This window comes from Amycolatopsis decaplanina DSM 44594, from assembly GCF_000342005.1.
Taxonomy (GTDB): Bacteria; Actinomycetota; Actinomycetes; order Mycobacteriales; family Pseudonocardiaceae; genus Amycolatopsis; species Amycolatopsis decaplanina.
In genome coordinates this window covers 1-57,671 of the sequence record NZ_AOHO01000048.1, presented here as the reverse complement: position 1 = coordinate 57,671, position 57,671 = coordinate 1, and the positions used below count along the sequence as shown (strand labels likewise).

52 protein-coding genes, 1 tRNA gene and 3 pseudogenes are annotated in these 57,671 nt (G+C 68.2%); 23 read left to right on the top strand and 33 right to left on the bottom strand.

The window, feature by feature from the left end; genetic code table 11:
- Positions 1-210 precede the first annotated feature (210 nt).
- Positions 211-1,395: an amino acid deaminase/aldolase gene (locus H074_RS12800; protein ID WP_039922500.1), complete on the bottom strand. Its 1,185-nt coding sequence runs from the start codon at positions 1,393-1,395 to the stop codon at positions 211-213.
- 103 nt (positions 1,396-1,498) lie between these two features.
- Between H074_RS12800 and H074_RS12795 the strand changes: the two genes are divergently transcribed.
- The gene (locus H074_RS12795) at positions 1,499-2,803 is read left to right on the top strand and encodes a D-arabinono-1,4-lactone oxidase (protein ID WP_007030462.1); all 1,305 of its coding nucleotides are present in this window, start codon (positions 1,499-1,501) and stop codon (positions 2,801-2,803) included.
- Here H074_RS12795 and H074_RS12790 read toward each other — a convergent pair.
- The 5 genes from H074_RS12790 to H074_RS12770 all read right to left on the bottom strand — a co-directional run bounded on the left by H074_RS12790 (position 2,800) and on the right by H074_RS12770 (position 9,984).
- Positions 2,800-3,747 (bottom strand): ribose-phosphate diphosphokinase, encoded by a 948-nt coding sequence (locus H074_RS12790; protein WP_007030461.1) that lies wholly within the window; start codon positions 3,745-3,747, stop codon positions 2,800-2,802. The two genes, H074_RS12795 and H074_RS12790, sit on opposite strands and share 4 nt — an antisense overlap.
- Positions 3,748-3,796: 49 nt before the next feature.
- Positions 3,797-4,447 (bottom strand): NAD(P)H-binding protein, encoded by a 651-nt coding sequence (locus H074_RS12785; protein ID WP_007030460.1) that lies wholly within the window; start codon positions 4,445-4,447, stop codon positions 3,797-3,799.
- Between the two features lie 19 nt (positions 4,448-4,466).
- A complete protein-coding gene (locus H074_RS12780) occupies positions 4,467-5,117 on the bottom strand; it encodes a hypothetical protein (RefSeq protein WP_039922316.1) in 651 nt (216 codons plus the stop codon).
- 350 nt (positions 5,118-5,467) lie between these two features.
- Positions 5,468-7,729: a serine/threonine-protein kinase gene (locus H074_RS12775; protein ID WP_235096742.1), complete on the bottom strand. Its 2,262-nt coding sequence runs from the start codon at positions 7,727-7,729 to the stop codon at positions 5,468-5,470.
- Between the two features lie 11 nt (positions 7,730-7,740).
- On the bottom strand, positions 7,741-9,984 hold the full coding sequence (locus tag H074_RS12770; protein ID WP_007030457.1) for a serine/threonine-protein kinase: 2,244 nt from the start codon (positions 9,982-9,984) through the stop codon (positions 7,741-7,743).
- 118 nt (positions 9,985-10,102) lie between these two features.
- Here H074_RS12770 and H074_RS12765 point away from each other — a divergent pair, with 118 nt between their 5' ends.
- From H074_RS12765 to H074_RS12750, 4 genes are all read left to right on the top strand, one after another.
- Positions 10,103-11,164, top strand: a complete 1,062-nt coding sequence (locus H074_RS12765) for an HpcH/HpaI aldolase/citrate lyase family protein (RefSeq protein ID WP_007030456.1) — start codon at positions 10,103-10,105, stop codon at positions 11,162-11,164.
- A gap of 35 nt (positions 11,165-11,199) precedes the next feature.
- Positions 11,200-12,054, top strand: coding sequence for an HpcH/HpaI aldolase/citrate lyase family protein (locus H074_RS12760; RefSeq protein WP_007030455.1), 855 nt, complete (start codon positions 11,200-11,202; stop codon positions 12,052-12,054).
- 130 nt (positions 12,055-12,184) lie between these two features.
- Positions 12,185-13,312 carry an AAA family ATPase gene (locus H074_RS12755; protein WP_007030454.1) on the top strand — a complete coding sequence of 376 codons (1,128 nt, stop codon included), beginning with the start codon at positions 12,185-12,187 and terminating at the stop codon, positions 13,310-13,312.
- Positions 13,305-13,967 (top strand): DUF4276 family protein, encoded by a 663-nt coding sequence (locus H074_RS12750; protein ID WP_007030453.1) that lies wholly within the window; start codon positions 13,305-13,307, stop codon positions 13,965-13,967. Before H074_RS12755 ends, H074_RS12750 begins: the two co-directional genes overlap by 8 nt.
- Before the next feature lie 71 nt (positions 13,968-14,038).
- Here the strand turns inward: H074_RS12750 and H074_RS12745 are convergent, their stop codons facing one another.
- Genes H074_RS12745 through H074_RS12710 form a run of 8 tightly spaced genes read right to left on the bottom strand, consistent with a single transcriptional unit; the run spans position 14,039 to position 22,325 of the window.
- Positions 14,039-15,418 (bottom strand): amidase, encoded by a 1,380-nt coding sequence (locus H074_RS12745; protein WP_007030452.1) that lies wholly within the window; start codon positions 15,416-15,418, stop codon positions 14,039-14,041.
- Positions 15,419-15,429: 11 nt separating this feature from the next.
- Entirely contained in the window at positions 15,430-16,188 is a 759-nt protein-coding gene (locus H074_RS12740) for an SDR family NAD(P)-dependent oxidoreductase (protein WP_007030451.1), read from the bottom strand.
- Positions 16,185-17,606 carry an aldehyde dehydrogenase family protein gene (locus tag H074_RS12735; protein ID WP_007030450.1) on the bottom strand — a complete coding sequence of 474 codons (1,422 nt, stop codon included), beginning with the start codon at positions 17,604-17,606 and terminating at the stop codon, positions 16,185-16,187. Before H074_RS12735 ends, H074_RS12740 begins: the two co-directional genes overlap by 4 nt.
- Positions 17,599-18,369 carry an ABC transporter ATP-binding protein gene (locus tag H074_RS12730; RefSeq protein ID WP_007030449.1) on the bottom strand — a complete coding sequence of 257 codons (771 nt, stop codon included), beginning with the start codon at positions 18,367-18,369 and terminating at the stop codon, positions 17,599-17,601. The genes H074_RS12735 and H074_RS12730 overlap by 8 nt, the downstream gene beginning before the upstream one ends.
- Positions 18,366-19,112 carry an ABC transporter ATP-binding protein gene (locus H074_RS12725; RefSeq protein ID WP_007030448.1) on the bottom strand — a complete coding sequence of 249 codons (747 nt, stop codon included), beginning with the start codon at positions 19,110-19,112 and terminating at the stop codon, positions 18,366-18,368. The genes H074_RS12730 and H074_RS12725 overlap by 4 nt, the downstream gene beginning before the upstream one ends.
- On the bottom strand, positions 19,109-19,921 hold the full coding sequence (locus H074_RS12720) for an ABC transporter permease (protein ID WP_007030447.1): 813 nt from the start codon (positions 19,919-19,921) through the stop codon (positions 19,109-19,111). The genes H074_RS12725 and H074_RS12720 overlap by 4 nt, the downstream gene beginning before the upstream one ends.
- Entirely contained in the window at positions 19,921-20,865 is a 945-nt protein-coding gene (locus H074_RS12715) for an ABC transporter permease (protein WP_007030446.1), read from the bottom strand. Before H074_RS12715 ends, H074_RS12720 begins: the two co-directional genes overlap by 1 nt.
- On the bottom strand, positions 20,862-22,325 hold the full coding sequence (locus H074_RS12710; protein ID WP_007030445.1) for an ABC transporter substrate-binding protein: 1,464 nt from the start codon (positions 22,323-22,325) through the stop codon (positions 20,862-20,864). Before H074_RS12710 ends, H074_RS12715 begins: the two co-directional genes overlap by 4 nt.
- Positions 22,326-22,421: 96 nt before the next feature.
- Here H074_RS12710 and H074_RS12705 point away from each other — a divergent pair, with 96 nt between their 5' ends.
- Together H074_RS12705 and H074_RS12700 are read left to right on the top strand one after the other, a co-directional pair.
- Positions 22,422-23,165, top strand: a complete 744-nt coding sequence (locus tag H074_RS12705) for a FadR/GntR family transcriptional regulator (protein ID WP_007030444.1) — start codon at positions 22,422-22,424, stop codon at positions 23,163-23,165.
- Positions 23,166-23,237: 72 nt separating this feature from the next.
- A complete protein-coding gene (locus H074_RS12700; protein ID WP_007030443.1) occupies positions 23,238-24,242 on the top strand; it encodes a patatin-like phospholipase family protein in 1,005 nt (334 codons plus the stop codon).
- Between the two features lie 79 nt (positions 24,243-24,321).
- Here the strand turns inward: H074_RS12700 and H074_RS12695 are convergent, their stop codons facing one another.
- The 3 genes from H074_RS12695 to H074_RS12685 form a co-directional block, all read right to left on the bottom strand.
- On the bottom strand, positions 24,322-24,924 hold the full coding sequence (locus H074_RS12695; protein WP_007030442.1) for a class F sortase: 603 nt from the start codon (positions 24,922-24,924) through the stop codon (positions 24,322-24,324).
- Between the two features lie 3 nt (positions 24,925-24,927).
- Positions 24,928-25,593 carry a hypothetical protein gene (locus tag H074_RS12690; RefSeq protein ID WP_007030441.1) on the bottom strand — a complete coding sequence of 222 codons (666 nt, stop codon included), beginning with the start codon at positions 25,591-25,593 and terminating at the stop codon, positions 24,928-24,930.
- A gap of 450 nt (positions 25,594-26,043) precedes the next feature.
- On the bottom strand, positions 26,044-26,376 hold the full coding sequence (locus tag H074_RS12685) for a hypothetical protein (RefSeq protein WP_007030440.1): 333 nt from the start codon (positions 26,374-26,376) through the stop codon (positions 26,044-26,046).
- A 162-nt stretch (positions 26,377-26,538) separates the two neighbouring features.
- Between H074_RS12685 and H074_RS42175 the strand changes: the two genes are divergently transcribed.
- Positions 26,539-27,486, top strand: coding sequence for a cold-shock protein (locus tag H074_RS42175; RefSeq protein WP_007030439.1), 948 nt, complete (start codon positions 26,539-26,541; stop codon positions 27,484-27,486).
- 230 nt (positions 27,487-27,716) lie between these two features.
- Here H074_RS42175 and H074_RS39230 read toward each other — a convergent pair.
- From H074_RS39230 to H074_RS12660, 3 genes and pseudogenes are all read right to left on the bottom strand, one after another.
- Positions 27,717-28,557 (bottom strand): annotated as a pseudogene (locus H074_RS39230) (IS5 family transposase).
- A gap of 78 nt (positions 28,558-28,635) precedes the next feature.
- Positions 28,636-29,676 (bottom strand): trans-sulfuration enzyme family protein, encoded by a 1,041-nt coding sequence (locus H074_RS12665; protein WP_007030436.1) that lies wholly within the window; start codon positions 29,674-29,676, stop codon positions 28,636-28,638.
- 25 nt (positions 29,677-29,701) lie between these two features.
- Positions 29,702-32,938, bottom strand: coding sequence for a penicillin acylase family protein (locus H074_RS12660; protein ID WP_235096741.1), 3,237 nt, complete (start codon positions 32,936-32,938; stop codon positions 29,702-29,704).
- A gap of 193 nt (positions 32,939-33,131) precedes the next feature.
- On the opposite strand from H074_RS12660, the gene H074_RS12655 reads away from it, so the two are divergent.
- Positions 33,132-33,506, top strand: coding sequence for an FKBP-type peptidyl-prolyl cis-trans isomerase (locus tag H074_RS12655; protein ID WP_007030434.1), 375 nt, complete (start codon positions 33,132-33,134; stop codon positions 33,504-33,506).
- 68 nt (positions 33,507-33,574) lie between these two features.
- On the opposite strand, the gene H074_RS12650 is transcribed toward H074_RS12655, so the two are convergent.
- The 3 genes from H074_RS12650 to H074_RS12640 all read right to left on the bottom strand — a co-directional run bounded on the left by H074_RS12650 (position 33,575) and on the right by H074_RS12640 (position 35,516).
- Positions 33,575-34,618 carry an ImmA/IrrE family metallo-endopeptidase gene (locus H074_RS12650; protein ID WP_007030433.1) on the bottom strand — a complete coding sequence of 348 codons (1,044 nt, stop codon included), beginning with the start codon at positions 34,616-34,618 and terminating at the stop codon, positions 33,575-33,577.
- On the bottom strand, positions 34,615-35,226 hold the full coding sequence (locus H074_RS12645) for a hypothetical protein (protein ID WP_007030432.1): 612 nt from the start codon (positions 35,224-35,226) through the stop codon (positions 34,615-34,617). Before H074_RS12645 ends, H074_RS12650 begins: the two co-directional genes overlap by 4 nt.
- A 207-nt stretch (positions 35,227-35,433) precedes the next feature.
- A tRNA-Leu gene (locus tag H074_RS12640) sits at positions 35,434-35,516 on the bottom strand.
- Between the two features lie 129 nt (positions 35,517-35,645).
- On the opposite strand from H074_RS12640, the pseudogene H074_RS42465 reads away from it, so the two are divergent.
- The 8 genes and pseudogenes from H074_RS42465 to pknB form a co-directional block, all read left to right on the top strand.
- Positions 35,646-36,602 (top strand): annotated as a pseudogene (locus H074_RS42465) (DUF3662 domain-containing protein); the annotation flags it as partial.
- A gap of 387 nt (positions 36,603-36,989) precedes the next feature.
- Positions 36,990-37,259 carry an FHA domain-containing protein gene (locus H074_RS42460; RefSeq protein ID WP_268744764.1) on the top strand — a complete coding sequence of 90 codons (270 nt, stop codon included), beginning with the start codon at positions 36,990-36,992 and terminating at the stop codon, positions 37,257-37,259.
- A gap of 160 nt (positions 37,260-37,419) precedes the next feature.
- A complete protein-coding gene (locus H074_RS12630; protein WP_007030429.1) occupies positions 37,420-37,887 on the top strand; it encodes an FHA domain-containing protein FhaB/FipA in 468 nt (155 codons plus the stop codon).
- On the top strand, positions 37,884-39,278 hold the full coding sequence (locus tag H074_RS12625; RefSeq protein WP_007030428.1) for a PP2C family protein-serine/threonine phosphatase: 1,395 nt from the start codon (positions 37,884-37,886) through the stop codon (positions 39,276-39,278). The genes H074_RS12630 and H074_RS12625 overlap by 4 nt, the downstream gene beginning before the upstream one ends.
- Positions 39,278-40,756 (top strand): FtsW/RodA/SpoVE family cell cycle protein, encoded by a 1,479-nt coding sequence (locus tag H074_RS12620; RefSeq protein WP_007030427.1) that lies wholly within the window; start codon positions 39,278-39,280, stop codon positions 40,754-40,756. Before H074_RS12625 ends, H074_RS12620 begins: the two co-directional genes overlap by 1 nt.
- Positions 40,753-42,216, top strand: a complete 1,464-nt coding sequence (locus tag H074_RS12615) for a peptidoglycan D,D-transpeptidase FtsI family protein (RefSeq protein ID WP_007030426.1) — start codon at positions 40,753-40,755, stop codon at positions 42,214-42,216. The genes H074_RS12620 and H074_RS12615 overlap by 4 nt, the downstream gene beginning before the upstream one ends.
- 3 nt (positions 42,217-42,219) lie before the next feature.
- The gene (locus tag H074_RS12610; protein ID WP_007030425.1) at positions 42,220-43,527 is read left to right on the top strand and encodes a protein kinase domain-containing protein; all 1,308 of its coding nucleotides are present in this window, start codon (positions 42,220-42,222) and stop codon (positions 43,525-43,527) included.
- Positions 43,524-45,485, top strand: coding sequence for a Stk1 family PASTA domain-containing Ser/Thr kinase (gene pknB / locus H074_RS12605; protein WP_007030424.1), 1,962 nt, complete (start codon positions 43,524-43,526; stop codon positions 45,483-45,485). The genes H074_RS12610 and pknB overlap by 4 nt, the downstream gene beginning before the upstream one ends.
- A gap of 51 nt (positions 45,486-45,536) precedes the next feature.
- Here the strand turns inward: pknB and H074_RS12600 are convergent, their stop codons facing one another.
- The 4 genes from H074_RS12600 to H074_RS12585 are packed head-to-tail and all read right to left on the bottom strand — an operon-like array spanning position 45,537 to position 48,161.
- Complete coding sequence (locus H074_RS12600) at positions 45,537-46,076, bottom strand: AAA family ATPase (RefSeq protein WP_007030423.1); 540 nt, start codon at positions 46,074-46,076, stop codon at positions 45,537-45,539.
- Positions 46,076-46,720, bottom strand: a complete 645-nt coding sequence (locus H074_RS12595) for a hypothetical protein (RefSeq protein ID WP_007030422.1) — start codon at positions 46,718-46,720, stop codon at positions 46,076-46,078. Before H074_RS12595 ends, H074_RS12600 begins: the two co-directional genes overlap by 1 nt.
- Positions 46,708-47,520 carry an ABC transporter ATP-binding protein gene (locus tag H074_RS12590; RefSeq protein ID WP_007030421.1) on the bottom strand — a complete coding sequence of 271 codons (813 nt, stop codon included), beginning with the start codon at positions 47,518-47,520 and terminating at the stop codon, positions 46,708-46,710. Before H074_RS12590 ends, H074_RS12595 begins: the two co-directional genes overlap by 13 nt.
- A complete protein-coding gene (locus H074_RS12585; RefSeq protein ID WP_007030420.1) occupies positions 47,517-48,161 on the bottom strand; it encodes an aminodeoxychorismate/anthranilate synthase component II in 645 nt (214 codons plus the stop codon). Before H074_RS12585 ends, H074_RS12590 begins: the two co-directional genes overlap by 4 nt.
- A gap of 111 nt (positions 48,162-48,272) precedes the next feature.
- Between H074_RS12585 and H074_RS12580 the strand changes: the two genes are divergently transcribed.
- Positions 48,273-49,601: a ferredoxin--NADP reductase domain-containing protein gene (locus H074_RS12580; protein ID WP_007030419.1), complete on the top strand. Its 1,329-nt coding sequence runs from the start codon at positions 48,273-48,275 to the stop codon at positions 49,599-49,601.
- Between the two features lie 52 nt (positions 49,602-49,653).
- Here the strand turns inward: H074_RS12580 and H074_RS12575 are convergent, their stop codons facing one another.
- Entirely contained in the window at positions 49,654-50,310 is a 657-nt protein-coding gene (locus H074_RS12575; RefSeq protein ID WP_039922305.1) for a response regulator, read from the bottom strand.
- Positions 50,250-52,100 carry a sensor histidine kinase gene (locus H074_RS12570; protein WP_007030417.1) on the bottom strand — a complete coding sequence of 617 codons (1,851 nt, stop codon included), beginning with the start codon at positions 52,098-52,100 and terminating at the stop codon, positions 50,250-50,252. Before H074_RS12570 ends, H074_RS12575 begins: the two co-directional genes overlap by 61 nt.
- A 133-nt stretch (positions 52,101-52,233) precedes the next feature.
- Between H074_RS12570 and H074_RS12565 the strand changes: the two genes are divergently transcribed.
- The 3 genes from H074_RS12565 (at position 52,234) to H074_RS12555 (ending at position 54,196) form a co-directional block, all read left to right on the top strand.
- A complete protein-coding gene (locus H074_RS12565) occupies positions 52,234-52,944 on the top strand; it encodes an ABC transporter ATP-binding protein (RefSeq protein WP_007030416.1) in 711 nt (236 codons plus the stop codon).
- Positions 52,945-52,958: 14 nt separating this feature from the next.
- Positions 52,959-53,693 (top strand): ABC transporter permease, encoded by a 735-nt coding sequence (locus H074_RS12560; protein WP_007030415.1) that lies wholly within the window; start codon positions 52,959-52,961, stop codon positions 53,691-53,693.
- 110 nt (positions 53,694-53,803) lie between these two features.
- Positions 53,804-54,196 carry an SCO5389 family protein gene (locus tag H074_RS12555; RefSeq protein ID WP_005161845.1) on the top strand — a complete coding sequence of 131 codons (393 nt, stop codon included), beginning with the start codon at positions 53,804-53,806 and terminating at the stop codon, positions 54,194-54,196.
- Here H074_RS12555 and H074_RS12550 read toward each other — a convergent pair.
- Genes H074_RS12550 through H074_RS12545 form a run of 3 tightly spaced genes read right to left on the bottom strand, consistent with a single transcriptional unit; the run spans position 54,193 to position 56,446 of the window.
- The gene (locus H074_RS12550; protein ID WP_007030414.1) at positions 54,193-55,200 is read right to left on the bottom strand and encodes an LLM class flavin-dependent oxidoreductase; all 1,008 of its coding nucleotides are present in this window, start codon (positions 55,198-55,200) and stop codon (positions 54,193-54,195) included. The genes H074_RS12555 and H074_RS12550 overlap by 4 nt on opposite strands.
- Positions 55,173-55,328, bottom strand: a complete 156-nt coding sequence (locus H074_RS40980; RefSeq protein ID WP_005161850.1) for a hypothetical protein — start codon at positions 55,326-55,328, stop codon at positions 55,173-55,175. The genes H074_RS12550 and H074_RS40980 overlap by 28 nt, the downstream gene beginning before the upstream one ends.
- Positions 55,328-56,446 (bottom strand): class E sortase, encoded by a 1,119-nt coding sequence (locus H074_RS12545; protein WP_338022437.1) that lies wholly within the window; start codon positions 56,444-56,446, stop codon positions 55,328-55,330. The genes H074_RS40980 and H074_RS12545 overlap by 1 nt, the downstream gene beginning before the upstream one ends.
- Positions 56,447-56,657: 211 nt before the next feature.
- Here H074_RS12545 and crgA point away from each other — a divergent pair, with 211 nt between their 5' ends.
- The gene (gene crgA, locus H074_RS12540; protein ID WP_005161856.1) at positions 56,658-56,924 is read left to right on the top strand and encodes a cell division protein CrgA; all 267 of its coding nucleotides are present in this window, start codon (positions 56,658-56,660) and stop codon (positions 56,922-56,924) included.
- A 118-nt stretch (positions 56,925-57,042) separates the two neighbouring features.
- Positions 57,043-57,420 (top strand): PH domain-containing protein, encoded by a 378-nt coding sequence (locus H074_RS12535; protein WP_007030412.1) that lies wholly within the window; start codon positions 57,043-57,045, stop codon positions 57,418-57,420.
- On the opposite strand, the pseudogene H074_RS12530 reads toward H074_RS12535, so the two are convergent.
- Positions 57,405-57,671, bottom strand: a pseudogene (locus H074_RS12530) (hypothetical protein); the annotation flags it as partial. The gene H074_RS12535 and the pseudogene H074_RS12530 overlap by 16 nt on opposite strands.

Here is a 57,671-nt window from a genome sequence, read left to right as displayed (position 1 = left end):
CCCCACCAGTCACACGATTCCCAAGAGCCACGCCAAAACCGACCCTGACCTGGCCTTACTCAGTTATCCACATAAGCTGTCCACACCCACCCACAGTTGTGGACAACCCGGCCCCTTCACCCCTCGGAACCCCATCCCCGACACCCCCTCCCGATACGCTGGTGCGGGGCGCGCCCCCCAGGGACGGGTGGGGGGTGGGGTCGCGCTGGATCAGCCGAAGTTTTGCGATTCGCCTCGGTAGGTGGGGACGGTCCGGTCGACGCGGTCGCCGATGACGACGTGGTAGTGCGTGAAGCGTTCGGCGAGCTCGCCCGCCTTCGCGTGGCGTAGCCAGACGCGGTCGCCGAGCCGCAGGTGGCGGGCGGCTTCACCGGAAACGGGGGTCTGCACTTCGCCGGCGCCCTCGAACCCGAGCAGCGAGAGACCTTCGGGCAGGTAAGGCGTCGGGAGCCGCGAAGACTCCGCGGGGCCGGAAGCGATGTAGCCGCCGGAGAAAAGCGTCGCGACCTTCGGCGCCGGACGGCGGACGACGGGGAGCGCGAACATCGCGGCGGGGCGCGGCGAGAAGTGCGCGTAGCCGTCGAAGAGGGTCGGCCCGATCAGGCCCGAGCCCGCCGCGATTTCGGTGACGGCCGCTTCGGCACCGGTCGACTCCACGCTGCCGCTGCCGCCGCCGTTGACGAACTCCAGATCCACCAGGGCCGAGACAGCACGAACCGCGGCCGCGCGACGCTTCGCGATTTCCACAATGGACTTCCGCTGCATCCAGCCGATGACGGAGTTCTTGACCCCGCCGCCGGCCGCGTCGCCGAGCCCGGCGATCTGGCCTTCGTACGCCATCATCCCGACGAGCCGGAACCCCTTGCGGGACAGGATGGTCCGCGCCAGATCCGCGGCCTGCCGCGGACTGAACACCGGCGAGCGCCGGGTGCCGACATGTACTCCGGGCAACGGCCGCCACGAAGCGTCGAGTTCCAGGCAGACACGGATTTCGGGATGCCCCTGCCCCAGCGCGGCATCGACCAGATCGAGATGTTCGGGCGAGTCGACCATGATCGAGATCGCCTCCCGCGCCCGGTCGTTCGCCGCCAGCCGCCGCAGGGCGCCGTGGTCGGCGGTCGGGTACGCCACCACGATGTCCTCGGACGTCCCCTGCTCGACATGCCAGACGGCTTCGGCGAGTGAGTAGCACATGAGGCCTTCGAAGCCTGGCCGCGCGAGAACCCGTTCGAGCAGATATCGGCAGCGCACGGATTTGCTGACCACGCGGATCGGCTTCCCGGCGGCCCGCCGCAGCAGGTCGGCGCCGTTCGCGTCGAACGCATCCAAGTCGACAACCGCGAACGGAGGATCCAGATCCTTCGTCGCCAAGTCGTACACCGTCGCACTGGTCACCCGCACTAAGGTACGACAGAAGGGCTTGAAACGCGAATACTATTCACTTACTGTTTCGGCACTCGAACATCTCAAGAGCAGAAGCTCACGAAACGGGTGGCTCATGACACGGTGGAGCAACTGGGCCGGCACCGCGACGGCGTCGCCGCTGCGTGTGCATCGGCCGCGTGACACGGACGCGATCGCCGAGGCGGTCGGCCGGTCCGCCGCGGACGGACGGCGCCTGCGCCCGCTGGGCAGCGGACACTCTTTCACCGCGATCGCCGCGGCGGATTCGGACGCCATGGATCTGACCGGCTGGACAGGGATCGCGTCGGCCGACGTCGCGAAAGGCCTGGTCACGGTCCGTTCGGGCACCACGCTCAAGCAGCTCAACGCCGAACTCGACGCGCTGGGCCTTGCGATGACCAACCTCGGTGACATCGACGCGCAGACCGTCGCGGGCGCGATCTCCACCGGCACCCACGGCACCGGCGCCCGGCTCGGCGGGATCGCCACCCAGATCGCCGCGCTCGAACTCGTGCTCGCCGACGGCACCGTGGTCACCTGCTCGGCGGACGAGCGGCCCGGCCTCTTCGCCGCCGCGAGGGTCGGACTCGGCGCGCTCGGCGTCATCAGCACGGTCACCCTACGGTGCGAACCGTCGTTTCTGCTCTCCGCCCAGGAGCGGCCGGAACCACTCGAACAGGTCCTCGAAGGCTTCGATCAGTTCGCCGACGAGAACGACCACTTCGAGTTCTACTGGTTCCCCTACGGCAAGAACGCACTGGTCAAGCGCAACAACCGGCTTCCGGCGGGCAGCGAACGCAGGCCGTTGAGCAAGGCGAAGGAATTCATCGACTACGAGGTCACGGAGAACCTCGCGTTCGGCGGCCTGTGCCGTCTCGGCCGCGCGGTGCCGAAACTCGTGCGGCCGCTCGGCCGATTCGCCTCGAACGTCCTCTCCGCCCGCGAGTACAGCGACACGTCGCATCGCGTCTTCGTGACCCATCGCGGCGTGCGGTTCGTCGAGTCGGAGTACGCGATCCCCCGCGAATCGCTGCACGACGTCTTCGCCGAACTCCGCGCGTTCGTCCCGAAGCTGGAGAAGCCGGTCGCGTTCCCGGTCGAGGTGCGCGTCGCCGCCGCGGACGACATCTGGCTTTCGACCGCGAACGGCCGCGACTCCGCCTACATCGCGATCCACCAGTTCGTCGGCATGCCCTACCGCGAGTACTTCGCCGGATTCGCGTCGATCGTCGGCGAGGTCGGCGGCCGCCCGCACTGGGGCAAAATGCACGACCTCGACGCCGCGACCCTCCGCTCGCGTTACCCGCGGTTCGACGACTTCACGCGGGTCCGTAAGGAGGTGGACCCGGCCGGGGTCTTCACGAACACCTACCTCGACCGGGTCCTCGGAACTCCTTAAGCCGGTTCGAAGAGCGCGCTGACCGACTCTCCGTTGTGGATCCTCCGCATCGCCTCCGCCAGCGCGGGCGCGATCGACAGGACCCGCAGCTTCGGCCCCTGCTCCTCCGGCGGGATCGGCACCGTGTTGGTGCAGACGATCTCCAGCACGTCATCCTGCTCGCCGATCCGCTTCAGCGCGCCGCTGGAGAACAACCCGTGCGTGCAGGCGACACGGATCGAGCGCGGCTTCAGTTCCCGCAACTTCGAGAGCAGCTCGATCACCGTGCTGCCCTTGGCGATCTCGTCGTCGAGGACGATCACGTCGCGGCCGGTGATCTCACCGATCACGGAGCTGATCTCGACCCTGTCATCGGCGAAGCGCTGCTTCGCGCCGGCGGCGACCTGAACGCCGAGCAGCCGGGCGAAATGCGCGGCCTCCTTGGCGTTGCCGAGGTCCGGCGAGACCACGGTGGTCGAGGAAAGGTCGTACTGGCGGAAGTGCTTGGCCAGCTCCTGCAACGCGTGCAGGTGATCGACCGGAACGCTGAAGAAGCCGTGCACCTGCGGCGAGTGCAGCGTCATCGCGAGGACGCGATCGGCGCCGGCGGTCGCCATCAGGTCGGCGACGAGACGGCCGCCGATCGAGATCCGCGGCGCGTCCTTCTTGTCCGAGCGGGCGTACGAATAGTGCGGCATGACGACGGTGATCCGCTTGGCCGACGCGCCCCGCGCGGCGTCCAGCATCAGCAGCAGTTCGACGAGGTGTTCCTGCACCGGCCGCACCAGTGGCTGGATCAGGAAGACGTCGCGCTCGCGGCAGTTCGCCTCCAGCTGGACTTCGAGACAGTCGTTGGCGAACCGCTGCACCTTCACGGGTTGCAGAGGAACACCGAGATGGGCGCAGATCTCTTCGGCGAGCTCGGGATGTGCGCTGCCACTGAAGACCGCGATGTCCTCGCGCAAGGACCTTCTCCGTTCACTTAACTGACGGATTACGTCCACACACTAGCTTTCACAGAGCGGAAACAGCCTGAGAGATAGCAGTATCACCTGAGATCGCTTCGAGGACGCGTCCCGCCGTCGACGGGTTGTCGAGCAGCGCGACGAGGATCGCGGCGACGTCCTGACGCGGAATGGGCCCGCGCCCGGTGGACTCGGCGATCAGGATCTCGCCGGTGCCTTCGTCGTTGGTGAGCTGCCCAGGGCGCAGGATCGTCCATTCGAGATCGCGGGCGCGCAGGTCGTCTTCGGCCGCCTTCTTGGCCTTGAGGTAGATCCGGAAATCGTCCGGGACGTCCGCGGTCTCCCATTTGTCCGCCCCCATCGAGCCGACCTGGATATGCCGCCGGACGCCCGCCCGTTCGGAGGCGGCCGCGAAGAGTTCGGCGGCCGCTCTGTCCACAGTGTCCTTGCGAGCCGTGCCGCTGCCGGGCCCGGCGCCCGCCGCGAAGACGGCGGCGTCGGCACCGTCGAGCACCTTGGCGACGGCGTCCACATCGGACTTTTCCAGGTCGAGGACGACCGCTTCGGCACCGGCCGCCTCGAGATCGGCGACGTGATCGGGGTTGCGCACGATCCCCACCGCCTGATCACCGCGGGCGGCGAGGAGCTTCTCCAGCTTCAGCGCGATCTGTCCGTGTCCACCTGCAATGACGACTCGCATGTTCGCGAGCCTAACGGGTTCAGTCGACTTCGGCAGGAAGCTCGGTTTCGCGCAGCAGCTGGTCGTAGACGACCTCGTTGACCAGGCGCGAGACCGGGTCCTCGTCGAGGATCATGCGCTCGCTGTGGCCCTCGAGGTCGAGGTCGGCCACCGCGTTGGGGTCGGCGGTGACGATGCCGAGCCCGTAGGCGCGGGCACGCGGCAGGCAGTTGCCGACGTAGTCCTCCGTCAGTACGGCTGGCGATGGGAGCACCATCGCGGCCTCGCCGTAACGCGCGAACGGGACCGCGGAGGCCATCGCGGTGCGCCAGTGCCGGGCGACCGCGAGGACGCCGATGATCTCGGCGGCCGGCGCGGGTGCGGTCGCGGCCAGCTCTGGCCATGTCCAGGTGTCGACGGTGGCGCGATCGATGACGGGCCCCATGCCCATCGCGATGCGCTCGGCGTGCACGTCGGTACGGAGCCGGGCGACCACGCAGATCTTGCGGCCGAGCACGGTGGTTTCCGGCAAGACGATGCCGTTCCAGCCGAGCAGGGCCGCCGCCTTGCGCGAAAGCTCCCCGACGCTCGCGGGCAGTTCGATCGGCGGTACCACCCGGCTCGGCAGTGACCGGCTGCGCTTCGCGCCACCGGCGACCGTCGAGCTCTCCATGTTCGGTGTAGCCGCCACGTTCCGCCTCCTTCGAACCTGGTTTCCCTAGGGCTCTTATCCCGTGCCACCTCGGTGGAAGCGGCACATGACCTGTCTAACAGGGCGGGGAGGCGGCGGCGCCGGACAACGCGAGTGGCTGCGATCGGCGGCGCCTTGTCATCGGTGACCGGTCGGTAGGCGGTCGTCGGACTTCAGTCCGACCGTGCCGCCAACCGAGTGAGGAAGAGGTAAGTGGTGTTACTCGGCGTCTCCGAACGGTCACGAGTACGGACCGACCGCCGCCGAACACCGGCGTGGCAAGAGAAGCAAAATCGTTAGACCATTCAGCCCAGTGAATACTCATTCCACAGTGGACCTTCGCGGTCAGGTCAGGAGATCGTCGCTGTGCGGAGGAGTTCTTCGACTCCCGGTGTCCGCCACTCGTCCATCACGACGATCTGCCTGTCCACAAGGAACCAGATCCGCTGGGTCACTTGCGCCTCACCGCTGCCGCCCGTCTGTCCACGAGGAACACACTGGATCGTCCACTCCTCGTAGGTCGCCGTCGTCCCGCCCACCGGTGCGGTGGTGGAAACCGTCCGGACGGCGTCACCCTTTTGGCGGAGGTCCTTCCGCCCGGCGGCGTTGCAGGCCCGGCCGCCCGCGCTGCGCCGGTAGAACTCCCCTGGCCGGTACGGCGGCTGTTCGGCGGACTGCCGGGTGTTGTCCGTGAGAAGGACGTACTTGCAGTTGAAGTACTTCTTGGGGTCCGGGCAGCTCGCGTCGACGAGCACCTTCTCCAGTCCCTGCGAAACCACGGACCAACCCTGCGGAAGATGCAGGGTCAGCGCACCCGCCGAGACGTCGGTGACCCCTTGCGCGGGTGGGGCGGACGACGTGCCTTTGACCACTTTTCCACTGGTCACACCGTCGACGAGCGCCGGGTTCAGCAGATCGGCCACCTTGTCGTAGGGCAGCGTGAAGTCCTGGACACCGCAGGCGGTGGAGAAGCCCAGGTCGGTCAGGTTGGCGGTGACCTCGACGGCCGTCGGCGTGAACGCGAGCCACACCTTCGGCTCGTCGGTGAGATCCGCCGGACGGAGAGGTCGGTACGGGAAAGTGGAGGTCGGGGCGCCGCACTGCTCCTTGCCGGGCCAGATCCGCTCGGTCAGCGCCCGCAGGCCGTCGTCGGTGAACTTCCCGGGCGCGAACAGCTCGGCGGGGGTGAGCGCCTTGCCCTCCTTGAGGTCGATCGTCACCGTGGCGCGGCCGTAACCCCAGGTCGGGTGCGGTTTGTTCACGAGGTCGTGCGTGTAGCGCACCGAGAGGTACCGCTCGTTCTGCGCGCGCACGTCGGCCTTCGTGACCAGCGTGTACGGGCCGCGTTCCGGCTCCAGCTCGGCGGCGCCGGGGCCGGTTTTGCGGTTCCAGTCGTCGATCGGCGCGGTCAGAGCGTCGTTGACCCGCTTCAGCCAGGCTTGATCGGGCGAACCGGTCACCTCCGGGTAGTCCCCGTTGTAGGCGAGGTTCGTACCGGGCACGGTCCCGGTCCGGGTCTTCATGGCGACCTTGAGCGCGACGGCCTGCTGAGTGGTCGGCGGTGATGGCGGCGGGGTGCTCGCGTCGGAGAAGACCACCACCGAGCCGACCACGGCGGCCGTCGCCGCGACGACCCCGATGGCGATCTTCAGCCCGGCCGCGATCCCGCCGGTCGACGCGGCCGCCGCGCCCGTTCCGGCGGCGGCGACCCCGGGCGCGGCCGCCGTACCGGCGCCGAGCAGGACCAACGGCGTCGCCGCGGCGAGCACGCCAGCCGCCTTCGCCAGCCGTGACCAGCCCTTGCGCTCCCATTCGTCGCCGTACCCCGCGCGGGCGACGCGTTCCAGTTCGCTGACGAACATGAGGGCGTCGACCGGTCGTTTCGACGGGTCCTTCGCCATTCCCAGCGCGACGATCTCGTGCACCGGCGGGGGTACTTCGCCGAACGGGATGGGCGCGTGTTCGTGCAGCGTGCGGAGTACTTCGGTCTGTTCGGCCTCGTACGGCCGATGCCCGGTGACGCACTGGAAGAACACGCAGGTCGCGGCGTAGACATCGGTCGCGGGAGTGGCTTGCCCGCCGGACCACTGCTCGGGCGCCATATACGCGGGCGTGCCGACGGACGGGCCTCGTTCACCCGCCAGGACGGCCGTGCCGAAGTCGACCAGTTTGCTCTCGCCGGTGTCGGCGACGAGGACGTTGGCCGGTTTGTAGTCCCGATGGACGACGTTGGCGGAGTGCGCCGCGGCCAGTCCGAGCAGCGAACCCTTCAGTACCGCAAGGGCGGCTTCGGGTTCGAGAGCGCCTTCGGCCTGGAGCACCGAACGCAGGGAGACACCGTTGATCGCTTCCATGACGATCGCCGCGCCCTGCGGCGTCTCGAAGAACTCGTACAGCTTCACGACGTGCGGGCTCGACACCCGGTGCAGCGCCAGCGCCTCCTGGCGGAACGCGTCGAGATAGGCGGGCTCGGCGGCGAAGTGGGAGAAGAGGTACTTGATCGCGACGAAGTGGCCGGTGTTGTCCTGGCGTGCGAGCACCACGCGGCCGAAGGTGCCCGTGCCCAGCTGCTCCAACTCGGTGAAGCCGGGCAATCTCCACTCGTCGTTCACGTCTTGAATGTTCACCGCCACCGCGCCTCTTCGAGGATCTTGTCGAGGCCTGGAGTGTTCCACTCGTCGACGATCACGAGCTGCGTTTTCGGCAGGAACCAGACCCGCTGGGTGACCGTACCGCCGCCAGAACACGTGAGCCGCCACTCTTCGTACGCGGCCTTCTTCGTCCCGACCGGGCGAAGCTCCTTCGTCTGGAGGACGGGCGAACCCTGGGTCTCACCGGGTGCCCCGAGGGAGTGACACGGACGCGGGCCGTTGGAGCGGTTGTACGGCTTGCCCGGTTCATACGCCGGAGTGGCCGCGTCGACGCGCGAGTTGTCGCTGAAAAGGACGTTCGAGCACTGCGACGGCTGTGTCCCGCCACCCGTGCACTGGTCCGCGGTCACCAGGTAGCGCTCGATGGGCGCGCTGGACAGCAGCGCCCACTTCTCCGGCGTGGTGATGGTGAAGGCGCCGACGTCGTCCTCTTTGACCCGTTGCCCCTGGGTGCCGCCGGACGTGAGGCCGAGCAGCTTCTTGACCCTGGGACTCAGCAGGTCGAGCAGCCGGTCGTAAGGCACGGTGACCGTCGTCGGATTGCAGGCCATCGGGTATCCGAGCACGAAGGCGGCGACGTGGAAGTCCATCCCGCTCGCCGCAGGCGCCGCCTGCACCATCGACCCGTCCTGGGTGTACGGATCCGACATCGCTCGTGCGGGAAGATGCTGTGGCTCCGATGGCGGCGTGGCGAGACACTCGCCCGGTTTGGCCGAGGCGTACATCCGGTCTTCCAACATCCGCATCCGCTCGGCGTTGCCGTCGACGTTGTCGAACAGCTGCGCTGTCGGGATCACGTCGCCGTCGGACAGATCGATCACGAGGGTCCGGGCGTCATAGGCGCCGTGATTTCCGAGCTGGACCGTTTCGACCGAGCGTTCGTAGACGACCGATATCAGCTTGTCGTCCTGACGCAGGACCTCGGCCGTGGTGGACATGTGCGGGATGTCGCCGTCGGGTTCCTTCTCCGGCGGGTTGCCCGGTGACCAGACGCTCGTGAGCCAGCCGTCGATCGGCGCCATCAGCGCCTTGTTGACCCGCTCCTCCACTGCTTTGTCCTTCAGCCCGCTGATCCGGACGTACTTTCCGTTGAAGTCGAAGCCGTTGAGTTTCTCGGTGCGGGTGAGGAGGTCGACCTTCATCGCGGCGAGAGTCGTCGTCCGAGGCGGCGCCTCGTCCTCGCTATTGGCGTTGACCACCACGACCGTGCCGACGGCGGCCGCGGTGACGGCGGCGACCGCGGCGGTCACCTTGAGGCCGAGCGCGATCCCGCCGCCGGTGGCCGCCGCGACACCGCCCGCCGCGCCGCCCGCGAGGACCGGTGCGGCGGCGGTCCCGGCGCCGAGCAGGGCCAGCGGGGACAGGGCGACCAGGACACCGGCGCCCTTGGCGAGCCAGTGCCAGCCGTTGCGCTCCCAGTCCTCGCCGTACGCCTTCCTCGCGGACGCCTCCAGTTCGGCGACGAACTCGGCCGCGCCCGACGGCCGCTGGGCGACGTCCTTCGCCATGCCGCGCGCGATGAGGTCGCGTACCGGTTCGGGAACCTCTCCGAACGGGATCGGGGCGTATTCGTGCAGCGTGCGCAGCACTTCGGTCTGTTCGGCCTCGTACGGCCGATGACCGGCGACGCACTGGAAGAACACGCAGGTCGCGGCGTAGACATCGGTCGCGGGCGTGGCGATGCCGCCTGCCCACTGCTCGGGCGCCATGTACGCGGGCGTGCCCGCGGCGACACCGGTCTGCCCGGCGAGCACGGCGATACCGAAGTCGACGAGCTTGCTCTGCCCCTCACGGGTGACCAGGACGTTGGCCGGTTTGTAGTCGCGGTGGACGGTGCCCGCGGCGTGGGCGCCGGCGAGACCGAGCAGCGAGCCCTTCAGGATGGCCAGCGCGGCTTCGGGTTCGAGCTTCTCCTGGCGGCCGAGGAGCTCTTTCAGCGAGATTCCGTGAACGGCTTCCATGATGATGGCGGCCCCCTGCGGGGTCTCCACGAACTGGTGCAGACGGGCGATGTGGGGCCCCGAAACGCGGCTCAGGATCTGCGCCTCATGGCGGAACTCGGCCAGGCGCCGCGGGTCTGCCGCGAACCTCGCGTACAGGTATTTGATGGCCACGACCTGGGCGGATTCATCGTGCCGGGCCAGTACGACCCGCCCGAATCCACCTTCGCCGAGCGACCCCATCTCGGTGAAACCCGGCAAGGCCCAGTCGTCCACAGATTCCTCCGCGATTCCCGATCGTGTCCCCTTGGAGGTGAGCTGCGCCGCAGCGGTTCCCTGCCTTCCGGGTTTAGGGTTACCAGTCGGTCACTTAGCCCGTTGCGATGGAGGAACGATGCGTTCGCCGAAGGATTTCTTCGCCCCGCTCGCGGTAGGGGCGCCGGAACCGCTCCGCCAGATCCCCGTGCCTCCTTCGCGGATGATCCACTTCTTCGACCCCGGTAACGAGAAAATGGCCGCCAAGGTCCCGGATCTCGCCAAGAAGGTCGACGTCCTGCTCGGGAACCTCGAGGACGCCGTGCGCGCCGACCGCAAGGAGGCCGCGCGGAACGGGCTCGTCTCCATCGCGAAGTCGACCGACTTCGGCAAGGCGCAGCTGTGGACCCGCGTCAACAGCCTCGACTCGCCGTGGGTGCTCGACGACCTGATCACGCTGGTCACCGAGATCGGCGACAAACTCGACGTGATCATGGTGCCGAAGGTGGAGGGCGCGCAGGACATCCACTACGTCGACAGGCTGCTCGCGCAGCTCGAAGCGCGGGCGGGGCTGACGAAACCGCTGCTGGTGCACGCGATCCTCGAGACCGCCAGCGGCGTCGCGAACGTCGAGGAGATCGCCGGCGCGAGCCCCCGGATGCAGGGCATCTCACTCGGCCCGGCCGACCTCGCCGCGAGCCGCCGGATGAAGACCACCCGAGTGGGTGGCGGGCACCCCGGTTACCTGGTGCGCACGGACCCGACCGGCGAAGACCTGAATGAGGGACGCACGACATACCAGCAGGATCTCTGGCACTACACCGTCGCGCGGATGGTCGACGCCTGCGCGGCGAACGGGATCTTGCCGTACTACGGGCCGTTCGGCGACATCCGCGACGTCGTGGCCTGCGAAGACCAGTTCCGCAACGCGTTCCTCCTCGGCTGTGTGGGCGCCTGGAGCCTGCACCCGGTGCAGATCGACATCGCCAAGAAGGTGTTCTCGCCCGCTCCCGAGGACGTCGCCTGGGCACGGCGCGTGATCGCCGCGATGGGTGACGGCACCGGCGCGGTGATGATCGACGGCAAGATGCAGGACGACGCCTCGGTGAAGCAGTGCCGGGTGGTCGCCGAACTCGCCGACGCCCTGGCCGCCGACGACCCCGAACTCGCCGCCGCGTACGACGCCGCCAGCAGTGTTTGACCTCGCGCGACCCGAAAAGATCAGGAGGCTTCCGCATGAATCCCCGGCGTTCCGTCCTCTACATGCCCGGCGCGAACGAAAGAGCGCTCGAAAAGGCCAAGACGCTGGACGCGGACGGGCTCATCCTCGACCTCGAAGACGCCGTCGCGCCCGACGCGAAGGAGGCCGCACGTGAACGCGTTTGCGCCGCCGCGTCGTCGAAGGAATACGGCTCGCGCGAGGTGACCATCCGCGTCAATGGCCTCGACACCGAATGGCACGACGCCGATCTCCGTGCCGCCGCGCAGGCGGGCCCGGCCGCGATCGTGGTGCCGAAGGTGAACTCCGCCGCCGAAGTGCACAACATCGAGCGCGCGCTGGAACTCGGCGGCGCGCCGGACCACACGAAGATCTGGGCGATGGTCGAAACCCCGGTCGCGATGCTGCACGCCGAGGAGATCGCCTCGGCGTCCGAGCGGCTGACCGTGCTGGTCATGGGCACGAACGACCTGGCGAAGGAACTGCACGCCGAGTTCGTCCCCGGCCGCGCGCCGCTGCTGGGCGGGCTTTCGCTCGCGCTGCTGGCCGCACGCGCGACCGGCAAGGCGATCCTCGACGGCGTCTACAACGACGTGAAAGACCTCGAAGGCTTCGAAGCGGAATGCCTGCAGGGACGCCAGTTCGGCTTCGACGGCAAAACGCTGATCCACCCGGCGCAGCTGGAGCCGTGCAACCGGATCTTCGCGCCGTCCGAGGAGGAGATCGCGCGGTCACGCAGGATCATCTCGGCGTTCGAGGAGGCGCAGGCGGCCGGGCAGGGCGTCGTGACCGTGGACGGGCGGATGATCGAGAACCTGCACGTGGAGAACGCGCGACGGATCCTGGCGCTGGCCGAGGCGATCGGCGGCTGACGCATGCAGTCCTCTGGATGCGGTAGTTGCGCGCGCAAGTACCGCAAGCAGGTGCCGAATCGCGCAGTGGGGTGACTTGCACGAACCGGCGAATCGTCATCTTTTCCAGACGATTGCCTAAGCTGTGCGCATGACCCAACAGCGGCTGACGTCGATCGAGATCGAAGGGTTCACTTCGATCCGTTCGGCGCGCGTCGAACTGGGCGCGATGAACGTGCTCATCGGCGCGAACGGCGCGGGCAAGAGCAACTTCGTCCAAGCCTTCGAGCTGTTGGGCAGGATCAGCGAAGACCTGTTGAACCTGTTCGTGGGGCGCAACGGCGGCGCGTCGGCGCTGATCAACGACGCCGCGGACACCTCGCGGATCAGCCTCAAACTGGAGGCACCGCCCAACAGCTACCAGGCCCATCTGGCGGCGGCCCCCGGCGAAGAACTGATCTTCGACGAAGAAGTGATTTCGTACCACGGTCCCGGCCACGATCAGCCCTGGACGAGATCGATCGGACGTGGGCACCGGGAAAGCCGCCTCAACGACGTCGTCGAGGAACGCGGCAGCAACTCGGTGGCTTCACACATCACCGAGTTGCTTCAAGGCTGCCGCGTCTATCACTTCCACGACACCAGCGTCGACGCGCCGGTGAAGCGCCTTTCTCCGACCGCGGACAATCTGGCCCTGCGCGCGGATGCGGGCAACATCGCCGCGGTCCTGCTACGGCTCCGGGAAAGCGAAGACCGGGCGGACAAGGTCGCGTATCGCCGGATCGTCGGCGCGATCCGGCTGGTCGCCCCGTTCTTTCGCGACTTCGTCCTCCAGCCGGACAGCACCGACCGCATTTTGCTTCGCTGGCGTCGGCAGGGTTCGGACACGATCTTCTCGGCGAACCAGATGTCGGACGGAACACTGCGTTTCGTCTGTTTGGCCACGCTGTTGCTCCAGCCGGAACTTCCCGCGCTCGTCGTGCTCGACGAACCCGAACTCGGGTTGCATCCGGTCGCCATCGTCCAGCTCGCGGACATGCTGCGCCTGGCGTCGACCCACAGCCAGGTCCTGATCGCGACCCAATCGGTGACGCTGATGAACCAGTTCTCCGCCGAAGACCTGATCGTCGTCGAGCAGCGAAACGGCGATTCGGTCTTCACCCGGCCCAACAAGGCGGCGTTGGAAACCTGGCTCGACGAATACTCGCTCGGCGAACTCTGGGAGAAGAACATCATCGGCGGACAGCCAGGATCTATGGGCAGCGTTCTCGATGCCTGAGCGGAAACGTCTGCATCTGCTGGTGGAAGGGCAGACGGAGGCGACCGTGGTCCGGGACCTGCTTTCCGCTCACTTCCAGCGGCAAGGCTGGTTCGTCACCTATTCGACTGTCCGCACGCATACGTCGTCCGTCACCTACCGTGGCGGCGTCACGTCGTGGCCGAAGTTGCAGCGGGAGATCAAAGAACTTCTCGCCAGCCCGCGTCTCACCGTGCTGACGACTCTGTTCGATTACTACGGCTTCCCTTCGGACGCGCCGGGTATGGGGACACGTCCGGCAGGCGCCGCCACCGGCAAGGTCGAGCACGTCGAGCAGGCGCTCGGGACGGCCATCGGCGATCACAGATTCGTTCCCCATCTCGTCCAGCACGAACTGGAATCGTGGGTGTTCGCCGCCGGTGACCAGCTCGCTTTCCTTCGCGACGATCCCGCGGTCGCCGAGCGGATCGAACAGGACTGTGCCGAAGCCGGCGGGCCGGAACTCGTCAACGACGACCCGAAGAACGCGCCTTCGAAGCGACTGGCCAGGTACTGCCCTGGCTACGTGAAAACCCTCGAAGGGCCCTTGGCGATCGCCGATCTTGGCATAGATGGTCTCAGCGCACGATGTCCGCACTTCGCCGCCTGGCTGGCCGAGCTCGACTCCAGGGTCTGACGCATTTCGTCCTCTGGATGCGGTAGTTGCGTGCGCAAGGACCGCATTCAGGGGACTAAATGCGTGGGTGGTCAGGGCCAAGGGCGCGGAGTGGAGCGCAGGGTTTCGTAGGCGGCAGCGGCGCGAAGGACGTCGAGGTCGGCGAAGCGGCGGCCGCTGATCTGGAGGCCGATCGGCTGGTCGTCGCTCGTGTAGCCGCAGTTGATCGAGACCGCGGGCTGCCCGGACATGTTGTACGGCACGGTGAACGCGACGTGCTCGAACGGGCGGCGCGGGTCGTTGGTCGGCGAGGGCCAGTCGGCGGGTGGGGCCGAGACCGGGCAGGTCGGCGACAGGACGACGTCGAAGCGTTCGGTCGCGCGCAGGGTCGCGACGGCGATGGCGTCGATCTGCGCGAAACCGCGATAGGCGTCGACACCGCTGACGTCGGCGCCGCCTGCGGCCCAGTCGGCGATGTACGGCAGGACCTTCGCGCGGCGCTCCTCGGGCAGCGCCGACATGTCCGACCAGGCGCGGACGCGCCAGAAGGTGTCGAGTCCGTCGAGCATTTCGCGGCGCAGGAACGGCGAAACCGGCTCGACGACCGCACCCGCGGCCTCGAACAGCCGCGCGGCTTCGGTGACGGCGGCGATCGTCTCCGGCAGCACCGGGAGTCCGACACCCGGGTCGAGATGGAGCCCGATCCGCAGGCCCTTGACCTCGGCCGAAAGCGACGCCCAGTCAAGTGAGGACGGCGGAAGCGAGAGATGATCACGACCGTCCACACCGGACAGAACGCTCATCAGCAGCGCGGTGTCGGCCACGGTCCGCGTCATGGGCCCGGCGACGCGGCCGAGGAACGGCGGATCCACCGGTACCCGGCCGAAACTCGGCTTCAGCCCGACCAGTCCGCACCAGCCGGCGGGCAGCCGGATCGAGCCGCCGATGTCGGTGCCGACGTGCAGTGGGCCGTAACCGGCGGCGGCCGCCGAACCGGCACCGGCGCTGGAGCCGCCGGGCGTGCGCGTGGTGTCCCACGGATTCCGCGACGCGGTGTGGAAACTCGACAGCCCGGAGGTCAGCATCCCGTAGTCCGGCATGGTCGTCTTGCCCAGCAGGACACCGCCCGACTCCCGCACGCGAGCGCCCGCCGGGGCGTCTTCGGGCGCGGGTGCGAGCGAGGTGGCGGCCGTGCCGAGCGGGACCGGTGTGCCGCGGGTCGCGATGTTCTCCTTGAGCGTCAGCGGAACGCCGTCGATCGGGCCGAGCGGTTCCCCGGCGTGCCAGCGACTTTCGGACGCCTTCGCGTCTTCACGTGCGCCCCTCGGGTCGTACGCGTAGAGCGCGTGCAGTTCGGGTTCGCGCGCCTCGACACGAGCGAGGACCGCTTCGGTGACCTCGACCGGCGACAGCGTCTTCGCGCGATACCGCGCGACCAGTTCGACGGCGGTCAGATCGGGCAACTCCGGCACGGCAACACTCCTTACGTCGCGGGCGGTTCGAAGCGGCCGTCGACCGCGGTCCAGCCGCCGTCCACCGCCAGCACGGAGCCGGTGACGAACGACGACGCGTCCGACGCCAGGTAGACGACAGCGCCCGCGAGTTCGTCCGGACGCGCCCATCGGCCGAGCGCACCCTTCGTCGCGTACGCGTCGTACCAGCCCGGATTCGCTTTGATCTGCGCTGTCAGCGGGGTCTCGACGACACCGGGCGCGATCGCGTTGACCCGCACCCCCGCCGGGCCGAACTCCGCCGCCGCCGTGCGGAACAGCTGCACCAATCCGGCTTTCGTCGCCGCGTACGGACCTTGACCAGGCTCGACGGTGGTGCCGCGGATCGACGAGAACCCGATGACGCTCCCCCGCCCGCGCTCGACCATCCCTGCGCCGAAAGCGCGGACGACTTCGAAGGTCGCGCCGAGGTTCAGCGCGATCACCCGGTCGAATTCCTCGCGCGTGTACTCCAGCAGCCGTTTGCGCACGTTGGTCGCGGCGGTCAACACGACGACGTCGATCTCGCCGAGTTCCTCAGCCGCTCGCGCGGCCGCACCGGGCTCGAGCAGGTCGATCTCGTACGCCTCGCCCGCGCCGGTCTCCTTGGCGGCCGCGACATCGCGGTCCGCGACGATCACCTCGGCGCCGTGCGCGGCCAGTGCTTTCGCGGACTCGCGGCCGATTCCGCTGCCACCACCGAGGACGACGGCCCGGCGTCCATCGAGCCTGAACAGGTTTTCGTAATTCACGGGCGCAGCACCGCCATCCTCGTCACAGTCAGTTCTTCGACCGCGAATCGCGGCCCTTCCCGCCCGATCCCGGAGTCCTTCACCCCGCCGTACGGCATGGTGTCGGATCGGAAACCGGGCACCTCGTTGACCACCACGCCGCCGACCTCGAGTTCGTCGAGCGCGCGGAACGCCGTCTTCAAAGAGGTACTGAACACCGAGGCGTGCAGGCCGTAGCGCGACGCGTTGACGGCCTCGAATGCTTCGTCCACGGAGGACACAGTGCGGATACAGACCACAGGGCCGAAGATCTCCTCGTCCCAGCATTCGAGGCCATCGGGCACGTCGAGCAGCACGGTCGGCCGGATCACCGTGCCCTCGACACCGCCGCCGGCCAGCCGCGCACCGGCCGAAGTCGCTTTGTCGACCCACTCCTGAACGCGCCGAGTGGATCCCGGGTCGATCAGTGCGGAGACTCGCGTCTTCTCGTCTCGCGGATCACCGGTGACGACCTCGCCGAGCCGCGCCAGCACGCGTTCGATGAATTCCTCGGCGACCGCGTCGACGACCAGCACCCGCTGCACCGAGATGCAGGCCTGCCCGGACGCGTAGAACCCGCCGCGCAGCACGGCGTCCGCGGCCGCGTCGAGGTCCGCGTCCTCCGCGACCACCAGCGCCGCGTTGGAACCCAGCTCCAGCAGCGTCTTCGTGGGCGCGGCGTCGCGGGCGATCCGGTGTCCGACCAGCGCGGATCCGGTGAAAGACACCGCACCGGCGCGCCGGTCCGTGACCAGCGCCGAGCCGACGGCCGCGTCGCCGGTGACCAGCTGGACCATCGCGGGCAGATCGGTCAGCGAGCGCACGAGGTGGACCAGCCACAATGTCGCCAGCGGCGTCTGCGGCGCGGGTTTCACCACCACCGGGCAGCCCGCGGCGATGGCGGGCGCGATCTTGTGCGAAGCCAGGAGCAGCGGATAGTTGAACCCGGCGATGCCGACCACGACACCGATCGGCTTGCGTTTCCAGAACCCGACCAGCCCGTCCCCGGACGGCAGCAGGTCGAGCGGGACGGTCTCGCCGTGCAGCCGCGAAACCTCCTCCGCGGCGGCCTGCCAGGTGACGATCGTCCGCGCGACCTCGACGCGACAATCGACCAGCGGCTTGCCGGTCTCCAGCACCAGAAGCTGCTCGAATTCGGAACGCCGGGCTTCCAAAGCGGCGGCGACATCGTTCAGGAGCGAACGCCGGGTACGCGACGGCAGGGCCGCGACCTGCTTGAACACCGCGACCGCCTCGTCGATCGCGCGCGTCGCCAGCTCCGGCGTCCCGACCGGCGCGCGGCCGATCTCACTCCCGTCGTACGGGAAAACGACCGGTTCCGTGTCCACAGTGGACACCCAGACGTCGCCGATCGGCAGCCCCTCCGGATACTCAGCCATCGTCCCCTCCCCGCAACCGCGCCAGTTCGGCCCGCAGATTCGGCGCGGCCGCCAGCAGTTCCCTGGTGTACTCGTGTTCCGGCGCGTCGTAGACCTGGTCGACGTCACCGATCTCGACGATCTCCCCGCGCCGCATCACCGCGACCCGGTCGCAGACGTGCCGCACCACGCCGAGGTCGTGCGAAACGAAGATCAGTGTCAGCGAGTACAGCTCGACCAGCGACGCGAGCAGGTCGAGGATCTGCTTCCGCACCGAGACGTCGAGCGCGCTGACCGGTTCGTCCGCGATGAGCACGCTCGGGTTCGGCGCGAGCGCCCGCGCGATCGAGATGCGCTGCCGTTGCCCGCCGGAGAATTGGTGCGGATAGCGGTCGGCGGCGTCAGAAGGCAAGCCGACGGCCTTCAACAGTTCCGAGACCCGTGCGGGATCCCGTCGGCCCAACGGTTCGGAGATGATGTCGCGCACCCGCATCCGCGGATCGAGCGAACCCATCGGATCCTGGAAGACGATCTGCAGTTCCGACCGCAGGAAGCCGAGTCCGCGCTCCGGCAACGTGTCGATGCGCTTGCCCTGGAACGAAACACTGCCCGCCGTCGGCTTGTCCAGGGCGGCCAGCAATCTGACCAAGGTGGACTTTCCCGAACCCGACTCGCCGACGATGCCGAACCGCTGACCGGCCTCGACGTCGAACGAGACTCCGCGCAGCGCATGGACATCGCGCCGGGTGTAGCGGCGTTCCAAATCTCTCACCGAGATCATCATCGGCTCGCCTCCAGATCCGAAGCGGCCAACAGCTTCTTCGTGTACTCGTGCCTCGGTGACGTGAGAACCTCGCGTGTGGTGCCGGATTCGACGATCTCGCCGTCCAGCATCACCAGCACCCGCTCGCACACCGACGCCACGACGGCGAGGTCGTGCGTGATGAACAGCAGCGCGCTCTCCCGTTCCCGGACGCCGTCGAGGATCAGTTCGAGGATCTGCGCCTGCACGGTGACGTCCAGTGCCGTCGTCGGCTCGTCGCAGATCAGCAGCTTCGGGTCGTTGGCCAGCGCGATCGCGAGCACGACGCGTTGCCGCTGCCCACCGGACAGTTGATGTGGATACGCGCGGAAGGTGCCGGGCAACCCGACGGAATCCAGCAATGCCTCGGCCGCCTCGCGATGTTTCCCGCCGTTTCGATGGATCCGCATCGGTTCGGCCACCTGTGCGCCGACCCGCATCGCCGGGTTCAGCGCGGTCATCGGTTCCTGGAACACCATCGACAGTTCGTTGCCGCGCAACCGCGACAGTTCCTTCTCCGGCGCGCCCAGCAGCTCGCGGCCGTCGAGTTTCACCGACCCGGAGGCGGCGAGTTCCTCGGGCAGCAACCCCATGATCGACAACGCGGTCAAGGACTTCCCGGAACCCGACTCGCCGATCAGCCCGACACGCTCACCGCGCGCGATGTCGAACGAGACGCCGCGAACCAGGCCGCCGATCCCGAGGCCGTGGACTTCCAGTGTCATAGCCGCGCCGCCAATCGGGGGTCGAGGCGGTCGCGGAGGCCGTCACCGAGCAGGTTGAAACCGAGGACGGCGATGGCGATCGCGACGCCGGGCACGAGCGCGAGCCGCGGGTGCAGGGTCAGGAAAACCTGGGATTCCTGCAGCATCCGGCCCCACGAGGGGGTCGGTGGCCGCGTGCCGAAGCCGAGGAACGACAACGCCGCTTCCGCGAGCACGGCGATCGCGAACGACACCGACGCCTGCACGATCAGCAGTCCGGAGATGTTCGGCAGCACGTGCCGCGCCGCGATGTTCAGCCGCGACCGGCCCGCCGACCGCGCGGCCAGCACGAACTCGCTGCTCATCACCTGCAGCGTTCCCGAACGCGCGATCCGCGCGAACGACGGGATGGTCGCGATGCCGATCGCCACCATCGCGGTCAGCGTGTCCGCCCCGAACACCGCGCCGAACATGATCGCCAGCAGCAACGCCGGGAACGCGAGCACGAGATCGTTGACCCGCATGACGAACTCGCCGAGCCAGCGTGAGGACATCCCGGCGAGGATGCCCAGCGGCGTCCCGATCAGGGCGGCGATCCCGACCGCGACCACGCCGACGTAGAGCGTCGTCCGCGCGCCGACCATCAGCTGGCTGAGCACGTCGCGGCCGAAACTGTCGGTGCCGAAGAGGTTCGAGCCGCTGAAGTCGTGCAGCCGGTTGGCCGCGTCGACCTTCGCCGGGTCGAACGGCGTCCACACGAAGGAAAGCAGCGCGGCGAAGACGATCAGAGCGACCAGGACGCCGCCGATCAGGAGACCGCGGTTACGCATCAGGAACCCCGCAATCTCGGGTCGAGCACCGTGTAGAGGACGTCGACCACGAAGTTCACCAGCAGCACGCCGACCACCAGGACCAGCACGATCCCCTGCACGGACAACAGATCCCGCGACGCCACCGAGTCGAGCAGCATGCTGCCCAGTCCCGGCAGGACGAACACGCGCTCGACGACGACGGCGCCGATCAGCAGTGTCGCCAGTTGCAGGCCGAGCACCGTCACCACCGGCACGGCGGCGTTGCGGAGTCCGTGGCGGAACAGCGCTTGGAACGGCCTCAGCCCTTTGGACCGCGCCGTGCGCAGGTAGTCCTGTCCGAGCGTGTCGAGCACGGCGGACCGGACATAGCGCGTGAGCACCGCGCCCTGCACGAGCCCCAGCGACAGCGCGGGCAGGACGAGACCGCGGAGGAATTCGGCGGGATCCTGCACCGGGGGCGTCCAGCCGCCGGAGGGCAGCCAGCGCAATTGCACCGCGAAGATCTGGACCAGGATGATGCCGGCGAGGAACGCGGGGATCGCGACGCCGATCTGCGACAGCCCGGAAACCGCGGTGCCGTCGGCCTTCCGGTGCCGCACCGCGGCGAACGTCCCGGCCGGGACGGCGATCAGCAACGCCACCAGCATCCCGGCCCCGACCAGCCACAACGTCACGCCGAGCCGGTCGGTCAGCGCGGGCCCGATCTCCTCGCGGGTGATGTACGAGCGGCCGAAGTCGCCGTGCAGGACACCGCCGATCCAGTCGAAGTACTGCGTCGCGAGCGGCCGGTCGATGCCGAATTCGGCGCGGGTCTTCGCGACCAGTTCCGGTGTCGCGTTGACACCGAGCGCGACCTGGGCCGGATCGCCCGGCAGCACGGCCATGAACAGGAACACCACGATGGACGCGACCAGCACTCCGGCCAGGAGGATCGCCACACGGCGCACGATCTTGACCGTCATCGCGGCGCCAATCCCGTGAGATCGAAGGACTCGCTGACCTGGTTGCGGACGAACCCGGTCACCTTGTTCTTCGCCACGATCACGTTGGGGAACAGGAAGAGCCAGTCCGCGGCGGCGTCTTCGGACAACCGCCGGGCGACCTGGCGCATCGCGTCGATCTGCTCCTGGGGCGTTCCGGCGTCGGCCTTCGCCAGCTCCTGCCGGACGGGCTCGCCGTCGTAACCCCAGTAGTACTTCGGCCTGCCGAAGGTGACGATGTCGCGCGCCTCGACATGTTGGATGATCGAGAGGTCGTAGTCGTGGTCGGTGAAGACCTGCTTGAGCCACACCGCCGGGAAGTCCAGCGGCTCGATCGTCACCGTGACCCCGACGTCCGCCAGCTGCGACGCCACCACCTGCGCGGCCGACACCGCGTACGGGAGATTCGGGATCCGCAACCGCAGCGCCGGATTCGGCTGTCCGGCCTCGGCGAGCAGCGCTTTCGCCTTCGCGGGATCGAACGGATACGCGTTCGACAGGTCCTCGTACCAGGGATCCGTCGGCGGGACCATGCTGCCGATGAGCGTGCCGCGGCCTGCCCAAGCGGTGTCCAGTAACGCCTTCCGGTCGATGGCGTACGACAGAGCGCGCCGTACGCGGACGTCGTTCAGCGGTGGGCGCGCGTTGTTGAACGCGAGCGTGACCTCGCTGTTCGTCGTGCCTTCGATGACGGTGAACCGGTCGTCGCTCTGGAACTGCGGGATCGAATCCGGCACGGTGATCGCGGAGATGACGTCGATCCCGTTGCTGAGCAAGGCGTTGTTGAGCGCCGTCGGATCCTTGATGTACTTGAGGACCACGGTCGAGTAGGCCGGTTTCGCGCCCCAGTACGCGGGATTCTGCTTGAGCACGATGGAATCCCCGCGCCGTCGCGAGGACACCGTGTACGGCCCGGTGCCGATGGGTTTGTTCGCCAGATCAGCGACACCGGTGGGGCTGAACATCGCGCCGAGACGGCTGGTGAGGCTGAACAGCCAGCCGTTGCTGGGCTTCGTGAGCACGACCCGCGCGTGGTCCGGCGCCACGACGTCGACCCGGTCGACGACGTCCATTGTGGACTTGATCGAGACGGTCCAGTCGGTTTTGACCCGCATCAGCGAGAACTTGACGTCCTCGGCGGTGAACGGCGCCCCGTTGCCGAACCTCACGTTCTTCCGCAGCTTGAAGTCGTAGGTCTTGCGATCTTCCGAGACCGTCCACGATTCGGCCAGCAACGGCACGATCTTCGCGTCCGCGTCGAGTTTCACCAGACCTTCGTAGACGTTGTAGAGCAAGGCCTGCGGGATGGCGGCTCCGTCGGTGCGGGTGAAGTCGAAGTTCGCGGGTTCGGCGGTGTACCCGATGGCGAGCGTGCCGGGATCCTTGGCGACCGTGGCACTCGAACCGGCGGAGCAGCCGGAGGTCACCAGCAGCGCTGTCAACGCTGTCAACGCTGCGGATTTCCTTAGGGCTTTCATCCTGCCCCCTGACCGGTAGACTGGTCTGACCAGTAAACCAGACGAGACGGCAGGGTCAAGATGGAATTCGAGCCGGTCGCCCCTGTCCGCGCGTACCAGCGCGTCGTAGAACAGATCGAGGAAGCCGTGTTCAGCGGCCGGATCAAACCCGGCGACCGGCTGCCGAGCGAACGCGAGCTGATGGTCCAGTTCGACGTCGGCCGCTCGACCGTGCGCGAGGCGCTGCGGGTGCTGCAAGCAGCGGAAATGATCCGCTCACGGCCCGGCGATCCACGCGGCCCGGAAGTCCTCGCCGCCTCTCCCGCCGCGTTGCACCGGTCGATGCACCGGCTCGCGCGGGCCGACCACCTCGGGCTGTCCGAACTCCTGCAGTTCCGCATGATCCTCGACGGTTCCGCACATCTGCTCGCCGCGCAGCTCAGGACCGAGGACCATCTCGCCGAGTTGGACACGGCACTGGAGGCGATGCGCACGGGCGTCTCGAAGGGGTTCGCCGAATTCAGCCACGCGGACGTCGCGTTCCACGAGGCCATCGCCCGCGCGACGGGGAATCCGCTGCTGGTGATCAGCGGCGAGGTCGTCCGCGGTGTCGTGCTGGAACTCATCGAGGACAAGCTGGAGCACGCCGACGACCGGACCGCGTTGATGGGCAAGTGGCTGGCGCATCACGAAGAGGTGCTGGGAGCGATCAGGGACTCAGACGGCGAGCGCGCGTCGCGGCTGGCGAAGCAGGCGCTTTACGACAACTACGCCGAGTACGTCCCCGAAGAGCAACGTCGTCTCTTGCGGCCGTTGCTCGCTTGACCCACCCCTACACTCGCTCAGGTGGGGGTTACCAAGCGGCCTTCGACGGCCCGCCAAGGTGTCGGTCTCGCGTTGTCCGGCGGCGGCTATCGCGCGATGTTGTTCCACACCGGAGCCCTGTGGCGGCTCAACGAACTCGGCTGGCTGTCGAAGATCTCGACGTTCTCCAGTGTCTCGGGCGGTTCGATCGCCGCGGGCGTCCTCGCACACGCGTGGTCGGACCTGAACTTCGAAAACGGGATCGCGGAGAACTTCCACGACAAGGTCGTCGTCCCGGTCCGGAGCCTGGCACGCACGCGGCTCGACATCCCGGTCACCTTGCTCGCCATGGCCGTTCCGTGGCGGAGCGCCGGCGAGGAACTCGCGCGGGTGTACGCGAAACACCTGTTCGGCGACTGCTGTCTCAAGGATCTGGACCCCGCCGGTCCGCAGTTCGTCTTCACCGCGACGAACCTTCAGGACGGCGCGCTGTGGTGGTTCTTCCGGCAGAACGGACCGCACGGGAACATCCCGCTCGCGACCGCGGTGGCCGCGTCTTCGGCCTTCCCGCCGATGCTTTCGCCCGTGGTGATCCGCGACCCGCATTCGGACGAGCGGAAACGCAAGATCGTGCTGAGCGACGCCGGCGTCTACGACAACCTCGGCCTGGATCCGGTCGAGGGGCACGCGACGGTGCTGGTCAGCGACGCGGGCAAGCGGATGAAGGTCAAGCGCAGGGTCAAACGCGACTGGGGGCGGCAACTGCTGCGTGTCCTCGACGTGATCGACAACCAGGTGCGCGAGCTGCGGCGGGGTGCGCTGCTGAAGTCCTATGTGGAGCAGGATTTCACGGGTGCCTACTGGGGGGCTTACGTCGATCTCGAGAATTTCGAGCTCGGCGATTCGTTGAAGGCGCCTGTCGATCTCACGCACAAGCTGGCGGAAACCCCGACGCGCCTGACGAAACAGCCCGAAGTGCTGCAGGAGCGGTTGATCAACTGGGGTTACGCGGCCTGTGACGCGGGGATGCGGAAGTGGGTCGATCCCGAGGCGGTGGCTCCGGGCGGGTTCCCGTTCCCTGGCGCCGGGTTGGGCTGAAAGCGTCCTTCACCGCGTCAGATGCGACGAAAGCGTCCTTCACCGCATCGGATGCGGTGAAGGACGCTTTCAGCTCACGTCAGGCGACCAGGTTCGCGTAGACGATGATGTTGTCCTTGTAGCTGTGCTCTTCCTTGTCGAAGACACCGCCACAGGTGATCAGCCGCAACTGCGGCTTGTCCGTGTTGCCGTAGACCGCGTCCTCGGGGAACTGGTCCTTGGGGACCTGGTCCTTCTTTTCGACCACGAACTTCAGGCTCTTGCCGTCACTGCGGTCGACGAGCACCTCGTCACCCGGATTGACATCCTTGAGCTTGTAGAAGATGCCCGGCTGCTTGTTGCCGTCGACGTGCCCGAGCACGATCGCCGGACCGACGTCGCCGGGAACCGGCGAAAGCTGGTACCAGGCGGCCTGCATCGGCTTCTTCGCCGAGGGGACGGCCATCTTGCCGTCCTTGTTGATCGCGACCGCGATCAGGTTCGACTCCGCGCCGATCTTGGGGATCTTCACGTTCGTCGGCCGGACGCCATCGAACGGCTTCGTGACCGGAACGGTCGATTCCGCCGGGGCCTGCTGTGCCGCGGGCGCCGGTTCCTCGGAACCGCAACCGGTCAGCGCGAGGGAAAGGATCAGGGTGGCCGCGACCGCGCGGCCACCCCGCCTCAGGAACTTGGTCGACATCGATCAGGCCGCGGTGGCGCCGAAACCGGTCTCGATGCCGCCCTTGGGGGCGTACTTGACCTGCTTCTCCGGCTTGCCCGGGGTGGCCGCGCCGCCGCCGATGGGCGCCTCGAACTCGATGTCACCCTTGCCGGCCTTGCCGTCGCAGGTCCAGGTGAAGGTGCTCGAGTTGCCCTTGAAGGACTTCTTGACCTTCACGATGTAGACCCAGTAACGACCGTCGTCCTCGGCCTGGTTGCTGTACAGCGTGTCGAAGTCCGGCGCCGAAACGTTCGACGGCTCGCCCGACTCGCAGGCGATGACCAGCGCGCCGACACCGTTCTCGCCGACGTAGCCCGCGCCGACGTTGTCGACGTAGGGCTCCTCCGGCGGGGTGGTCGGCTTCTCCGAGGTGGAGGTCGGCGACGGCTTGCCGGAAGTCGGCTTGCCGCTGCTGGTCGGCGTCGGCTGCTGCGAGGACGACGAGGCCGGGGCGCTCGACTCCGGCGGAGCCGACGTCACCTTGCCGCCCGTCCACGAAGGCGAGGGCGCCGTGGTGGGCGTCTCGCTCGTCGGCGCGGGAGGCGTGGTCGTCGTTTCGTCCTGCGCCATCGCGACCGGCGTCACGGCCAGCGAGATGACGGCGCCGGCCAGCACCGCGCCCGCGAGGCGGCCCAACGTCTTCTTCAAAGTGATCTCCCAGTGAAAAGCATCGCAACGCACAGTGACCCCCACTGTGCGACCACCCGGGGGAATCCCACGTTCGGGTGACAGCGTGATACTGCCGGAAAAGCACAGGTGGGTTGTAGCGAATAGGCAGTGACAAAAACCACCGGGAAAACCGGTAACGGCACGGTGCCCCGACCCGATACAAGGGCCCGAAAGTCGCTCAGCAGAGGGAAAATCTCGCGGCGACGAAGGAATGTTAACACCCGGACGGCCGGAACGGTCGTCATGCGGAAGTGTTTTTTCCTCTTCCGTCGCACGGCGCGAAAACGACGGTTTTTCTGGGCGAACCTGTGTCTCACGGTGGCGGCTCGAACCGTTGTTGCCGGCCGGTTCACACGTTCGGGGTACCCGCCTGTGAAGTATTGACCATTTGGAGACGAAAACGGGTGCCCGGCAACCCGAAGGTCACGATCAGAACACCAGGAACAGGGCCACGGCGAGGGAGAGGGCTCCGAGGAGGCCGGCGACGAACAGCCAGGGCTTCGGCGACGTCCGCTTCCGCACCGCACGACCGCCGCCCACCACCGCGATCAGGAGGCCGAGGCCGAACCCGATCCCGGGGATGAAGGTGGCGAGGGTCCGGTTCTCCGCGTCGCACGCCCAAACCTCGTCACTCGGGCAGGGCGTCGCCGCGAGTTCGGCCAGCAAACCCGCCGCGACGATCGCGAGGAAGCCGAGCACCAGGAGCCAGAACAGGCCCCACAGCCATTGACCGAGCCGCCGAGGCGGTTTCGTCTCCTCCACGCGTCCAGGTTAAGACCTGGTCTCAAAACTCGGCGTGTCGCTAGGTGAACCAACGGCCCGCCCCTGGCTCCGCACCGCCCGCCTGTGGGCCCGGCCCGACGGGCCGGAGGTCTGTCAGAGAGACTGGGGGCCAGTGCCCGCCCTCCCGACCTGGAGCCTTTTATGCCGCAAGGGACCGTCCGTTGGTTCGACGCCGAACGGGGTTTCGGCTTCCTCGCGCCCGAGGACGGCTCGCCGGACGTGTTCGTGCACGCCTCCGAGATCGTCGGGGACGGCGGCGCGAAAGTGCTCCGCGAGGGTCAGGCCGTCGTGTTCGAGGTCGGCGAGAACGACCGCGGGCCCCAGGCGCTGCGTGTTCGCGTCACCGCCGATGCGGCCACCGGCAGCGCCGTGGGCCTGCTCGGCACCGTCAACTGGTACGAGCCGGGCAAGGGGTACGGCTTCGCGTCGCCGGACGGCGGCGGCGCCGACATCTTCGTGCACAGCTCCGCCATCGTGACCGGCGGCGTGGTCACCGAGGGGCAGCGGGTGGCCTTCCTGATCGTCGAAGGCGAGCGCGGCCCGCAGGCCGGGCACGTGATCCCGCTAGGAGCAGGGGCCGGCTCACCCGCTGCGGCTGGTATCGCGGACGGTGCCGACGGCACGGTGGCCTGGTACGACGAGGACAAGGGCTTCGGCTTCATCAACCCCGACTCCGGCGCCGGGGACGTCTTCGTTCACGCCCGGGCCCTGGCCGAGGGGCTGACGTGGCTCGCGGAGGGCGACCGCGTCGCCTACGAGGTGGCTAGTGGAGACAAGGGCCCGCAGGCCCGCGACGTGCACCTGGTCCGGGGCACCGAGCCCCAGACGGCGCCGCAGCGGTCGGCACCTGCCGCGGCCGCAGGGCCGGCGGCGCGGGACGTGCCCGTACGAGGCGGCGAGGGCGTCGTCGCGCGCTACGACGGCGACCGCGGCTTCGGCTTCATCACCCCGGACGCAGGCGGCGACGATCTCTTCGCCCACGTGTCCGTGATCATGGGGTCGGAGCCGCTGCAGAAGGGTGACCGGGTCCGGTACGCGGTGCGTCACAGCGACCGGGGCCCGCAGGCCGACCGCATCGAACGCCTCTGAAGAGGCGGCCCCACCGATGGCTGATCACTTCCCGACGAGAGTGCTCGTTCATCCCCGTCGATGGTGCCGTCAGCAACGCGGCTGCAGCCTCCTCCAGGAGATCGATCTCCCTCGTGGTGACGGGGGCCCCGTGCCGACCCGAGGACCTGCTCCGCGCTCAGAAGCTCACCAGTCACCCCCACCCAACGACACAGAGCTACCGATGTATCCCATACGAGTGAATGGATGCGTTAGACCTGGTCGCAGAGCTCGATCTTTATGAGTCGGCGGACGTTGATCACGGTGCAGGCCAGCGTGAGTAGCGCCAGCGTGGTGCGTTCGGTCCGGTCGTAGCGCAGCCCGAGGCGTTTGAACCGCAGCAGCCAGGAGATGGTGCGTTCGACGACCCAGCGGACCCGGCCGAGGCGGGACTTGCCCTCAATCCCGCGCCGGGCGATACGGACCTTGATACCGCGGCGGGTCAGGTAGCGGCGGCAGCGGCGGTAGTCGTAGCCCTTGTCGGCGTGCAGCTTGTCCGGTCGGCATCGTGGCCGACCCGCCCAGCCGTGGTGGCCGCGCACGGTCGGGTTCGTGTCCAGCAGCGGCTCGAACAGCATGCTGTCGTGGGTGTTTGCCGCCGACAACATGATGTGCAGCGGTAGCCCGTTCGCGTCGCACAGAACGTGGTACTTGGAGCCGGCTTTACCCCGGTCAGTGGGGCTGCGGCCGGTCAGCTCGCCCCCCTTTTCGACCGCACCGACACCGCGTCGATGCAGCCTCTGGTCCAGTCGAGCTCGTCGATGTTGGACAGCTCGTCGAGCACGAGCTGGTGCAGCCGGTCCCACACGCCGGCGTCCTGCCACTCACGTAACCGCCGCCACGCGGTGTGCCCGGACCCGCATCCGAGCTGCTCGGGTAGGTCTCGCCAGCGGCAGCCGGTGTCGAGCACGAACAAGATCCCCTCTAGCGCGGCACGGTCATCGATCCGGGCCGCCCACCCGGACCGCGCGGCGCTGGTCGGGACGGGATCAGGGGTTCGATCAGCTCCCAGAGCCGGTCTTCGACCCGCCGCTGCTGCGTCGTCTTCGCCACGACTGCCCACGATCGACGACCAGGACCGGCAGGTTACGCAGTGACACACCCTTAAGTTTTGAGACCAGGTCTAAGGCGCTAGCCCAGCGCGGAGGCCAGATCCGTCCAGAGGTCTTCCGGGTCTTCGAGCCCGACGCTGAACCGGACGAGCCCGGCGGGCACGTGGGCGTCGCCCGCCATCCAGGCCCGCCGCTCGACCAGGCTCTCCACCCCGCCGAGGCTGGTGGCGGCGCGGATCAGCCGCAGCGACCCGATGACCTTGTCCGCCGTCTCCCCGTCCGGGAGTTCGAACGCGATCATCGTGCCGGAGCCGGGATAACGCACCCGGGTGATCGCGGGGTGGTCGACCAGCCGCGCCGCCAGCAGCGCCGCCGTGCGCGTCTGCTCGGCCAGGCGGACCGGCAGGGTCCGCAGCCCCCGCAGGGCCAGCCACGCTTCGAGCGCTCCCGGCGTCGCTCCCATCCTGGTGCGCGCGTCGCGCAGGTCTTTCGCGACGCCTTCGTCGGCCGCGATGGTCAAGCCGAGCAGCAGATCACTGTGGCCGCCGATGAGTTTCGTCGCGCTGTGCACGACGATGTCGGCGCCGAGGTCCAGCGGCCGTTGGCCGAGCGGGGTGGCGAACGTGTTGTCCACGGCGACCAGGCCGTTCGCGGCGGCGGTGATCGTCTCGATGTCGATGACGTCGAGCGTCGGGTTGGTCGGCGATTCGAGCCAGAGCAGGTCGGCGTCCGCGGCGGCGACCCAGGCGGCCGTGTCTTCCGGCTCGATCTCGGTCACCACCAGGCGGCCGGTGCCGTGCGCGTGCGCGAGCAGGCCGCGCGACCCCGCGTAGGAGAACGTCGGAACGCAGACCTTCGCGCCGACGCGCAAGGTGTCGACGACCGCGCTGAGCGTCGCGATCCCCGAGGCGAACGCGGTGGCGTGCCCGCCTTCGAGCGCGCCGATCGCGGCTTCGAGGGCCTCCCAGGTCGGGGTGCCGTCCTGCCGCGAGTACGCGCGGTCGGCGCCGGCGTCGAAGGTGCTCGCGGCGACGATCGGGACGTTCAGCGGTTCGCCAGGGCCCTCCGGTCGTCCGGCGGCGACGGCGAGGGTGCGGGGTGACCAGTCGTTCGTGTCCACCCCGCCACCGTAAACCGTTCCCTCGTCAGTGGGCGTACACCTCGAACTCGTAGAGGGAGTAGCCGTACTTCGTCCCGCGCTGGACACCGGCCATCCGGACATAGCGGCCGTCCACCGCCTCGAAGGCGAGGTTGTCCTTCCCGCCGTCTCCGTCCACTATGGACGCCACGTCCCGCCAGTTCGTCCCGTCGGGCGACACCTGCACCTTGTACGCCTTCCCGTACGCCGCTTCCCACTGCAGGACCACCCGGGAAACGCTCCGCACCGAGCCGAGGTCCACCGTGATCGACTGGTTGTCGCTCCAGTCGCTCGCCCAGCGCGTCGACAGGTTCACGTCGATGGCGTTGGACGGCGGCGAGTTGTACCAGCCGGTCTCGTGGCTGCTCGCGCTCACCGACCGGCCGGTGGCGAGGTTGGCGATGTCGTCGCCGCGTTTCGCCGGGAACTCCACGACCTGCTGGAAGGTCGGCCGGTTCTGGGTGCTCATCTTGTCCTGCGTGATGCCGCCGAGCGCGCGGTGGATGATCGTGTCGGCGCACCACTGGTCGCCCGCGGCGCAGTCACCGTCACCGGGGTACACGGTGTTGGCGGGCTGAGCGGCCGCCTGCGTCAGCGAGTCGAGCAGCACCTGACGGCAGGCGTTGACGTCACCACCACCGCAGTACTTCACGGCGAGCGGACCGGCGACGTTCTGCCCGAGGACCGAACGGATGTCCTTGTGCACGTAGCCCCACCAGCCCGCCTGGTACGACGACCCGGCGTGCGACTGGCCGACGTGTTTGCCGGGCACCTCGTTCTGCCAGCCGGAAGGCGATTCGTTGATCTTCAGCACACCGATCATCGCGGCGTAGGCGGCGTCGCCCATGCCGGGTTTGAACTGGGCGTTGACCAGCAGCGGCCACCAGGCGTCCATGATGCGGATCGCGTCGGCGTTCGCGTAGGCCTTGCTGCCCGGCGAGGTCTCCGAGCGCAGGCCGCCCGCGGCGAGCCAGGTCTTCAGCTTCGCCACCGCGTCCGCGGCCGGGCCGGTCACCGGCGCCTTGTCGATCACCTTGAACAGTTCCGGCAGCACCTTCTCCGCGCGGAGGTCGGCCAGCGCCGCCTCCTCCATGGCCTGCGTGAGGTTCACCCGCGTGACCTTGGTGCCGCTGGAGACCAGCTTCTTGACCCGCGCGTCGATCAGATCGCCGCGGTGCACGGAACTCTTGTCCGCGCCGCTGGCCGCGTAGCCGCCTGCCTGGGCGTTGTTCCAGCTGATGTAGTAGTCCTGGTTGATCGACTGCGGATGCTGCGACGACGGCGTGTAGTTCGCGAGGTTGCCGTCGGGGTTCCAGCCCTGCCAGTCGAATCCGGCGTCGGCCTTCACCGGCATGGCCGGGTCGACGTTCGGGTTGCGGACCGGGTTCGAGCCGGAGTTGAAGTACGCGACGTCACGGGAGTCGGCGTAGAACCAGTTGTAGGTCTGGTTGACGTCGGCCGCCGCGGCCTGGAAGTCCTGTGCGGACTTGATAGCGTCCGGGTCGTTGAACTTCTGGAAGCCGATGATCGTGTCGATCTCGTGCTGGAAGGTCGACCGCAGCGACGCGTACGCGACCGGTTTGCCGCCGACCAGCGCCCGGCTCGTCACCGGCCCGTACTTGGTGCGGAAGCTGCGCAGCGTGTACGAACCTTCGGCCGTCCCGTCGGCGATCGTGGGCTTCCAGGCGTTCTTGCGTTCGACGATCTCGAACGGCAGGCACTGGCCGCGGAAGCGGTAGAAGCCGGAGTTCTTCGTCGGCGCGGTGCCGTTCTGCTCGCACAGTTCGACGGCGTAGGTGTCGACGATGTCCTGCGACGCCGAGGTCGCGCTCCACGAGTAGTCCTTGCCGCGGCCGAGCAGCACGTACATGCTGATGCCCGCGAACGAGGCGCCGCGGGCGCTGATGCCCGGTCCCTGGATTTCCTGCAGCATCAGCAATTGCGGCGCGAAGTAGCCGGCCTGCGGGCCGAAGACGGCGACCGGGTGGCCACTCGCGGTCTTGGCGCCGGAGACCACCAGCGCGTTGGACATGCCGTGCTTTTCCGACAGCATGTTGCCGGGCAGGACGCCGTCGTCGAAGATGCCGCGGACGGCCTTCTGGTCCTCGGGCGCGGGGACGTCGACCTTGGCGGGCGTCGCCGTCGCGGCGGAACCGGTCGGGTCGAAGACCAGCTGCTGCCCGGAGACGGAACCCTTGTCCGGCATCGCGGCGCCCTGCGGGTTCGACGGCGCCTTGCCGTAGTCGAAAGCCTGTCCATTGTGGAGGGTCTTGACGGTCTCGGGGTCGTCCTCGGACCGGAGGCTCTTCCAGACCTTTTCGCCCTGTTCGAGACCGTACTTCTCCTGCATCGCCATCTTCGCGATGGCGTTCTGCACCTCACCGCCACCGCCGGCACCGAACTGCGCTCCGACGACGGCGGCGAGGACGACGAGGTCGGTGAGCTTGAACGGTTCGATGGTCCCGGCGTTCGTGATCGCGTCGACGTGCCCGGTGAGCACGTACTCGCCGGGGAAGTAGCGGCCGCTGTGCGCGTCGGAGATGTACTTGTTGACGCCCTGGACGTAGGCCTCGGCGTCGGCCTTGCCCTGTGCGCCGCGCGGGCCACTGGCCGCGGTGTTGTCGATCTGCTTCTGCAGTTCCTGCTCGGTGTACGGCGCCGAGGCGAAGAAGCTCTGCTCGAGTTCGCGGTTGCCCTGCGCGCCACCGGCGTACGAGGTCAGCTGGCCGCGGCCGACGCGGCGCATGATGTCCATCAGCCACAGGCGGTCCTGCGCGGCGGCGTATCCGGCGCCGTACATCGTTCCCGGCCTGGTCGTGCCGACGATCCGGGGCACGCCGGTCGCCTTGTCGCGGGTGATCGTCACGTCCGAACGCGGTTTGATCGTGCTCTCGACCTGCCCGGACGGAACCCCGAACGAGGCGTCGTTGAAGAACTGGTTGATCTTGTCCGTGGTCAGCGTCTTGTAGCCGTCGGCGAGCGAGGCGTACTTGCCGAGCTGGTCGGCCGAATGCGCGGGCCGGGTGCCGAACGCCTTGTGCGCCAGGATCTCGGCGAGGGTGGCGTTCCCCTTGGTGCCGGGCGGGAGGATGTCGCCGCACTGGCCGCCGCAGTAGTCGTCGAGCGCGGCCGCCACCACGGAGTTCTGTGGCGCCTCCGCGGCGTTCGCCTGGAGTGCCGGGACGGTGCCCGCCACGAGCGTCAGCCCCGCCAGCGTCGTCAAGACCCGTATGCCTCGTCGCATGAAAGACCTCCGTCGTCGGAGAGTGACGAGGCGCACACTACCCACGGGTATCCAAATTTGTGAAGACTATTCGCGTTCTTGCCACCGTTCGGCGGAACACTCGCCCTGCGGACCCAAGACCTGCGCAGGTACTCCCCTTCCTCCCCACCGCCACCCTCAGCGGAGAAGCTTCGCTTCACGTATCTTCCTGGGCATGTCTTTGCAAAAGCCCCAGATCGACCGCCCCGAGGGGCCCGCGCCCACCGAGCTGGAGAAGACCGACATCTCTGTCGGCGACGGTCAGGAGGCGAAGGCCGGCGACACCGTCTCGGTGCACTACGTCGGTGTCTCGCACTCGACCGGCGACCAGTTCGACGCGTCGTGGGACCGCGGTGAGCCGCTTCGCTTCGGCCTCGGCGCGGGACAGGTCATCCCCGGCTGGGACCAGGGTGTCGCCGGAATGAAGGTCGGTGGTCGCCGCCAGCTGGTCATCCCGCCGCACCTGGCCTACGGCGAACGCGGCGCCGGCGGCGTCATCAAGCCGAACGAGACCCTGATCTTCGTCGTCGACCTGATCGGCGTGAACTGACCCACAGAATCAACTCGGGCCCCGGTGGATAATGGATCCAGCGGGGCCCGACTCGTGTCAGTCGAAAGTCACACGGCTTGCAATCGCCGCGCTGGACGAGCGAACGGGTTGTCCGAGGAATCTTCCGAGAAACCCGCCAGCTCGGCGATCTCGCCATCCGTGAGACCTTTGGTCCGCAATGTATCGCCGATCGCCGTGATGAGTTGCGGCGTCTCCGGGGCCAGGCGGTCGCCATCCGGTTCGGTCGTCTTCCACCCGCGAGCGTTCATAGCCTTGTAGAAGCTCGTACGGTCTGGAGCCGAGACCTGCTTGAGTGAGTAGGCACGCTCGAAGAGCGCTTGCATCGAAACTCCCCAAACTCGCTTCATGTCCCGGAGGTGTCCGAGCGTCACGGGACGAAGATCCGGCTTGATCACGTGTGCCGGCATCAAGAACTCGGCGGCGAACTCATTCGCTTCTCGCTCCGGATCTTCGGTCGCGATCCCGTTATGGAGCACGAGATGGCCGAGTTCATGAGCCAGGGTGAGCCGTTTGCGATCGATGGGGGCGGCCGCGTTGATCAGCAGCACGGGGTGGTCGCCGATCCACTGAGAAAGCCCGTCGATACGCGAGGTACCGAAGTCCTCCTCCAGGATCACGCAACCAGCGGCCTCGAGCCATCTCGCCAGATGGCGTACTGGTCCGACGGGCAGTCGCCACTGGGCACGCACCATCAGAGCCGCCTGCACCGGGGTCGTATCGATCGGATCGAACGTGGGGACGGACTGTTCCGCTCGCATCGACACCTCTTCGAACAACACGGAGACGTGCAACCGGTACGCGTTCAGTCGTGCTTCGAGCCTTCGCCAGGCGGAAGCCTTCGTCGTTCGCTGGCGTCTCATGTGCGCGTCCACGGCGAGCGCACCCCGAACAGCGTGATCCCGGGTCAGGAAGCGTGTCGATACACCCAACGACCGCGCGAGCCGGTTCAGCACGTCGTCATCAGGCATGCGTTGATCGTTCTCGTAACGGGACAACGCCGCCTGCGTGACTTCGGCCTTCGCGCACAAGTCTTCCTGCGTCAGCCCTCGGGCGCGGCGAAGTGTTTCCAGCACATCGCCGATTCCACTCACGTCGCTTCGTCCTCCTCATTCGGGGCCAGTGCCTCGTACAGGTCGATCTGGGGCAGAGACGGATCGACAGGAGTCCAGGTGAATTCCGTACCGGCGACGCCAGACGCCCCAGCATCCACCTCGACGGCCCAGATCGCATCTTTGTCCAGTCCGTCCCGCAGCGAGACGATTGTGCTGCCGATCACTCGCTCTTCGGGATCCCAGCGATAGCCGAAGCCCAGGCGAACCTCCTCCAATCCTTCCAGAGCGTCGGATTGCGCCCAGAAGGCCAGGGCTGACTTGGTCGCGTAGGACCTGATGCGATCCCGCACCGTGTGCCGCTTCACCCGAGCGCGGTACCGGAGGCCGACCGTGATTTCGCGCGTGACGCCTTGGTCCACCAGTTCGACCGAATCGACGTCCGTGAGCCGTCGGCGGAGGTGGGCCCAAAGCCGGTCGTGTATCCAGTTCGAAAGCCCACGGTCACTGCTGTCCGCGACCCAGCCGGGGAAGGCATCGCGATAGTCGGCCAAGTCCGCCCTCGTGGCACTCGTAGCGTCGACCAGAGCACCGACGACCTTGTCGCCAAGGTCGCGCAGGACGTCCTCAGCCAGCGGATGTGAAAACATGCCAGAAAATATACCGCCTGCGCACACGCAACCACCAGCACAAACGTGTTCAAAGCAAGCGTGAAGCGCTTAAACTGGGAACCCACTCGCCAACCGCCGCCGGACGCACCGTGGGGGTCCGGGGGGCTCGGCCCCCCGGGAGCTGACGACCGACGACCAACGCGAAAGAGGCCCCGTCGCGCTAGCGAAGGGGCCTCTGACTACGGGTGGGCGAGGAGGGAGTTGAACCCTCACGTCCTTTCGGACACACGGACCTGAACCGTGCGCGTCTGCCATTCCGCCACTCGCCCGAGTGCTTCGTTCTCTGACAGCTCGCAAAGCGTAGCAGGCGGATTTCGCGGGTTTCACCGGGGGCCGTGTCCGACTGGCCGCTCCCGGATAGGATCGACGGGGAAGCACACGTGTGAGGAGGTTGCCCGGTGGGCCGCGTCGAACGCTTTGACAGACGGCTCGAGAACCTCGTGGGCAATACCTTCGCGCGCATGTTCGGTGGCAACGTCGTCACGCAGGAAGTGGCGGTGGCGCTCGAGCGCGAGAGCGAGGAAAACGTCCGTGAGCTGGCCGGTGGTCGACAGCTCGCCCCCAATCACTACATCGTGTCGTTGGGGCAGGCTGATCACGAACGTATGGCCGGAGACGAGCGTCGGGTCACCTCGGTGTTGGCGGAGGCGGTCAAGGAACACCTCGCCGAGCACGGTTGGGACACCTATGGTGACGTCGTAGTTTCGCTCGAGCGCAACGAGGCGCTGCATACTGGACAGTTCAAGACCCGTTCGTCCGTCGATCCCGACGTCAAGCCCCACGGCGCCGAAGGCTCGTCACGGTCGGCACGACCCAGCAACGCAGGAGACCCAGCAATGAGCCAGCCCCCCGGCTACGGCCAATACGACCAGGGTGACCCGTACGGCCAGCAGGGCCAGTACGGCTACGGACAGCAGGCTGGCCAGCAGCAGCCCGGGTACGACCAGGGTTATGGCGGCCAGCAGCAGGGCGGCTACGACCAGGGTTACGGCGGCGGCGCTCAACAGCCCGGCTATGACCAGTACGGCGGCCAGCAGCAGCCCGGGTACGACCAGGGCTATGGCGGCGGCGCTCAACAGCCCGGCTATGACCAGTACGGCGGCCAGCAGCAGCCCGGGTACGACCAGGGCTATGGCGGCGGCGCACAGCAGCCCGGCTATGACCAGTACGGCGGCCAGCAGCAGCCCGGGTACGACCAGGGCTATGGCGGCGGCGCTCAACAGCCCGGCTATGACCAGTACGGCGGCCAGCAGCAGCCCGGGTACGACCAGGGCTATGGCGGCGGCGCACAGCAGCCCGGCTATGACCAGTACGGCGGCCAGCAGCAGCCCGGGTACGACCAGGGCTATGGCGGCGGCGCTCAACAGCCCGGCTATGACCAGTACGGCGGCCAGCAGCAGCCCGGGTACGACCAGGGCTATGGCGGCGGCGCACAGCAGCCCGGCTATGACCAGTACGGCGGCCAGCAGCAGCCCGGGTACGACCAGGGCTATGGCGGCGGCGCACAGCAGCCCGGTTACGACCAGTACGGCGGCCAGCAGCAGCCCGGGTACGACCAGGGTTACGGCGGCGGCGCACAGCAGCCCGGTTACGACCAGTACGGCGGCCAGCAGCAAGGCGGCTACGACCAGTACGGCGGTGGCCAGCAGCAGTACGGCCAGCCCGCCGCGGACCCGTACGCGCAGGGGGGCGGCTACGGCGGCCAGCCGGCGGCCGGCCGTCAGCTCACCGCGAGCCTCCAGCTGGACGACGGTTCGAACCGCTCGTACTCGCTGAAGCAGGGCGGGAACGTCGTGGGCCGCGGCCAGGACGCCGACTTCCGGCTCCCGGACACCGGCGTCTCGCGCCGTCACTTGGAGATCACCTGGGACGGCCAGAGCGCGACGCTCGCGGACATCGGTTCCACGAACGGCACGACCGTCAACGGCACCCCGGTGCAGACCTGGCAGCTGGCCGACGGCGACGTGATCCGCGTGGGCCACTCGTCTCTCGTGTTCCGTACGCAGGGCTGACCGGCGGCGTCCGGAGGGGGTATCGCAGAATTGCGGTGCGGGACCTGTGGTGGATCGGCACCTCGGGTCGTACGCGGAGAGCAGGGCCGTTCGGAGCCGACCATCCCGGACGGCACGGGCTCTCCGCGGCGCACAGGAGAAACGGGAGCGGACACAACAAGTGCCAGAGCTGGTCGTTCAACTCACCAGGGTGGGCTTTCTCGTGCTGCTCTGGCTCTTCGTGTTCGCCGCGTTGCGTGTCGTCCGTTCGGATCTGTACGCGGCCTCCGGGCTGCGAGTCGCCGTCCCGACGTTCGGTCGCAAGAAGAAGGAAAACAAGAAGCCGCGCGGCGGAAAGTCGCCGCAGCAGCTGCTCGTGACCCATGGTGCGCTGGCAGGCACCAGGATCGCCTTGGACGGCAGGCCGATCCTGATCGGCCGCGCCGACGACTCGACCCTGGTGCTGGACGACGACTACGCGTCGACCCGGCACGCCCGGATCGCCCTGCGCGGGGAGGATTGGTACGTGGAAGATCTGGGTTCGACGAACGGGACGTACCTCGACCGGGCTAAGGTCACGGCACCCCTCCGGGTCCCGCTCGGAGTCCCCATCCGGATCGGCAAAACGGTGATCGAGCTTCGCCCATGACTCTCGTCCTCCGCTACGCGGCTCGCAGCGACCGGGGCCTGGTGCGTTCCAGCAACCAGGACTCCGTGTACGCAGGTCCCCGCCTGCTCGCCCTCGCCGACGGCATGGGTGGTCACGCCGCGGGTGAGGTGGCCAGCAAGGTCGTCATCGCCTCCCTCGCCCCACTCGACGACGACGATCCCAGCGACGATCTCCTCGCTCAGCTGCGTGAGGCCGTCCAGAACGGCAACGCGGCCATCGCCGAACTCGTCCAGCAGGACCCGGACCTCGACGGGATGGGCACGACCCTGACCGCCGTGCTGTTCGCCGGTTCGCGGATGGGTGTCGTGCACGTCGGCGACTCGCGGGCGTATCTGATGCGCGGCGGGCAGTTCTCGCAGATCACGCGAGACGACAGCTTCGTCAACGAACTTCTCGAACAGGGCCGGATCACGCCGGAAGAGGCCGCGGTGCACCCGCAGCGGTCGCTGCTGCTGAAGGCGCTCACCGGGCACGAGGTCGAGCCGAGCCTGACCGTGCGCGAGGCCCGCGCCGGTGACCGCTACCTGATCTGTTCGGACGGCCTGTCCGGCATGGTCAGCGACGAGACGCTTTCCGAGGCGATCCAGATCCCGGATCCGCAGGCCTGCGCGGACCGGATGATCGAGCTGGCGCTCAAGGGCGGCGGCACGGACAACGTCACGGTGATCATCGCCGACGTCGTCGACGTCGACTTCGGTGAGGACGCGCCCATCGTGGGCGGCGCCGCCGGGGACGGCAGCGACGAGTTCCACCAGGGCGACTCCCCCGCCGCCCGCGCCCGCGCGCTGACCCAGCCCGCGCCGCAGCCGCGGCCCGAGGTCCAGCCCCAAGAGGAGGACCCGAAGGTCAAGCGCCGGAGGCGATTTCGCTGGCTGGCGGGAGCGGTGGTCGTCCTGATCGTGCTGGCCGCGGCGGCGATCGCCACGCGGTATTTCGTGCTGAGCCAGTACTACGTCGGCGAGGGCCCCGGTGAGGAGGTCGTGATCTACCGCGGCGTCCCGGGCAGCATCCTCGGCATCGACCTGCACGCCTACGAGCAGGGCTCGTGCCCGCCGGGCGGACTGTGCACCGACAAGCTGCTGGTGCCCGCACTGCAGGAGGACGCGCGGATCGCGGTGAAGAACGGCGTCAAGAAGGACAACCTCGACGACGCCCGCAAGTACATCGACGACTTCCTGCGGCCGCACAAGCAGCTGGCCGACTGCAAGCCGGCCACCGGCTCGACCTCCACGCCGCCTTCCTCGTCGGCGCCTCCGGTGTCGTCGTCGGCGGCTCCTCCTTCGACCCCCGCCTCGCCGAGTTCGGCGAACCAGCCAGCGGGGAGGGACTGCTCGACGCCGGAACCGGCAGCACCAGGGGGCGGTAACTGATGAGCACGCCGCTCGCCGATCCGGCTTCGGCCCAGTTCGCCACGAACCCTCCGCGCGAGCTGCCCAAGCGGCGCGGCACGGAGCTCGTCCTCCTGGCGTTCGCGACGTTCATCGTCACCATCGCGCTCGTGCTGGTGGAGGCGAACCAGGAGCAGGAGCTCACCAGCTCGATCATCTGGCTGGGGCTGTCCTACCTCGGAGTGCTGACCGCGGCGCATCTGGCGGTCCGCCGCTGGGCGCCGTACGCGGACCCGGTGATCCTGCCGTGTGTCGCGCTGCTGAACGGGCTCGGTCTGGTGATGATCCACCGGATCGACCTGGCGCTCGCGGAACGCGCGGTCCAGCAGGGCAAGGAGTACACGCCGGACGTCACCAAGCAGGTGCTGTTCACGGCGATCTCGCTGGTGCTGTTCGTGGTGGTGCTGATCGTGATCAGCGACCACCGCACGCTGACCCGTTACGGCTACACCTGCGGTCTGGTCGGCATCGTGGCGCTCGCGCTGCCCGCCGTGCTGCCGTCGAGCCTTTCCGAGGTCAACGGCGCGAAGGTCTGGATCAAGCTGCCGTTCTTCTCGATCCAGCCCGGCGAGTTCGCGAAGATCCTGCTGATGATCTTCTTCGCCTCGTTCCTGGTGACGAAACGGGACCTGTTCATGGTCGCGGGCAAGAAGATCGCCGGCGTCGAGCTGCCGCGCGCCCGTGACCTCGGCCCGATCCTGATCGCGGCGGCCGCTTGCCTCGGCGTGCTGGTGTTCGAGAAGGACCTCGGGACGTCGCTGCTGTTCTTCGGCGTCACGCTGGTGATGTTGTACGTCGCCACCGAGCGGATCATCTGGGTGGTGCTGGGCGTCGGGTTCTTCGCCGCCGGCGCGATCATCGCCTACAACCTGTTCACGCACGTCCAGCAGCGCGTCCGTAACTGGATCGACCCGCTCGCCACCTACGACGACGCGGGCGGCGGATACCAGGTCGCGCAGGGTCTGTTCGGGCTCGGGACCGGCGGGGTCGGCGGCACCGGCCTCGGCGCCGGACGGCCGGACATGGTCCCCGAGGCCAAGACGGACTTCATCACCACCGCGATCGGCGAGGAACTCGGCTTCATCGGCCTCGCCGCGATGCTGATGCTGTACCTGATCCTGGCGATGCGCGGGATGCGCAGCGCCCTCGCGGTCCGCGACACCTTCGGCAAACTCCTCGGCGGCGGCCTGTCGTTCGCCCTGGTCATGCAGATCTTCGTCGTCGTCGGTGGCGTCACGAACCTGATCCCGAACACCGGGATCACCGCCCCGTTCCTCTCCCGCGGCGGTTCTTCACTGCTCGCGAACTACATTCTGGTGGCCCTCCTGCTCCGAATCTCCGACGCCGCCCGTAAACCCGCGGTGCGGCCGAAGCCGCAGCAGCCCCAGGCGCCGCTCGCCGAAGCGCACACGGTGATGGTCCAGCGGCCGTCCGCGAACGGTGAGGGGAGCGCTTCGTGAACACCCCGCTCCGCAAGGTCGGCGTCGCCATGCTCGTCATGGTGGTGCTCCTGCTCGCCAACGCCACCTACATCCAGGTGGTCAAGGCCGACGACTACCGCACGGATTCGCGCAACCTTCGGGTGCTCTACGAGGAGTACTCCCGCCAGCGCGGGCTGATCGTGACGCCCGACGGCTCCGCGCTCGCGAAGGTCGACCCGTCGAACGACAAGTACAAGTTCATCCGGACCTACGTAGACGGCCCGATGTACGCACCGGTCACCGGCTACTACTCGATCAACTACGGCTCGGGCGGTCTGGAGCGGTCCGAGGACGACGTCCTCAACGGTTCCGACCCGCGGCTGTTCGTGCGGCGTCTGTCGGACATGGTCACCGGCCGAGACCCGCGCGGCGGGAACGTGCGGCTGACGATCAACCCGGCCGTGCAGAAGGCCGCCTACGACCTGATGACGCAGAAGGGCTACACCGGCTCGGTGGTCGCGATGGAGCCCAAGACCGGGCGCATCCTGGCCATGGTCTCGACGCCGTCGTACGACCCGAACAAGCTCGCCTCGCACGTCGGCAAGGAGCAGATCGCGGCCTGGGGGCAGTGGCGCGACGATCCCAAGAAGCCGATGCTGAACCGCGCGATCTCGGAAACCTACCCGCCGGGATCGACGGCCAAGCTGTTGGTGACCGCGGCCGCGCTCGAGGACGGCAAGACGGCGGACATGCCGGTCAACACCGCGCCCAACGTCAAACTCCCCGGCACGCAGACGACGCTGGAGAACTACGGTGGCGCGGCCTGCAAGGGCAGCACGTTGAAGGAAGCGCTGCGGTACTCCTGCAACGTTCCCTTCGCCGAACTCGCGGGCGAGCTCGGCAAGGACAAGCTGAACGCGACGGCGAAGAACTTCGGTGTCGGCGAGGACCTGACCGTGCCGATGCGGGTCGCCGCCTCCTCCCTCGGTCCGCTCGAATCGAAGGCGGCCCTGTTCCAGAGCGCCATCGGGCAGCGCGACGTGCGCCTGACGCCCCTGCAGGACTGCCTGCTCTCGGCCACCATCGCGAACAACGGCATGGCGATGAAGCCGCAGCTCGTGCAGTCGCTGCTGGCGCCGAACCTGTCGACCATCGAGGACTACACCCCCACCGAACTGACCGGTGACGCCGCGATGTCCAGTGCGAACGCCGCGGTCCTGCGCGACATGATGCTGGCGTCCGAGGAGAACACGAAGGGCGCCGGCAAACGCGGCGACATCCAGATCGCCTCCAAGACCGGCACCGCCGAGCACGGCAACGACCCGAAGAACACCCCGCCGCACGCCTGGTACACCGGGTTCGCGCCGGCGATGGACCCGAAGATCGCCGTCGCGGTGGTCGTCGAGTCCGGGGGTAACCGCGGGCTCGAAGCGACCGGTGGCACCGTGGCCGCGGAGATCGGCCGCGCCGCCGTCAATGCCATGCTCGGGGGTGGATAGCGGATGCTGTCCTCGGGTCAGCTGCTGGCCGACCGGTACAAGCTGACGAACCGGATCGCCGTCGGCGGGATGGGCGAGGTCTGGCAGGCCAGTGACACGCGGCTGGACCGGACGGTCGCGGTCAAGATCCTGAAGGCGGAGCTGTCCGGCGACGCGGAGTTCCTGCACCGGTTCCGGACAGAGGCGCGGATGACCGCGTCGCTGAACCACCCCGGCATCGCCGCGGTGCACGACTACGGCGAGACGGTCGCGGACGAGCTGTCGATCGCGTATCTGGTGATGGAGCTGGTCGAAGGCGATCCGCTGGCCGCGATCATCGCTCGCGAAGGACGGCTGAACGCCGAGCGCACCCTGGACATTCTCGAGCAGGCCGGTAACGCGCTGCAGGCCGCGCACGAAACCGGTCTCGTGCACCGCGACGTCAAACCGGGCAACATCATGGTGACCCCGGCCGGACAAGTGAAGATCACCGACTTCGGTGTCGCGAAGGCCGCCGACGCCGCTCCGGTGACCAGGTCCGGCATGGTCATGGGCACCGCCCACTACATCGCCCCCGAGCAGGCGCTCGGGCACAACGCCGAACCGGCGAGCGACGTCTACTCGCTGGCCGTGTGCGGCTACGAATGCCTCACCGGGCACCGGCCGTTCCTGTCGGAGAACGCGGTGACCGTCGCGATGATGCACATCCGCGACCTCCCGCCGCCGCTGCCGCCGGACGTGCCGCCGGGCACCCGCGCGGTCATCGAAGCGACCCTGATCAAGGATCCGAGACAGCGGTACAACAACGGCGGCGAGTTCGCGGCCGCTGTCGCGGCGGTCCGCGCCGGTCTGCCGCTGCCGACGCCGTCCGGGCTGGTCAACGTGGCCTACTCGGCCGGTCAGCCCGTGATGCCGCAGCAGATGCCGCCCGGCCCGCATTCGCCGCCGAACCCGATGGCGGCCGTCGGGCCGGCGTCGCATCCGGCGATGCACCCGGTCACCGGCCCGCCGCCGATGGCGGTCCGCCGGCTGCCGGGCAGACGGCCGCAATGGGGCTGGTGGGTGCTGCTCGCGGTGATCCTGATCGCAGTACTGGTGGCAGGAGCGTTCCTCATCGTGAGACTGGTCGGTTCGGGCAACGGACCGCGGTCGGGCGGCGTGGAAACGAGTGAACAGGCACCGGCTCCGGGTAAGAAGCCTGAAGGTCTTTCGCCGACATCCGCATACCCCGCGGTGCCGACGGAGGGCGGCACCGAGGAGCCGGCCGGACAGGCGAATCCAGGAATGATGAGCAGCAAACCTTGGACGGAATGGAACGGCACGCAGAGATGAGCACACCAAGACTGCTCAGCAACCGCTACGAGCTGGGCGAGACGCTCGGCTATGGAGGCATGTCCGAGGTCCACCACGGCCACGACGTGCGCCTGGGCCGGGAGGTGGCGATCAAGATCCTGCGTGCCGACCTGGCGCGGGATCCCCAGTTCCAAGAACGTTTCCGTCGCGAGGCACAGAACGCGGCGGCACTGAACCACCCGGCGATCGTCGCCGTCTACGACACCGGAGAGACGAACACCGAGTTCGGCCCGCTGCCCTACATCGTGATGGAGTACGTCGAAGGACGGACTCTGCGGGACATCGTGAAGACCGAAGGGCCGATGTCGCAGAAGCGGGCGATGGAGGTCATGGCCGACGTCTGCGCGGCGCTGGACTTCTCGCACCGGCACGGGATCGTGCACCGCGACGTCAAACCGGCGAACGTGATGATCACGAAGAACGGCGCCGTCAAGGTGATGGACTTCGGCATCGCGCGCGCCATGCACGACGGGCAGTCCGCGATGACGCAGACCGCCGCGGTGATCGGCACAGCGCAGTATCTGTCGCCGGAGCAGGCCCGCGGTGAGTCCGTCGACGCGCGTTCCGACGTCTACGCCGCCGGTTGCGTGCTGTACGAACTCGTCACCGGCGAACCGCCGTTCACCGGTGACTCGCCCGTGGCGGTGGCGTACCAGCACGTCCGGGAAGACCCGAACCCGCCGTCGTCGGTGAACCCGGCCGTGGCGCCGGAACTCGACGCCGTCGTGCTCAAGGCGCTCGCGAAGGGCCCGGCGAACCGGTACCAGTCGTCGGCGGAGATGCGTTCGGATCTGGTCCGCACGCTGTCCGGCCAGCGGCCGTCCGCGCCGATGGTGATGTCGGAGGACGAGCGCACCCAGGTCATGGACTCCGACCGCCGGGTGCCGCAGCGCTACGACCAGTACGAGGAAGACGACGAAGACCCGGCCGCGAAGAAGAAGCGCCGTGCCTGGTTGATCGCCGGTCTCGTGGTGTCGCTGGCGGCCATCGTGCTGCTGATCATGTGGCTGATGGGCGCGTTCCGCGACACCGGCGCGGAGAGCAAGGCGATCCCGACGGTCGTGGGCCAGTCCGAACTCAAGGCGAAGGAGACGCTCCGGACCGCCGGGTTCGACTCGTTCGAGCCGACCAAGAAGGTGCCTTGCACCGGGGAGGCCGTCAACGGGCTGCCCGCCTGCGACGAGAACGACATCGACAAGGTCATCGCGATCAGCCCGGACCAGGGGCAGGTGAGGCCGACCTCGGACAAGATCACGCTGACCGTCGGCGCGAAGCCGAGCAAGGTCAAGACGCCGGACCTCAAGGGCAAGACCGCGGCCGAGGCTCTTGCTGCGCTGACCGAAGCAGGACTGAAGCTCGGCGCGACCACCGAGGAAGAGAGCACCGACCCGAACGAAGCCGGCAAGGTCACGTCACAGAACCCGGCCGCGCAGGCCGAGGTCGATCAGGGGGCCAAGGTCGACATCACGGTCGCCAAGTCCCAGGAACTGAAGACGGTCCCGAACTACAAGGGCAAGACTCAGGCCGAGGCCGAGGCCGGGTTGAAGGCGGCCGGGTTCACCCCGCAGGTCACCAACGTGGACTCCGACCAGCCCAAGGGCACGGTGATCGATCAGACCCCGAACGGCGGCAAGGTCCCCGTCGGCAGTGTGGTCAAGCTGTCCGTGTCGAATGGCGGCCAGGAGACCTTCGACATGCCGAACCTGAAGGGCATGACCGAGGAGCAGGCGACGCGCCAGCTGCAGCAGCTGGGCTGGACCGGCAACCTGGACACGCAGGCCGACAAGAACGGTGACCGGGACCTGGCGGGCAAGGTCAGCAAGACCAACCCGCAGGCCGGTTCGAAGGTCGCGAAGAACGCACCGGTCACGCTGTTCATCGTCGAAGGCGACGAGACGCCGACGTCGTCGAGTTCACGGCTCTTCCCGCCTCCGTGATCAAGCGCTGAACGTGAGAGGGCCCCGCACGGTTTCCGTGCGGGGCCCTTTTCAGGTCAGCTGTTCGAGAAGTCCTCGGTAGGCCTGCTGAATCCGCCCGGCACTGGTGTGCACCACAACCGCCTTCGGTCGCGTGGCGATGAGGGCCACGAGCCTGTCGTACATCGCCGCGAGCTGTTCGGGCCCGCCCAGCATCTCGTGCGCCTCGACATGTTCGGGCTCGGCCGCTGCCCGCGTGCGCTCGGCGAACCGCCGGAGCACGTTGTCCTTGGTGTCGAGAAGGACGATCTCGTGGAAGTCCGCGGCCATCTCGCCGGCGAGCGTTTCGAGACGTTCGAGCAGATCGGCGCGGCCGAGGAACTGCGGGACGATCACGTCGTGGCCGGCGAGCAGATGGGTGCGCGCGGCGCTCATGGCGAGGTCCCTGGCGAGCACTCCGGCTTTCGCGGGGTCGTCGCGCCAGGCGCCGAGCAGGCCGCGGATCCGGTCGATGTCGAGGTTCAGCGTCAACGGGTGGTCTTCGGCGTACAGCCGGGCGAGCGTCGATTTCCCGCAGGCGGGCGGACCGTTGAGCGCGATGAGACGCGGCATCAGGCGTTGCGGCGGAGCAGGAGTCCGACGGCCGTCGCGCTCAGCGGCAAGGCGGCGACCGCCGCCACGACGGCCACCGTGAACGGGCCGGCCAGTGGTTGTTGCGAGGTCAAGGCACGCAGCAGCGGGTTGGCCAGCGGCAGCCACTTCACCAGGAGCACGGCGGCGAGGGCGAAGATCGCGGCGAGCGCGGACCAGCCGACGCGCGGGACCAGCAGCCGCGAACAGGGCAGGCCGATCGCGATCCCGAACAGCACGCACAGCGCGTGCGCGGCGGCGCCGAGAGCGAGGGTGCCGATCGGGAAGCCGCCGGAGCGGAGGCCCGACCACCCGAGTGTCACGACGATCAGCACCGCGGCGCAGCCGAAGACGGCCAGCGTGGCGCCACCGAGGACCGATCGCCAGCGTCGTGCGTGGCTGAACGTCACCAGCCGCTGGACCGGGTCCTCGACGTCGAGCATCGCGATGGTCAACCAGCACGAGACCACCAGGAGCGAACCGGCGCTGATCCCGTATTGCGGCAGCAGCGGTGATTTCGGGTCCGTGTAGAGCACGGTGTTGACCGCGAGATAGGCGAGGATCGCGGGAAGGTAGCGCTGGGAATGGCCGAGTAGCGCGAGGTGGTAGCGGGTCATGGCGAGCAAGGCGCCACCTCCCGGACCGAGAATCCGCGGTTGAGCGCGCGCAGCAGGACGGCGTCCGTTTGCCCGGCTTCGACCGTCAAGACGACTCGCTCGCCCTCGGCCACGGCCTGGCTCACACCGGGCTCCGAAGACCAGTCGCCGCCGGGTCCGTGAAGGACGATCCTCGTCGCGCTCTCGGCTTTCGTCGCCGATTCGACGCGGGTCAGGAGGCCGTCGTCCATTCGGTAGACGTCGTCGGCGTGGGCGTGCACGGCGGTCGCGCGGTGGTCGGTGAAGACCACGCTCGCGCCCCGTGCCTTGGTCTCGGCGACGAGTTCGCCGAGCACGGCGTGGGCTTCGACGTCGAGGCCGGACCAGGGCTCGTCGAGGATCAGCAGTTCCGGCTCGGCCAGGACGGCTTGGGCGAGGCCGACCTTCTGTGCGTTGCCCTTCGACAGGGTCCGCAGGGGCGCGTCCGGGCCGCCGACCAGCGCCAGTCTGTCCAGCAGAGGATCGATTGCCGACAAGTCGGCAAGTCCGTCGATGCGGGCCATGTGCCGCAGGTACGCCCTGGCGCTCATCCGCTGCCCCGCCGGGAAGCGGTCCGGCAGGTAGCCGACACGTGGGCTGCCCACGACGGTTCCCGAGGTCTCACGGGAAAGCGCCGCGAGGATCCTGAGAAGCGTCGACTTTCCCGAGCCGTTCGAGCCGAGGACGCCGATCACGCGGCCCGGCGGGACATCGAGGTCGACGTCGACGAGCACCGGTTCGCCGCGGCCGTAGCGCTTTCCGACTCCTTCGAGCCGGATCAGCGAGGTCACGCAGCAGCGGCCTTCTGCAGCGCGCGGGTCGCCTGTTCGAGTTCGTTGACCGTCGCGTCGGGGACCGGGTGCCCGGCCGAAGCCATCCAGTTCGCCAGCATCCGGTGCCCGCCCTGGGTGAGCACGGACTCGGGGTGGAACTGGACGCCCTCGAGCGGCAGCTCGCGGTGCCGCATGCCCATCACCACGCCGGACTCCGTGCGGCCTGTGATCTCAAACACGCCGTCGTCGATGGTTTCCGGCAAAACGGTCAGCGAGTGATACCGCGTCGCGGTGAATTCCGAAGGGAGCCCGGCGAGCACTCCGTCGCCCGAATGGTGGACCTGACTGGTCTTGCCGTGCAGCAGTTCCGGGGCGCGGTCGACAGTGGCGCCGAAGACGACACCGAGGGCCTGGTGGCCGAGGCAGACGCCGAGCATCGGGATGCGCTCCTCGGCGCATTTACGGATGACGTCCATGCTCTGACCAGCGCGTTCCGGGGTTCCGGGACCGGGAGAGACGAGCACCGCGTCGAACTCGCCGAGCTTGTCGATGTCCACGACGTCGTTGCGCCAGACGGTGCAGTCGGCGCCGAGCTGGGCCAGGTACTGGACCAGGTTGTAGACAAAACTGTCGTAGTTGTCGACGACGAGCACGCGCATGGAATCAGCTTAGCGGCTCCCACCAGGTGGACCGTACGCCAGATCACAATGATTGTTAGGGGAACCTAACTTACCGTGGTAGGAGTGAGCCGTTCTCTTCGTGTAGCCATCGTGGGTGCCGGTCCGGCCGGCATCTACGCGGCCGACCTGCTCGACAAGTCCTCCGACAGCGCTGGATCTGTAACGATCGACCTGTTCGAGCGCATGCCGGCGCCGTTCGGGCTGATCCGGTACGGCGTCGCGCCCGACCACCCCCGGATCAAGGGCATCGTCACCGCCCTGCACAAGGTCCTCGACAAGCCGAACATCCGGCTGCTGGGCAATGTCGACTACGGGACCGACCTGAAGCTCGACGACCTGCGCCAGTTCTACGACGCGGTGATCTTCTCGACCGGCGCCATGGCCGACCGCGCGCTCGACATCCCCGGCATCGACCTCGACGGCAGCTACGGCGCCGCGGACTTCGTCTCCTGGTACGACGGGCACCCGGACGTGCCGCGCACCTGGCCGCTGAACGCGACCTCGGTCGCGGTCCTCGGCGTCGGGAACGTGGCGCTCGACGTGGCGCGGGTCCTCGCGAAGACCGCCGACGAGCTGCTCAGCACCGACATCCCGGACAACGTCTACCAGGGGCTGAAGGCCAGCCCGGTCACCGACGTGCACGTGTTCGGGCGCCGCGGCCCGGCTCAGGCGAAGTTCACGCCGCTGGAGCTGCGCGAGCTGGACCACTCGCCGAACGTCGAGGTCATCGTCTACCCCGAGGACATCGAGTTCGACGAGGGCAGCATCGCCGCGCTGCGGGCGTCGAAGCAGATCGACATGGTCGTGAAGACGCTGCAGGAGTGGGCGATCCGTGACCAGGGCGACCGGCCGAAGCGGCTTCACCTGCACTTCCTGCACTCGCCGTCCGAAGTCCTCGGCGAAGACGGCAAGGTCGTCGGGCTGCGGACCGAGCGCACCGAACTGACCGGTGACGGCAACGTGCGCGGCACCGGCGAATTCCACGATTGGGACGTGCAGGCCGTTTACCGCGCGGTAGGTTACCTGTCGTCGCATCTGCCGGAGGTCCCGTTCGACCACACCACCGGGACCGTGCCGAACCAGGCGGGCCGGGTGCTGGACATCGACGAGGACCAGGTACCGGGCGTCTACGTGACCGGCTGGATCAAGCGCGGCCCGGTCGGCCTCATCGGCCACACCAAGGGCGACGCGGCCGAAACGATCGCGAGCCTGCTGGCCGACGCCGACAAGCTCACGGCCCCGGCCGTGGACGACCCCGACGCGATCCTCGGCTTCCTCACCGAACGCGGCATTCCCTTCACCACGTGGGAAGGCTGGGGCAAACTCGACGCCCACGAGAAATCCCTCGGCGCCCCGCACGGCCGGGACCGCGTCAAGGTCGTGGAACGCGACGAAATGACCCGCATCTCGCGCGGCTGAGCCCGTTCCGTGAAGGCCTCCTTCCCTACGCTCAAGGTAGGGAAGGAGGCCTTCACGGCGAGCCGAGGTAGGTCAGAACAGCGAGAACGCGGCGGTTCGTGTCGTCCGAGGCGACGATGCCGAGTTTCGCGAAGATGTTCGCGGTGTGCTTGCCCACCGCGCCCTCGCTGAAGTGCAGCCGCCCGGCGATGGCGGCGTTGGAACAGCCCTCGGCCATCAACCCGAGCACCTCGCGTTCGCGTGGGGTCAGCGTCGCGAGCGGGTCGGAAGCGTTGCCCGCCACCAGTTTCGCGATCACCTCGGGATCCATCGCGGTCCCGCCGTCCGCGACCCGCCGCACCGCGTCGATGAACTGGTCCGCGTTGAAGACCCGGTCTTTCAGCAGATAGCCGATCGCGCCGGCGCCGTCGGCCAGCAGCTCCCGCGCGTAGAGCTGCTCGACGTGTTGTGACAGAACGAGAATCGGCAACCCGGGAAGGTCACGCCGCACCGCCAACGAGACCTGAAGACCCTCGTCGGTGAGCGTCGGCGGCATCCGGACGTCGACGACCGAAACGTCCGGCCGGTGCGAACGCAGCGCCCGCTCGAGTTCCGGCCCGGTACCGACCGCCTCGACCACGTCGAAGCCGTGCGCGGCCAGCAAATGCGTCAAGCCGTCTCGGAGGAGGTACTGGTCCTCGGCGACGACGCATCGGGGTCGAGCTGACACGGGATCTCCATGGTCGCCTTCGTCGGCCCGCCGAGCGGGCTGGTCAGAGCAAAAGTACCGTCGAACGCGCCCAGCCTGCGTTCGATCCCGCGAATCCCGCTCCCCCGGGCCGCGTTCGCGCCGCCCTTCCCGTCATCGGTCACCTCGATCCGCAACAGCCCGTCGTCGTAACCCAGTTCGATCGACACTCGCCGCGCCTCGCCGTGCTTCGCGGCGTTACCGAGCAACTCACTGACCGCGAAGTACGCGCATGCCTCAGCGGGCTGCTCCAGCCGAGGCAGGACACCGTTCACCGAAGCCCGTAGCGGACTGTCGAGCGCCATCGCCCGCACAGCGTCACCGAGACCACGCTCGGACAACACCGGTGGGTGAATCCCTCGCACCAGCAGCCGCAACTCGGTCAGCGTCTCGGACGACGTCTGCCGGAGCTCGGCGGCCAATCGTTTCGCCGCGGCCGGATCGCTGTCGATCAATGCCTCGACCGCGCCCAGCTTCATCCCCATCGCGACCAGCCGCGACTGGACCCCGTCGTGCAGGTCCCGCTCGATCCGCCGCAGCTCGGCGGCCTGCGCGACCGACGCGTCCGTCCGCGTCTGCTTCAGCCGCTCGACACGCTGCCCAAGCCGCGAAGCCTCTGTCGGCCCCAGCAGCAGCTTCGCGAAGCGCGCTCCCAGACGGGCGAGCCACGGCGTCGCGAACAGTCCTGCGACGAAGGCCGCGACGGTGACCGGAGTCAGCGCGAGCGCTTGCCAGTGCGTCGTCGCCTCGGGCAGGCCGATCATCGAGAACCAGTGCGTGGTCGACCAAGAGGTGTCCGTCCACCGGGCGATCGGCCGCAAGACCCACAGCGTCAGGAACCCCCAGAAGCCGAAGAACACCAGCGTCGCCGTCGGCAGCACCATCAGCAGCAGCACCACGGAGTTGACCGCCGCGCCCGCCATGTCGCGCCAGGTCGCGCGGTCGCGCAACACCCAGCGCCAGCGGGCCAGCCGCGCCGGCCACCACGGCGTGTCGTACAGCTGCCGCCCGTGCCGGTACATGCCGTCCGCCCGCGGCACGGGGAACGGCGGCTCCGGCAGGTACGGGCGATCGATCCGCACCCCGGTCCAGTTCTTGGCCTCGCGGCGCAGGGTGTCGGTCACCGAACGGCCGGCGACGACCATCGCCGGGAACAGCGGCGCCGGACCGATCAGCATGAGCAGCGTCGGGATCGCCATCCCGAGTTGCGCGGCGGAAAGCGCGAACAGCCCCATCTGGAAACCCAGCGCCTTCAGCCTCGCCTTGATCCAGCCGTCGCCGGTGCGAGCCGGGCGGGGTCCGAGCCACCAGCGAGTCCACTTCCCGTACAGCCGGAGCGCACGCGGTCCGGACAGGAGGACCGCGGGCACCAGCAGCAGACCGGCCAGGGGATTCCACAGTTGCCAGCCGAGATCGCGCCCGGTGGCGGGGTCGTCGGAGATCCACTCGAACCGCTTGGTCCACTTGATGAACCACGATCGCTTGAACAGGTTGTTCCCGTCGCGGTACCAGCCGTCGCGCTCGCGTTCCGGCTCGGGCGGGGCGGGCCGATAGGGCGGCTCGACCTGGATACCGCACCAGCGTCCGGTCAACCGCCGGGTGAGCGCGGCACGCGGACGTGTCCCTTCGAGCGCCAGTGTGTAGGCGAAGACCAGGCCGACACAGAGCAGGCAGAAACCCACCAGTTCGAGCAGGAGGTCCAGCCAGCTCACCAGCGCCAAGGCCGCGAGCACGAAGCCCCGGCGCACTGAGGTGAGGTAGGTGCGGATCATGCGGCGAAGTCTTCCCCACCGGCCCGGCCGGGCACAGTGACCGCAGGCCCCCGATCAGGGTGGGTCCAGCCCCACCCCGGTTGTGGGTTCAACGCCATTCTGGCCAAGTCCGTTGCGCCATAGCGTTTTTCGCATGCCACTCATCGAAGTCACCAGCCTCCGCAAGACGTATGGGGAGCACGTCGCGGTCGACGACGTTTCGTTCCACGTGGAACAGGGCGAAATCTTCGGGATCCTCGGGACCAACGGCGCGGGCAAGACCACCACCGTCGAATGCCTCCAAGGACTGCGCACGCCGGACTCCGGCAGCATCTCGGTCCTCGGTCTCGACCCGAAGACGGACCACGCGGCGCTCAAGCAGCGCCTCGGCTCCCAGCTCCAGGAGAGCCGCCTGCCGGAAAAGCTCAAGGTCCAAGAGGCGCTCGACCTCTACGCCTCCTTCTACGCCAACCCCGCCGACCCCGGTGACCTGCTCGCGAAACTGGGGCTCACCGAGCAGCGGAACAAGTACTTCGGCAAGCTTTCCGGCGGCCAGAAACAGCGCGTCTCGATCGCGCTCGCGCTGGTCGGGCGCCCCGAGGTCGCCGTCCTCGACGAGCTGACCACCGGACTGGACCCGCACGCCCGCCGCGACACCTGGAAGCTCGTCGAGGCCGTGCGCGACACCGGTGTCACCGTCCTGCTCGTCACGCACTTCATGGACGAGGCCGAACGTCTCTGCGACCGCCTCGCGATCTTCGACGCCGGACGCGTGGTCGCCACCGGCAGCCCGCTCGAACTTCGCGACCGCACCGGGAAAACCTCTTTGGACGACGCCTTTGTGACCCTGACCGGGCGCGACTGAAACGGGAGACGACAGTGCACACGCTCGCCAAGATCACTTTCACCGAAACAAAACTCGCGCTCCGGTCGCCGGCCTGGGTCATCTCGGGACTGCTGTCGCCGACCGTGTTGTTGCTCGGCGTCGGCGCCATCCCGGCCTTACGGACGGAGAGCGAGAAGACCCCGGGCATGAGGTTCATCGACGCCTGGGTGCCCTCGCTGGTGGTGCTCACCATCGCCGTGATGGGCCTGCAGGCGATCCCGGCCGTGATCGCGGCCTACCGCGAACAAGGCATCCTCCGCCGCCTCGCCACCACACCGGTGCATCCGGCGAAACTGCTGGTGACACAGCTGATCATCAACGTCACCGTCACGATCGCCGGGATCGGCTTGCTGATCGTGCTCGGCTCCGCCGTCTTCGACGTCCCCGGGCCGCGGCACCCGCTCGGTTTCCTGCTCGCGTTCGTGCTCGGCACGACGGCGATCTTCGGTTTCGGGCTGATCGCCGCGTCGGTCGCCAAGACCGGCCGCGCCGCGGGCGGGATCGCGATGATCGCCTACCTGCCGATCATGTTCCTCGGCGGCGTCTACCTGCCGCGTCCGCTGTTGCCGGAAGTCATCCAGAACATCGGCGCGTACGTCCCGCCGGGCGTCAAAGCCCTCGAAGACGCCTGGACCGGCGGCGGCGCCCAGCCACTCCAACTCGCCGTGTTGGCGGCTTTCGCAGTGGGCAGTTGTGTCCTGGCCGCGAAGCTTTTTCGCTGGGAGTGACGACGGCTTCCGCCAAAGTGGTGATGATGATCGTTTTCTCTTGTGGCCCGGGCCGCGGGTGGGTAGTCAGGAAGACGGCCCACGTTCACTGTGTCTCTCTCGGAGGTTCGATGTCTCTGGATGTATCGCCCGCGCTGCTGGAAAAGGCCGAGCGCGGGGAGGTCTCCGACGCCGAATTCGTCGCCTGTGTCCGGGAATCCCTGCCGTACGCCTGGACCGTGATCACCGGTGTCATCGCGGAGGCCGAGGGCGCGGCCGACGGGTTCGCCGACAACGAGACCCCGCCGCCGAGCGAGGCCGAACGCGGCCAGCTGCTGCGGGCGCTGGCCTCGGACGCCATCCGCGGCGGACTGGAACGGCACTTCGGCGTGAAGCTGGCGTTCCAGAACTGCCACCGCGTCGCCGTGTTCAAGAAGTCCCAAGTGGACAGTGACCGCTACCGCGCGTTCGTGTCGGTCCGCGGGCAACTGCTGAACCAGAGCCCGGAACTCCGCGACTGCTAACCCTTTCGCAGCGCGGGTAGTACCTCTTCCCCGATCCGCGCGATGTTCTCGAGCGTTCCTTCCGGCGTACCGGACGCTTCCACCATCATGATCACGTGGGAGACCCCGGTACGCCGGATGCTCGTTCCCAGCCTGTCGACGCAGTACTCCACACCGCCGATCGGATGCATCTCGCACAGCCGGTCGGTGTAGGACACCGGATCCTTGTCCAGCCCCCGCTTGCCGTCGAGGTACACGTGCCCGGCGAATCCCTCTTTCAGGGAGCCCGGCAACGCGGACCGCACGACGTCCAGCGCGTCGTCCCCGACCTGGCACATCACCGTCGAGACGTGCTCGGCGGCGGAATCCCCGTACGCGGCAAGGGTTTTGATCTTGCCGTCGTCGTCGGTGTGCAGCCCGAGCAGCATCGGCAGCCCGCGATCGGCGGCGAGCCGGACCGCGCGCGAGCCGGCGTCCCCGCAGGCCACGACCAGGCGCGGAGCGCGTTCCGGCAGCGGCACCATCGGCACTTCACGGAACCGGAAGTGGTCACCGTCGGCCGAGACGGTCTTCGACGTCATCGCCGCGAGCAACAGATCGAGGCTCTCCTCGAAGCCCGTTTCGTAGCGTGACGCCCCGGTGCCGAACACCTCGAGGTCCTGCCACGGCCCGCCGCGACCGACGCCGATCCGCAGCCGTCCGCCGGAAACCGCGTCGAGCAGTGACCACTGTTCGGCGAGTGCCACCGGATGCGCGACCGACAGCACGCTCACCGCGGTGCCGACGGCGATCCGCTCGGTGCGGCCGAGCACGTGCGCGGCGAGAGTGATCGCGGACGGGCAGACGCCGTACGGCATGAAGTGGTGCTCGGCGAACCACACGTCGTCGAACCCGGCCCGCTCCGCGGCGATGGCGGCGTCGACCGACCTGCGCAGGACATCGGCGTCCTCCTGCCCGGGAAAGCGGCCGGAGACGAGGAAGACACCGAACCGCGCGTCTACTGGACGCTCACTTCGTTGAACCAAAGCCGCGGCTCCAGCCATGGGAAGACGACGAACATCAGCAGCGCCACGATCCCGAGCGCCAGCACGACGGCCGTCGCCAGCTTCACCGCGAAGGGGCCGGGCAGCTTGCGCCAGATCCAGCCGTACATCAGCGCGCCTCCGAGATCTTGGGCAGGAGTTCGGCGTAGGAGCCGACCTCGTTCTTCGGCACCTGCTGGGTCAGCACCGAGTGGATGATGAGCCGTTCCTTCGCCGAGAACCGCGGGTGGCACGTGGTCAGCGTGAGCAGCGAGACCTGCTCGGCCTTCGGGAGGATTTCCGGATCCTTGTACGGCACCGGGTTCACCGTGTCGCCCTTGGTCGGGAACACGATACGGCGGCCGTTGGTCTCGCCGTAGGGACCGCCGTCGACGGCGTTCGGGTCGCGCAGCGTCCCCACGCGGGCGCACTTCGGCTGGGCACCCTTGCCCGCCGCCCAGCCTTCGACCTCGTCCTTGTACGGCAGGACCTTGTAGATGTAGAAGTCGGTCTGCGTCTCGATGACGATCTGGTCGCACGAGCTGAGGTTGTCCAGGTCGTTGAACGGCGCACCCTTGCCGACGCGGTGCCCTGCGACCGCGAAGTTGCCCGGTTCGCCCGGCAGCGCGGTGCCCTTGTAGTGGCCGGGGCCGACTTCGAGGGCGGCCTCGGTGGTGCCTTCCTGGATGGTGAAGTTGAAGTCGGCGCCGAACACCGGGATGTGGATCCTGGCGAACGCCTTCCCGTCGACCAGTTCCGGATGCAGCTGCCGGTCCTTGCCCCACTCGCCGTCCAGTTCGGAACTGGCCTCGGACTGCTTGCCCGCGGAGAAGAGGTCGGTCACGTAGACCTCGTAGACCATGAACAGCAGCACCACGAGGCCCGCGGTGATGAGGAGTTCGCCCACGGTCCGGATGGCGACGCCGCCCTTGCCCAATTCCCTCGGCGGCGGGCGTTCCTCGGTCGCGGTGCCACCGCCGACCGGTTCGAAGACGACGGTCTCCTCGGTCGACCCCGGCGGCGCGGGACGACGGCGTGGCGGCGGCGCGTCCATCCGGCGGCGCGGCGGCGGTCCGTCGTACGCCCTGCCGTCCTGCGGCCTTGGCCGAGGCGTCGGAGCCGCTCCCTGGCTTCGGCGCGGCACGGCCGCGTCTTCTTGCGGCCTCCGGCGCTGCGCCGGACGGCTCCCGCCGGGTGCTCCTTCGGCGTACCGCCGTCGGTCCCCGCCCGGCTCTTCCCGCTCAGCCACGCAAAGCTCCTCAGTCTCGAACCAAGCCGCAGTGCCGAACCAGCACAGTGTCGAACCGTGTGTGACACCATTGTCACAGTGCGGGGAATCGACCGGTCCCGGACGGTGCCCAGCGGCGCTCGTTTACGTTAACGTGTGCACGTGACGCTGGTTGCGCACCCGAAAGCGGGTCATCGCCACCAGGGAAGCCGAACAGTACGCGAGGAACACGATGCCGAAGTCCAAGGTCCGTAAGAAGACGGCGTACACCCCGCCGACCGACCGCCGTACGCCGGTGAAGGTCAAGGCCGCGGGCCCGTCGAACCTGTTCTACAAGATCGTGATGTTCGGCCTCATGCTGATCGGCCTGTTGTGGCTGGTCGTCAACTACATCGCGGGCGACAAGATCCCCTTCATGGCGGATCTGGGCAACACGAACTTCGCCATCGGTTTCGTGCTGATGATCGCCGGGTTGCTCATGACGATGCGGTGGCGGTGAGCATTACCCCGAATGGCGGCTTGACGCCGAATTACACCGGTGTGACTCATCCCCAGTGTGGATAACCCCTGTGGATAACTACCCCACCTCGTGGGCGCCGCGGCAGAACGTTGTGGTAGTGGCCTGGCTGATCACCCTGTTGTTGCTGGCAGGCGTGCTGTGGCTGGCCTTCGGCGGCGACATCGGCGGCACCGTGCTGACAGGGGTCGCGATGCTCTCCGTGGGCGCGCTCGCACTGCACGGCACCCTGCTCCGTCCCCGGCTGGCCGCCGGTCCCGGTGGAATCCTGGCCAGGACGGTCGGCGGCGCGCACCGCTACTCCTGGACCGAAGCCCGGCTCCGGCTGCGCACGACGCGGCGGCTCGGCCGGGACAGCCTGACCCTCGAGGTCGAATCCGGCGAACACCTGCTGGTGTTCGGCCGGATCGACCTCGGTGAGGACCCCAGGGACGTCCTGGACGTCCTCACCGCCCTCAAGGGTCAGGCGTTGTCGTAGTAGTGGACGTCGCCGTTCGGACCGTGTGACCAGCCCGGGACGGCCGGACCGACCGCGGGCGGCGCGTACTCCCCGAAGATCTCGTACGGCGAGGCCGGCGAGCAGATCGGATTGATCTTGACGACGCAGGTCCGCAGCGACCCGCTGAACTTCGCCTTGACGTGCCGGGGCCGCTGATCCTCGACCACCGCCTGGCCCGCGGTGATCTCCCAGCCGGTTGCCGCGCCCGGACCCGTCGTGCCGACGGTCTG

Coding starts and splice junctions, on each gene's coding strand:
- H074_RS12570 (WP_007030417.1), bottom strand. CDS start 52,100: ATGATCCGCACCTACCTCACCTCAGTGCGCCGGGGCTTCGTGCTCGCG.
- H074_RS12695 (WP_007030442.1), bottom strand. CDS start 24,924: ATGTCGACCAAGTTCCTGAGGCGGGGTGGCCGCGCGGTCGCGGCCACC.
- H074_RS12750 (WP_007030453.1), top strand. CDS start 13,305: ATGCCTGAGCGGAAACGTCTGCATCTGCTGGTGGAAGGGCAGACGGAG.
- H074_RS12730 (WP_007030449.1), bottom strand. CDS start 18,369: ATGATGATCTCGGTGAGAGATTTGGAACGCCGCTACACCCGGCGCGAT.
- H074_RS12610 (WP_007030425.1), top strand. CDS start 42,220: ATGCTGTCCTCGGGTCAGCTGCTGGCCGACCGGTACAAGCTGACGAAC.
- H074_RS12720 (WP_007030447.1), bottom strand. CDS start 19,921: ATGCGTAACCGCGGTCTCCTGATCGGCGGCGTCCTGGTCGCTCTGATC.
- H074_RS12655 (WP_007030434.1), top strand. CDS start 33,132: ATGTCTTTGCAAAAGCCCCAGATCGACCGCCCCGAGGGGCCCGCGCCC.
- H074_RS12715 (WP_007030446.1), bottom strand. CDS start 20,865: ATGACGGTCAAGATCGTGCGCCGTGTGGCGATCCTCCTGGCCGGAGTG.
- H074_RS12735 (WP_007030450.1), bottom strand. CDS start 17,606: ATGGCTGAGTATCCGGAGGGGCTGCCGATCGGCGACGTCTGGGTGTCC.
- H074_RS12760 (WP_007030455.1), top strand. CDS start 11,200: ATGAATCCCCGGCGTTCCGTCCTCTACATGCCCGGCGCGAACGAAAGA.
- H074_RS12625 (WP_007030428.1), top strand. CDS start 37,884: ATGACTCTCGTCCTCCGCTACGCGGCTCGCAGCGACCGGGGCCTGGTG.
- H074_RS12755 (WP_007030454.1), top strand. CDS start 12,185: ATGACCCAACAGCGGCTGACGTCGATCGAGATCGAAGGGTTCACTTCG.
- H074_RS12645 (WP_007030432.1), bottom strand. CDS start 35,226: ATGTTTTCACATCCGCTGGCTGAGGACGTCCTGCGCGACCTTGGCGAC.
- H074_RS40980 (WP_005161850.1), bottom strand. CDS start 55,328: ATGTACGGCTGGATCTGGCGCAAGCTGCCCGGCCCCTTCGCGGTGAAG.
- H074_RS12765 (WP_007030456.1), top strand. CDS start 10,103: ATGCGTTCGCCGAAGGATTTCTTCGCCCCGCTCGCGGTAGGGGCGCCG.
- pknB (WP_007030424.1), top strand. CDS start 43,524: ATGAGCACACCAAGACTGCTCAGCAACCGCTACGAGCTGGGCGAGACG.
- H074_RS12620 (WP_007030427.1), top strand. CDS start 39,278: ATGAGCACGCCGCTCGCCGATCCGGCTTCGGCCCAGTTCGCCACGAAC.
- H074_RS12725 (WP_007030448.1), bottom strand. CDS start 19,112: ATGACACTGGAAGTCCACGGCCTCGGGATCGGCGGCCTGGTTCGCGGC.
- H074_RS12660 (WP_235096741.1), bottom strand. CDS start 32,938: ATGCGACGAGGCATACGGGTCTTGACGACGCTGGCGGGGCTGACGCTC.
- H074_RS12555 (WP_005161845.1), top strand. CDS start 53,804: ATGTCTCTGGATGTATCGCCCGCGCTGCTGGAAAAGGCCGAGCGCGGG.
- H074_RS12785 (WP_007030460.1), bottom strand. CDS start 4,447: ATGCGAGTCGTCATTGCAGGTGGACACGGACAGATCGCGCTGAAGCTG.
- H074_RS12600 (WP_007030423.1), bottom strand. CDS start 46,076: ATGCCGCGTCTCATCGCGCTCAACGGTCCGCCCGCCTGCGGGAAATCG.
- crgA (WP_005161856.1), top strand. CDS start 56,658: ATGCCGAAGTCCAAGGTCCGTAAGAAGACGGCGTACACCCCGCCGACC.
- H074_RS42175 (WP_007030439.1), top strand. CDS start 26,539: ATGCCGCAAGGGACCGTCCGTTGGTTCGACGCCGAACGGGGTTTCGGC.
- H074_RS12705 (WP_007030444.1), top strand. CDS start 22,422: ATGGAATTCGAGCCGGTCGCCCCTGTCCGCGCGTACCAGCGCGTCGTA.
- H074_RS12795 (WP_007030462.1), top strand. CDS start 1,499: ATGACACGGTGGAGCAACTGGGCCGGCACCGCGACGGCGTCGCCGCTG.
- H074_RS12585 (WP_007030420.1), bottom strand. CDS start 48,161: ATGCGCGTGCTCGTCGTCGACAACTACGACAGTTTTGTCTACAACCTG.
- H074_RS12565 (WP_007030416.1), top strand. CDS start 52,234: ATGCCACTCATCGAAGTCACCAGCCTCCGCAAGACGTATGGGGAGCAC.